At 61.2% G+C, this 55,019-nt stretch carries 55 protein-coding genes and 4 tRNA genes (2 of these 59 running past the window's edge); 27 read left to right on the forward strand and 32 right to left on the reverse strand.

The features are described from left to right. On the forward strand, positions 1-594 hold the 3' portion of the coding sequence (locus tag QCBJ_RS14305; protein WP_102061078.1) for a LysR family transcriptional regulator. 390 nt of this gene lie to the left of the window's left edge; only the last 594 of its 984 coding nucleotides appear in the window; its start codon lies off the left edge, out of view; the stop codon is at positions 592-594. Between the two features lie 106 nt (positions 595-700). Here QCBJ_RS14305 and QCBJ_RS14310 read toward each other — a convergent pair whose 3' ends face one another. Beyond that, positions 701-1,108, reverse strand: a complete 408-nt coding sequence (locus QCBJ_RS14310; protein ID WP_010211653.1) for a PA2817 family protein — start codon at positions 1,106-1,108, stop codon at positions 701-703. A 75-nt stretch (positions 1,109-1,183) separates the two neighbouring features. Then, complete coding sequence (locus QCBJ_RS14315; RefSeq protein ID WP_102061079.1) at positions 1,184-3,631, reverse strand: acyl-CoA dehydrogenase; 2,448 nt, start codon at positions 3,629-3,631, stop codon at positions 1,184-1,186. Positions 3,632-3,822: 191 nt separating this feature from the next. Here QCBJ_RS14315 and QCBJ_RS14320 point away from each other — a divergent pair, with 191 nt between their 5' ends. The 4 genes from QCBJ_RS14320 to QCBJ_RS14335 all read left to right on the forward strand — a co-directional run bounded on the left by QCBJ_RS14320 (position 3,823) and on the right by QCBJ_RS14335 (position 7,001). After that, positions 3,823-4,482: a transglutaminase family protein gene (locus tag QCBJ_RS14320; RefSeq protein WP_102061080.1), complete on the forward strand. Its 660-nt coding sequence runs from the start codon at positions 3,823-3,825 to the stop codon at positions 4,480-4,482. 57 nt (positions 4,483-4,539) lie between these two features. Further along, a complete protein-coding gene (locus tag QCBJ_RS14325) occupies positions 4,540-5,157 on the forward strand; it encodes a glutathione S-transferase family protein (protein ID WP_046036837.1) in 618 nt (205 codons plus the stop codon). Between the two features lie 135 nt (positions 5,158-5,292). Continuing rightward, a complete protein-coding gene (locus QCBJ_RS14330) occupies positions 5,293-6,225 on the forward strand; it encodes an ABC transporter ATP-binding protein (protein WP_010211649.1) in 933 nt (310 codons plus the stop codon). Next, the gene (locus QCBJ_RS14335; RefSeq protein WP_012723134.1) at positions 6,222-7,001 is read left to right on the forward strand and encodes an ABC transporter permease; all 780 of its coding nucleotides are present in this window, start codon (positions 6,222-6,224) and stop codon (positions 6,999-7,001) included. Before QCBJ_RS14330 ends, QCBJ_RS14335 begins: the two co-directional genes overlap by 4 nt. Positions 7,002-7,132: 131 nt before the next feature. On the opposite strand, the gene QCBJ_RS14340 is transcribed toward QCBJ_RS14335, so the two are convergent. Next, positions 7,133-7,672: a TetR/AcrR family transcriptional regulator gene (locus QCBJ_RS14340; RefSeq protein WP_102061081.1), complete on the reverse strand. Its 540-nt coding sequence runs from the start codon at positions 7,670-7,672 to the stop codon at positions 7,133-7,135. A gap of 91 nt (positions 7,673-7,763) precedes the next feature. Here QCBJ_RS14340 and QCBJ_RS14345 point away from each other — a divergent pair, with 91 nt between their 5' ends. From QCBJ_RS14345 to QCBJ_RS14360, 4 genes are all read left to right on the forward strand, one after another. Beyond that, the gene (locus QCBJ_RS14345; RefSeq protein WP_043205041.1) at positions 7,764-8,957 is read left to right on the forward strand and encodes an MFS transporter; all 1,194 of its coding nucleotides are present in this window, start codon (positions 7,764-7,766) and stop codon (positions 8,955-8,957) included. A gap of 45 nt (positions 8,958-9,002) precedes the next feature. Next, complete coding sequence (locus QCBJ_RS14350; RefSeq protein WP_012723137.1) at positions 9,003-9,314, forward strand: cupin domain-containing protein; 312 nt, start codon at positions 9,003-9,005, stop codon at positions 9,312-9,314. 107 nt (positions 9,315-9,421) lie between these two features. Further along, entirely contained in the window at positions 9,422-10,570 is a 1,149-nt protein-coding gene (locus tag QCBJ_RS14355) for a TDT family transporter (protein WP_102061082.1), read from the forward strand. Positions 10,571-10,637: 67 nt separating this feature from the next. Next, complete coding sequence (locus QCBJ_RS14360; protein ID WP_093546647.1) at positions 10,638-12,506, forward strand: MFS transporter; 1,869 nt, start codon at positions 10,638-10,640, stop codon at positions 12,504-12,506. A 110-nt stretch (positions 12,507-12,616) separates the two neighbouring features. On the opposite strand, the gene sugE is transcribed toward QCBJ_RS14360, so the two are convergent. The 3 genes from sugE to rdgC all read right to left on the reverse strand — a co-directional run bounded on the left by sugE (position 12,617) and on the right by rdgC (position 15,063). Further along, on the reverse strand, positions 12,617-12,931 hold the full coding sequence (gene sugE / locus QCBJ_RS14365) for a quaternary ammonium compound efflux SMR transporter SugE (RefSeq protein WP_010211634.1): 315 nt from the start codon (positions 12,929-12,931) through the stop codon (positions 12,617-12,619). A 106-nt stretch (positions 12,932-13,037) separates the two neighbouring features. Continuing rightward, positions 13,038-14,003, reverse strand: coding sequence for a bile acid:sodium symporter family protein (locus QCBJ_RS14370; RefSeq protein WP_046036527.1), 966 nt, complete (start codon positions 14,001-14,003; stop codon positions 13,038-13,040). A gap of 139 nt (positions 14,004-14,142) precedes the next feature. Continuing rightward, positions 14,143-15,063 (reverse strand): recombination-associated protein RdgC, encoded by a 921-nt coding sequence (gene rdgC, locus QCBJ_RS14375; RefSeq protein ID WP_012723141.1) that lies wholly within the window; start codon positions 15,061-15,063, stop codon positions 14,143-14,145. A 159-nt stretch (positions 15,064-15,222) separates the two neighbouring features. On the opposite strand from rdgC, the gene QCBJ_RS14380 reads away from it, so the two are divergent. The 7 genes from QCBJ_RS14380 to QCBJ_RS14410 all read left to right on the forward strand — a co-directional run bounded on the left by QCBJ_RS14380 (position 15,223) and on the right by QCBJ_RS14410 (position 20,762). Further along, positions 15,223-15,298 (forward strand) — tRNA-Val (locus QCBJ_RS14380). A gap of 19 nt (positions 15,299-15,317) precedes the next feature. Next, a tRNA-Asp gene (locus QCBJ_RS14385) sits at positions 15,318-15,394 on the forward strand. A 176-nt stretch (positions 15,395-15,570) separates the two neighbouring features. Further along, positions 15,571-15,646, forward strand: a tRNA-Val gene (locus QCBJ_RS14390). A gap of 19 nt (positions 15,647-15,665) precedes the next feature. Then, positions 15,666-15,742, forward strand: a tRNA-Asp gene (locus QCBJ_RS14395). Positions 15,743-16,047: 305 nt separating this feature from the next. After that, positions 16,048-17,631, forward strand: coding sequence for a BCCT family transporter (locus tag QCBJ_RS14400; RefSeq protein ID WP_102061083.1), 1,584 nt, complete (start codon positions 16,048-16,050; stop codon positions 17,629-17,631). Between the two features lie 87 nt (positions 17,632-17,718). Continuing rightward, the gene (locus QCBJ_RS14405; protein WP_102061084.1) at positions 17,719-19,728 is read left to right on the forward strand and encodes a CocE/NonD family hydrolase; all 2,010 of its coding nucleotides are present in this window, start codon (positions 17,719-17,721) and stop codon (positions 19,726-19,728) included. A gap of 83 nt (positions 19,729-19,811) precedes the next feature. Further along, a complete protein-coding gene (locus tag QCBJ_RS14410) occupies positions 19,812-20,762 on the forward strand; it encodes a LysR substrate-binding domain-containing protein (protein ID WP_043205106.1) in 951 nt (316 codons plus the stop codon). Here the strand turns inward: QCBJ_RS14410 and QCBJ_RS30415 are convergent. The 3 genes from QCBJ_RS30415 to QCBJ_RS14420 all read right to left on the reverse strand — a co-directional run bounded on the left by QCBJ_RS30415 (position 20,753) and on the right by QCBJ_RS14420 (position 23,956). Beyond that, positions 20,753-20,875: a hypothetical protein gene (locus tag QCBJ_RS30415; protein ID WP_012723271.1), complete on the reverse strand. Its 123-nt coding sequence runs from the start codon at positions 20,873-20,875 to the stop codon at positions 20,753-20,755. The two genes, QCBJ_RS14410 and QCBJ_RS30415, sit on opposite strands and share 10 nt — an antisense overlap. A 109-nt stretch (positions 20,876-20,984) precedes the next feature. Next, complete coding sequence (locus QCBJ_RS14415) at positions 20,985-22,151, reverse strand: catalase family protein (protein WP_102061085.1); 1,167 nt, start codon at positions 22,149-22,151, stop codon at positions 20,985-20,987. Beyond that, positions 22,148-23,956 (reverse strand): di-heme-cytochrome C peroxidase, encoded by a 1,809-nt coding sequence (locus tag QCBJ_RS14420; protein ID WP_102061086.1) that lies wholly within the window; start codon positions 23,954-23,956, stop codon positions 22,148-22,150. The genes QCBJ_RS14415 and QCBJ_RS14420 overlap by 4 nt, the downstream gene beginning before the upstream one ends. A gap of 258 nt (positions 23,957-24,214) precedes the next feature. On the opposite strand from QCBJ_RS14420, the gene QCBJ_RS14425 reads away from it, so the two are divergent. From QCBJ_RS14425 to QCBJ_RS14440, 4 genes are all read left to right on the forward strand, one after another. Next, positions 24,215-24,946 (forward strand): FKBP-type peptidyl-prolyl cis-trans isomerase, encoded by a 732-nt coding sequence (locus tag QCBJ_RS14425; protein ID WP_012723274.1) that lies wholly within the window; start codon positions 24,215-24,217, stop codon positions 24,944-24,946. 387 nt (positions 24,947-25,333) lie between these two features. Next, the gene (locus QCBJ_RS14430; protein WP_102061087.1) at positions 25,334-25,792 is read left to right on the forward strand and encodes a YkvA family protein; all 459 of its coding nucleotides are present in this window, start codon (positions 25,334-25,336) and stop codon (positions 25,790-25,792) included. A 94-nt stretch (positions 25,793-25,886) separates the two neighbouring features. Next, positions 25,887-26,228, forward strand: coding sequence for a helix-turn-helix transcriptional regulator (locus QCBJ_RS14435; RefSeq protein ID WP_012723276.1), 342 nt, complete (start codon positions 25,887-25,889; stop codon positions 26,226-26,228). Then, positions 26,225-26,596, forward strand: a complete 372-nt coding sequence (locus QCBJ_RS14440; RefSeq protein WP_005786715.1) for a hypothetical protein — start codon at positions 26,225-26,227, stop codon at positions 26,594-26,596. Before QCBJ_RS14435 ends, QCBJ_RS14440 begins: the two co-directional genes overlap by 4 nt. Here QCBJ_RS14440 and QCBJ_RS14445 read toward each other — a convergent pair. Both QCBJ_RS14445 and QCBJ_RS14450 read right to left on the reverse strand, forming a co-directional pair. Then, the gene (locus QCBJ_RS14445) at positions 26,593-28,362 is read right to left on the reverse strand and encodes a bifunctional diguanylate cyclase/phosphodiesterase (protein WP_012723277.1); all 1,770 of its coding nucleotides are present in this window, start codon (positions 28,360-28,362) and stop codon (positions 26,593-26,595) included. The genes QCBJ_RS14440 and QCBJ_RS14445 overlap by 4 nt on opposite strands. Before the next feature lie 118 nt (positions 28,363-28,480). Further along, positions 28,481-30,562, reverse strand: a complete 2,082-nt coding sequence (locus QCBJ_RS14450; protein ID WP_012723278.1) for a carboxy terminal-processing peptidase — start codon at positions 30,560-30,562, stop codon at positions 28,481-28,483. Positions 30,563-30,700: 138 nt separating this feature from the next. On the opposite strand from QCBJ_RS14450, the gene QCBJ_RS14455 reads away from it, so the two are divergent. Continuing rightward, positions 30,701-31,663 (forward strand): zinc-binding dehydrogenase, encoded by a 963-nt coding sequence (locus QCBJ_RS14455; protein WP_012723279.1) that lies wholly within the window; start codon positions 30,701-30,703, stop codon positions 31,661-31,663. Positions 31,664-31,796: 133 nt separating this feature from the next. Here QCBJ_RS14455 and QCBJ_RS14460 read toward each other — a convergent pair whose 3' ends face one another. The 6 genes from QCBJ_RS14460 to QCBJ_RS14485 form a co-directional block, all read right to left on the reverse strand. Then, entirely contained in the window at positions 31,797-32,450 is a 654-nt protein-coding gene (locus QCBJ_RS14460; RefSeq protein WP_012723280.1) for an HAD family phosphatase, read from the reverse strand. A 30-nt stretch (positions 32,451-32,480) separates the two neighbouring features. After that, positions 32,481-33,470 carry an ABC transporter ATP-binding protein gene (locus QCBJ_RS14465; protein WP_012723281.1) on the reverse strand — a complete coding sequence of 330 codons (990 nt, stop codon included), beginning with the start codon at positions 33,468-33,470 and terminating at the stop codon, positions 32,481-32,483. Then, positions 33,467-34,267 carry an ABC transporter permease gene (locus QCBJ_RS14470; protein WP_093546665.1) on the reverse strand — a complete coding sequence of 267 codons (801 nt, stop codon included), beginning with the start codon at positions 34,265-34,267 and terminating at the stop codon, positions 33,467-33,469. The genes QCBJ_RS14465 and QCBJ_RS14470 overlap by 4 nt, the downstream gene beginning before the upstream one ends. Then, entirely contained in the window at positions 34,254-35,090 is an 837-nt protein-coding gene (locus tag QCBJ_RS14475) for an ABC transporter permease subunit (protein ID WP_102061088.1), read from the reverse strand. Before QCBJ_RS14475 ends, QCBJ_RS14470 begins: the two co-directional genes overlap by 14 nt. Next, the gene (locus QCBJ_RS14480; protein WP_043205111.1) at positions 35,087-35,893 is read right to left on the reverse strand and encodes an alkaline phosphatase family protein; all 807 of its coding nucleotides are present in this window, start codon (positions 35,891-35,893) and stop codon (positions 35,087-35,089) included. The genes QCBJ_RS14475 and QCBJ_RS14480 overlap by 4 nt, the downstream gene beginning before the upstream one ends. Positions 35,894-36,080: 187 nt before the next feature. Continuing rightward, positions 36,081-37,157, reverse strand: coding sequence for an ABC transporter substrate-binding protein (locus QCBJ_RS14485; protein ID WP_102061089.1), 1,077 nt, complete (start codon positions 37,155-37,157; stop codon positions 36,081-36,083). 347 nt (positions 37,158-37,504) lie between these two features. Between QCBJ_RS14485 and QCBJ_RS14490 the strand changes: the two genes are divergently transcribed. Beyond that, complete coding sequence (locus QCBJ_RS14490; RefSeq protein WP_043205112.1) at positions 37,505-38,218, forward strand: UTRA domain-containing protein; 714 nt, start codon at positions 37,505-37,507, stop codon at positions 38,216-38,218. Between the two features lie 155 nt (positions 38,219-38,373). On the opposite strand, the gene QCBJ_RS14495 is transcribed toward QCBJ_RS14490, so the two are convergent. Genes QCBJ_RS14495 through QCBJ_RS14530 form a run of 8 tightly spaced genes read right to left on the reverse strand, consistent with a single transcriptional unit; the run spans position 38,374 to position 44,530 of the window. After that, positions 38,374-39,333, reverse strand: a complete 960-nt coding sequence (locus tag QCBJ_RS14495) for a metal ABC transporter solute-binding protein, Zn/Mn family (RefSeq protein ID WP_102061090.1) — start codon at positions 39,331-39,333, stop codon at positions 38,374-38,376. After that, positions 39,333-40,232, reverse strand: coding sequence for a metal ABC transporter permease (locus QCBJ_RS14500; RefSeq protein WP_012723288.1), 900 nt, complete (start codon positions 40,230-40,232; stop codon positions 39,333-39,335). The genes QCBJ_RS14495 and QCBJ_RS14500 overlap by 1 nt, the downstream gene beginning before the upstream one ends. Beyond that, positions 40,229-40,975, reverse strand: coding sequence for a metal ABC transporter ATP-binding protein (locus QCBJ_RS14505; protein ID WP_102061091.1), 747 nt, complete (start codon positions 40,973-40,975; stop codon positions 40,229-40,231). The genes QCBJ_RS14500 and QCBJ_RS14505 overlap by 4 nt, the downstream gene beginning before the upstream one ends. After that, positions 40,972-41,892, reverse strand: a complete 921-nt coding sequence (locus QCBJ_RS14510; RefSeq protein WP_012723290.1) for a metal ABC transporter substrate-binding protein — start codon at positions 41,890-41,892, stop codon at positions 40,972-40,974. The genes QCBJ_RS14505 and QCBJ_RS14510 overlap by 4 nt, the downstream gene beginning before the upstream one ends. 19 nt (positions 41,893-41,911) lie before the next feature. After that, a complete protein-coding gene (locus tag QCBJ_RS14515; protein WP_046036536.1) occupies positions 41,912-42,472 on the reverse strand; it encodes a DUF6162 family protein in 561 nt (186 codons plus the stop codon). Then, complete coding sequence (locus QCBJ_RS14520) at positions 42,469-42,798, reverse strand: hypothetical protein (protein ID WP_012723292.1); 330 nt, start codon at positions 42,796-42,798, stop codon at positions 42,469-42,471. The genes QCBJ_RS14515 and QCBJ_RS14520 overlap by 4 nt, the downstream gene beginning before the upstream one ends. Then, positions 42,795-43,331, reverse strand: coding sequence for a hypothetical protein (locus tag QCBJ_RS14525; RefSeq protein WP_046036537.1), 537 nt, complete (start codon positions 43,329-43,331; stop codon positions 42,795-42,797). The genes QCBJ_RS14520 and QCBJ_RS14525 overlap by 4 nt, the downstream gene beginning before the upstream one ends. Next, complete coding sequence (locus QCBJ_RS14530) at positions 43,328-44,530, reverse strand: PepSY domain-containing protein (protein WP_102061092.1); 1,203 nt, start codon at positions 44,528-44,530, stop codon at positions 43,328-43,330. Before QCBJ_RS14530 ends, QCBJ_RS14525 begins: the two co-directional genes overlap by 4 nt. A 288-nt stretch (positions 44,531-44,818) precedes the next feature. Between QCBJ_RS14530 and leuC the strand changes: the two genes are divergently transcribed. Both leuC and leuD read left to right on the forward strand, forming a co-directional pair. Then, positions 44,819-46,237, forward strand: a complete 1,419-nt coding sequence (leuC, locus tag QCBJ_RS14535; protein WP_093546677.1) for a 3-isopropylmalate dehydratase large subunit — start codon at positions 44,819-44,821, stop codon at positions 46,235-46,237. After that, complete coding sequence (leuD, locus tag QCBJ_RS14540; protein WP_102061093.1) at positions 46,234-46,848, forward strand: 3-isopropylmalate dehydratase small subunit; 615 nt, start codon at positions 46,234-46,236, stop codon at positions 46,846-46,848. Before leuC ends, leuD begins: the two co-directional genes overlap by 4 nt. Positions 46,849-46,974: 126 nt before the next feature. Here the strand turns inward: leuD and QCBJ_RS14545 are convergent, their stop codons facing one another. The 3 genes from QCBJ_RS14545 to soxR form a co-directional block, all read right to left on the reverse strand. Beyond that, positions 46,975-47,889 (reverse strand): LysR substrate-binding domain-containing protein, encoded by a 915-nt coding sequence (locus tag QCBJ_RS14545; protein ID WP_218273956.1) that lies wholly within the window; start codon positions 47,887-47,889, stop codon positions 46,975-46,977. A 54-nt stretch (positions 47,890-47,943) separates the two neighbouring features. Next, positions 47,944-48,819 (reverse strand): alpha/beta fold hydrolase, encoded by an 876-nt coding sequence (locus QCBJ_RS14550; protein WP_102061095.1) that lies wholly within the window; start codon positions 48,817-48,819, stop codon positions 47,944-47,946. Positions 48,820-49,154: 335 nt separating this feature from the next. Next, complete coding sequence (soxR, locus tag QCBJ_RS14560) at positions 49,155-49,604, reverse strand: redox-sensitive transcriptional activator SoxR (RefSeq protein WP_012723299.1); 450 nt, start codon at positions 49,602-49,604, stop codon at positions 49,155-49,157. Positions 49,605-49,704: 100 nt separating this feature from the next. Between soxR and QCBJ_RS14565 the strand changes: the two genes are divergently transcribed. Next, entirely contained in the window at positions 49,705-50,070 is a 366-nt protein-coding gene (locus QCBJ_RS14565; protein WP_046036543.1) for an antibiotic biosynthesis monooxygenase, read from the forward strand. Here QCBJ_RS14565 and QCBJ_RS14570 read toward each other — a convergent pair. The 4 genes from QCBJ_RS14570 to msuE are packed head-to-tail and all read right to left on the reverse strand — an operon-like array spanning position 50,059 to position 54,114. Then, positions 50,059-51,162 carry a sigma-54-dependent Fis family transcriptional regulator gene (locus QCBJ_RS14570; protein WP_012723301.1) on the reverse strand — a complete coding sequence of 368 codons (1,104 nt, stop codon included), beginning with the start codon at positions 51,160-51,162 and terminating at the stop codon, positions 50,059-50,061. The genes QCBJ_RS14565 and QCBJ_RS14570 overlap by 12 nt on opposite strands. Positions 51,163-51,173: 11 nt before the next feature. Further along, positions 51,174-52,361, reverse strand: a complete 1,188-nt coding sequence (locus QCBJ_RS14575) for an acyl-CoA dehydrogenase family protein (protein WP_102061098.1) — start codon at positions 52,359-52,361, stop codon at positions 51,174-51,176. 37 nt (positions 52,362-52,398) lie between these two features. After that, a complete protein-coding gene (ssuD, locus tag QCBJ_RS14580; RefSeq protein ID WP_012723303.1) occupies positions 52,399-53,541 on the reverse strand; it encodes an FMNH2-dependent alkanesulfonate monooxygenase in 1,143 nt (380 codons plus the stop codon). A 9-nt stretch (positions 53,542-53,550) separates the two neighbouring features. After that, positions 53,551-54,114, reverse strand: a complete 564-nt coding sequence (gene msuE / locus QCBJ_RS14585; protein WP_012723304.1) for an FMN reductase — start codon at positions 54,112-54,114, stop codon at positions 53,551-53,553. Positions 54,115-54,514: 400 nt separating this feature from the next. Here msuE and QCBJ_RS14590 point away from each other — a divergent pair, with 400 nt between their 5' ends. Both QCBJ_RS14590 and QCBJ_RS14595 read left to right on the forward strand, forming a co-directional pair. Then, positions 54,515-54,784 carry a hypothetical protein gene (locus QCBJ_RS14590; protein ID WP_064052260.1) on the forward strand — a complete coding sequence of 90 codons (270 nt, stop codon included), beginning with the start codon at positions 54,515-54,517 and terminating at the stop codon, positions 54,782-54,784. 233 nt (positions 54,785-55,017) lie between these two features. After that, a protein-coding gene (locus QCBJ_RS14595; RefSeq protein WP_012723305.1) for a cysteine desulfurase family protein crosses the window boundary here: on the forward strand, positions 55,018-55,019 show a 2-nt sliver of it. Its footprint extends 1,159 nt past the window's final position; a 2-nt sliver of its 1,161-nt coding sequence is all that appears in the window; its start codon straddles the right edge of the window (only 2 of its three bases are visible, at positions 55,018-55,019); its stop codon lies off the right edge, out of view.

Consider the following 55,019-nt stretch of genomic DNA (forward strand, 5'->3'; position numbering starts at 1 on the left):
CTGATTCTGGAGGATCGGCAGGTGGACATGATTGATGACAATGTCGACCTCAGCATCCGCATCACTGACAGCCCGCCGCCGGGTTTGGTCGGTCGGCAGTTGTTGCCCATCGAGCATCTGTTGTGTGCGACGCCGCAGTATTTGGCGGAGCACGGTACGCCGAGCCACCCCCATGATTTGCTGGAACACAGTTGCATCTATCTGGGAGAAACGCCGGGGGATTCCCGCTGGAAATTTCGCCAGGCCGGCAAGTCTATGACGGTCTCAGTGCGCGGGCGGTATGCGGCGAACCACACCGGTGTGCGGCTGGATGCGGTCTTGCAGCATGTGGGGATTGGCAGCTTGCCGTACTTTACGGCGCGGCATGCATTGGAGGAGGGGCGGTTGGTGCAGGTGTTGCCGAGGTGGGACTTTATTGCGTCTTACCATGGCGAGGCGTGGTTGCTGCATTCACCCACGCGGTATTTGCCGCCGAAGTTGCGGGTGTTTATCGATTATCTGGTGGCGTGTATGGCGCGCGAACCGACACTGCGTGGGGTGAGCGGGCTTGTGGAATCGTCGCACGGCCCGCGCTGGGGTTCGAAGCGGCCCTAGAACAGGCAACTGAGATCTGACTAGGTGTTGGCAATGGGGCTGCTACGCAGCCCAGCGCGGGGCAAGCCCGCTCACGGCAGTAAGCCGCGAGGTGATGTTCTGCTGATCAGTGCTTGCTCTGGTCGTCCGGCATGGCCAGCAGCTGTTTTTCCTGGTTCCAGTCGAACGGTTCGTCGTTCTGTTCGGCTTCGAAGCGACGTTCTTCCAGGGCCTGGTACAGGTCCAGTTCTTCATCGGGCATGAAGTGCAGGCAGTCACCGCCAAAGAACCACAGCAGGTCGCGCGGCACCAGGTGGGCAATTTGCGGGTAGCGCAGGATGACCTGGCTCATCAGGTCCTGGCCCAGGTACTGGCTTTCGATCGGGTCGATCGGCAGCAGGGCGCGCAATTCGTCGAAGCGCTCCAGGAACAGCGAATGGCTTTCCTCGGGCACCTGTTCGGCTTCGCCGACGGCAACCAGGATGCTGCGCAAATGGTCGAGCAAGACGAGATGATCGGCAACGACGTTGGACACGAGATAAGTCCTCTAAAGCAAAAACGGGCGCGAGAGTATATGCCTCTCGCGCCCGTATTTATATGACCGCCTGTATCAGCGGACTTTACCCTCAGCCTGGGTCAGCTCTTCCTTGCTGAAATCATCCACGTCGATCACCTTGCGCCGCGCTGCTTCAGCGTCACGCAGGGTTTGCGCTTCGGCGGGTTGCAGCACGCCGGCGTGCAGGGCCGCATCGATGGCGTGTTCCCCGGCCGTCGGTTTGACCTGGCCGCTTTTGAGCGCGCTGTGCAGTTTCTTCTGCAGCGGATGGCTGGCGCCGAGCAGGTCGTAGGCATGTTGCAGGGCGCCCACCGGGTCTTCCACGGACTGCGGGCGGTAGCAGCCGGCCAGCAACTCCTCCAGGGTCGGATCGCCTTTGGCGCGGCCGATCACCGCCGCCACTTCGGCATCCAGCGCATCGGACGGCCCGGTATGGCGACGCCCGAACGGGAACACGATGATCCGCAGCAGGCAGCCCAGTACCTTGTTCGGGAAGTTGCTGAGCAGTTCATCCAGGGCACGTTCCGATTCGCCGAGGCTTTCTTCCATGGCCCAGGCGAACAGCGGTTCCAGGTGGTCCGGTGAATCCAGGTCGTGATAACGCTTGAGTGCCGCCGAGGCCAGGTACATATGGCTCAGCACATCACCCAAGCGTGCCGACAGGCGTTCGCGGCGCTTCAACTCGCCACCCAGCAGCATCATGCTCAAGTCGGCCAGCAGCGCGAACGCGGCAGCCTGACGATTGAGTGCGCGGAAATAACCCTGGCTCAAACGGTTGCCCGGCGCCTTCTCGAAATGACCCACGCCGAGGTTCAGCACCAAGGTGCTGGCGGCGTTGCTTACGGCAAAGCCGATGTGTTGCATCAACAAGCCATCGAATTCCTTCAGCGCCTGATCATGGTCTTCGCGACCGGCCAGGGCCATTTCCTTGAGCACGAACGGATGGCAACGGATCGCGCCCTGGCCGAAGATCATCAGGTTGCGCGAGAGGATATTCGCGCCTTCAACGGTGATGAAGATCGGCGCGCCTTGCCAGCTGCGACCCAGGTAGTTGTTCGGGCCCATGATGATGCCCTTGCCGCCGTGCACGTCCATGGCGTGGCTGATGCACTCGCGACCGCGCTCGGTCAGGTGGTACTTGAGGATCGCAGACAGCACCGAGGGTTTTTCCCCCAGGTCCACGGCATTGGCGGTGAGCATGCGCGCACTGTCCATCAGCCAGGCGTTGCCGCCAATACGCGCAAGCGCTTCCTGGATACCCTCGAAGGCCGACAGAGGCACATTGAATTGCTCGCGCACCTGGGCGTATTGGCCGGTCACCAGGCTGGTGAACTTGGCCGCGCCGGTGCCGACCGCAGGCAGGGAAATCGAACGGCCCACGGAGAGGCAGTTCATCAGCATCATCCAGCCCTTGCCGAGCATTTCCTGGCCGCCGATCAGGAATTCCAGGGGAATGAACACATCCTTGCCGGAATTGGGACCGTTCATGAACGCGGCGCCCAGGGGCAGGTGGCGACGGCCGATTTCTACACCCGGGGTGTCGGTCGGGATCAGCGCCAGGCTGATGCCCAGGTCTTCCTCTTCGCCCAGCAGGTGGTCCGGGTCATGGGCCTTGAAGGCCAGGCCCAGCAGCGTCGCGACTGGGCCGAGGGTGATGTAGCGTTTTTCCCAGTTCAGGCGCAGGCCGAGGGTTTCCTTGCCTTCCCATTCACCTTTGCAGATCACGCCGGTGTCGGGCATGGCGCCAGCATCGGAGCCGGCCAGCGGGCCGGTGAGGGCAAAGCAGGGGATGTCATCGCCACGGGCCAGGCGTGGCAGGTAATGGTTGCGCTGCTCGTCGGTGCCGTAGTGCAGCAGCAGCTCGGCCGGGCCGAGGGAGTTGGGCACCATCACGGTCGAGGCCAGGTCGCCGCTGCGGGTGGCGAGCTTCATTGCGACCTGGGAGTGGGCATAGGCGGAGAAGCCCTTGCCGCCATATTCCTTGGGAATGATCAGGGCGAAGAAACCGTGAGTCTTGATGTGTTCCCAGGCAGCGGGCGGCAGGTCCATGGCCTGGCCGATTTCCCAGTCGCTGACCATGGCACAGAGTTCTTCGGTCGGGCCGTCGATAAACGCCTGTTCTTCTTCGGTCAGTTGGACCTTGGGGTAGGCCAGCAACTTGTCCCAATCGGGGCGACCACTGAACAGCTCGCCGTCCCACCACACGGTGCCGGCGTCGATGGCGTCGCGCTCGGTCTCGGACATCGGCGGCAGGACTTTCTGGAACCAACTGAACAGCGGCTTGGTGAAGTATTGGCGGCGCAGGTCGGGGAGCAGCAGCGGCGCGGCGACAACGGCAATCAACACCCAGAAGATCAGCAGCAGCCAACCCGGTGCGTGGCTCCAGGCACCCATCGCCAGCAGATAGACAGCCACCACGCCCAGGGCGGGCAGGGGGGCGACGCGGCGGTGCGCGAGGTAGGCAATGCCGACCACCAGAACCAGTATCCACAACAACAGCATATTCAATCCTCCGTGAAACCAGGGGCGAAACCACCAGGGAGCTTAGTCGGCATCCGAGCAAGCGGGGTGATCAGGGTGTTACAAGTTGTACTGGGAGCACCTGGCAGCAGGCGCCGACATTTGGCCGAATCGTCGTTATCTCTGTGGCAGACCTGTCGTTAAACTCCAGGCTTCCCCCGGAGATCACGCTCATGGATACGTACCTGAGTCCCAGCCGCTTCATCGATAGTGACCACCCTGCGGTGGTGGAGTTCGCCGAAAAACATCGCGGAACCCGCGCGGCTGCAAGTGACCAGGCAGTCAGCCTTTACTATGCCGTGCGTGAGGCGATTCGCTACAACCCCTACACCTTCAGCCGTGATCCCGACACCTTGAACGCCAGCTTCGCCCTGGCCGCCGGCGAAAGCTATTGTGTGCCCAAGGCCACCTTGCTTGCCGCATGCGCCCGCCACTGCGGCATCCCGGCGCGCATCGGACTGGCAGACGTGCGCAATCATTTATCGACGCCGCGCCTGCTCGCCTTGCTCAAGAGTGATGTGTTCGCCATGCACGGCTACACCGAACTGTACCTGCATGATCGTTGGGTCAAGGCCACGCCCGCGTTCAACCAGCAACTGTGCGATGTGTTCGATGTACCGCCGCTGGCGTTCGACGGGATCAACGACAGTGTCTTCCACGCGTTCAACCGCCAGGGCCAGCGTTCGATGGAATACGTCATCGACCACGGGCAATTTCCTGACGTGCCCGAGGCGTTTTTCTTCGCCCATATCCGGCAGTGTTACCCCCACCTGTTTGCCGAGGACATGCCGACCCTGCTGGGTGATCTGCAGAGCGATTTAAGCCGCGCGTGAACCGGCGTATGCTGCTGCGTTCATCCAGCCATGTTCATCAACAATAAAGGCGCGGTCATGCTGAAAATCTGGGGTCGTAAAAATTCATCAAACGTCAGGAAAGCACTGTGGTGCGCCGAGGAACTCGGCCTGGACTATGAAGCAATTGATGCGGGCGGGGCTTTTGGTGTGGTCGACACGCCGCATTACCGGGCGTTGAACCCCAACGGTCGGGTGCCGATGATCGAGGACGGCGACTTTGTGCTGTGGGAGTCCAACACCATCGTGCGCTACCTCTGCGCCAAGCAGGCTTCCAGCTGGTATCCCGGTGACCTGAAGGCCCGCGCCAGCGCGGAAAAGTGGATGGACTGGACCACTTCGACCTTCGCTGAACCGTTCAAGACCGTATTCTGGGGCGTGCTGCGCACCCCCGCGGAAAAACAGAACTGGGACAGCATCCACGCCGGTCGCCAGGCCTGTATCGATGTGCTCAAGACGGTTGACCAGGCACTCGCCACACAGCCGTATCTGTCGGGTGAAGAGATCGGCATGGGCGATATCCCCTTGGGCAGCTTCATCTACGCCTGGTTTGAAATGCCTATCGAACGGCCTGCAATGCCCCATCTAGAGGCCTGGTACCAGCGCCTGCAACAACGGCCGGCCTACCGCAAAGCGGTGATGACTGCGTTGACTTAATACCCACTATTAATACGGGTGACTGTACTTGTGCGGCGCGGGCAAGCACCATGCCCGTCATGCGCCGCCGTTGAACTACCTGGGCTGCGCCCTCATCTACTCTTTCTATTCCCTTCTTTTGGTGCGTAATCCGATATGAGTTCCGCTCTGTCCATCCGGCAGCTAACCAAAACCTACGGCAACGGTTTCCAGGCCCTGAGTGGTATCGATCTGGACGTTGCCGAAGGTGACTTCTTCGCCTTGCTCGGCCCTAACGGCGCCGGCAAGTCCACCACCATCGGTATCCTCTCCACGCTGGTCAACAAGACCAGCGGCACGGTGAATATCTTCGGCCATGACCTGGACAAATCCCCGGCGGCGCTCAAGCGTTCGATCGGCGTGGTGCCCCAGGAATTCAACTTCAACCAGTTTGAAAAGACCTTCGATATTGTTGTGACCCAGGCGGGCTACTACGGCATCCCGGCGAAAGTCGCCAAGGAACGCGCCGAGCAGTACCTGACCCAGTTGGGCCTGTGGGACAAGCGCGATGTGCCTTCGCGTTCGTTGTCCGGAGGCATGAAACGCCGCCTGATGATCGCCCGTGCACTGGTGCACGAGCCGCGCCTGTTGATCCTCGATGAGCCCACCGCCGGCGTGGACATCGAGCTGCGCCGTTCGATGTGGACCTTTCTCACCGAGTTGAACGAGAAGGGCATCACCATCATCCTCACCACCCATTACCTGGAAGAGGCTGAGCAGCTGTGCCGTAACATCGGCATCATCGACCACGGCACCATCGTCGAGAACACCAGCATGCGTAACCTGCTGGGCCAGTTGCATGTGGAAACCTTTTTGCTCGACCTGAAGAACAACCTGTCGGCGCCGCCGCAATTGCTCGGCTACCCGAGCCGTCTTGTCGACAGCCACACCCTGGAAGTGCAGGTGGACAAAGCCATGGGCATCACCGCGTTGTTCACGCAGTTGGCGACCCAGAACATCGAAGTGCTGAGCTTGCGCAATAAAACCAATCGCCTTGAGGAGTTGTTCGTGTCCCTGGTGGAGAAAAATCTGGCGAAGGTGGCGGTATGAGTTCCGAACTGCAACCCAACCTCGTCGCGCTGCAAACCATCGTTTATCGCGAAGTGAAACGCTTTACCCGGATCTGGCCGCAGACCCTGCTGCCGCCCGCGATCACCATGGTCTTGTACTTCGTGATCTTCGGTAACCTGATCGGCCGGCAGATCGGCGACATGGGTGGCTTCACCTACATGGAGTACATCGTGCCGGGCCTGATCATGATGTCGGTGATCACCAACTCCTACGGCAACGTGGTCTCCAGCTTCTTCGGCAGCAAGTTCCAGCGCTCCATCGAAGAACTGATGGTGTCGCCGGTCTCGCCTCACACCATCCTGATCGGCTACACCTTGGGTGGCGTGCTGCGTGGTTTGATGGTCGGCGTGATCGTGACCCTGCTGTCGCTGTTCTTCACGCACCTGCAGGTGCATCACCTCGGGGTCACCATTCTGGTGGTGGTGCTGACGGCGACGATCTTCTCGTTGCTGGGCTTCATCAACGCCGTGTTTGCACGCAACTTCGATGATATTTCGATCATCCCGACGTTCGTGCTGACGCCGCTGACCTACCTGGGCGGGGTGTTCTACTCCATCACCCTGCTGCCACCGTTCTGGCAGACCGTGTCGCTGGCCAACCCGGTGTTGCACATGGTCAACGCCTTCCGCTACGGCATCCTGGGCGTGTCGGACATCAAGATCAGCGTGGCGATCACGTTCATGTTGGTGGCGACCGTGGTGCTGTACATCGGCTGTGCGAAGCTGCTGGTGAGCGGGCGCGGGATGCGTACCTGACTCAACGGATGTACGCGGTCAAAAATGTGGGAGTGGGCTTGCTCCCGATAGCAGTGGATCAGTCAGTGCATGAGTGACTGACAGATCGCTATCGGGGGCAAGCCCCCTCCCACATTTGCATTGGCGTAACGTCAGGAATTGAGTGCCAGTTCGATCAGCCCATGCAGCGCTTCCACTGTCAGCGGCTCGGTCGAGAACAGAATGCGAAACACTGTGGGCGCTGCGATCAGGTTGATCAAATGGTCCACGCTCGGTGGCGCCGGGTCCGGATAGCGATCGACAATCGTCTGCAACTGCCCACTCAAGATGCTCACGCAGTACCCCGGCGTGATCATGCACTGCAGGTCGCGCATCATGTTGCGCCCCGGCTCCGAACTCATTTCATCCAGGTATTGCTCGGCCCAGGCCTGCAAATCGCCGCGCAGGCTGCCGGTGTTGGCCGGCTCGCTGTCGGGTCGCATGCGTGCCAGGGCCACGTCCGCGAGCAGCACCGAGAGGTCGCCCCAGCGTCGGTAGATGGTCGACGGTGTGACGCCTGCGCGCGCGGCAATCATCGGCACGGTGACGCTGGAACGCTCATGGGTTTCCAGCAGTTCACGCACCGCCGAATGGACGGATTCTTGTACCCGGGCACTGCGGCCCCCCGGGCGAAGGCCTTCTTTTATCGCCATGTTTGTGACCTTAACACAAAGAATTTGCTTTAAGCGCTGACGGGTAGCACACTCTGCAAAAGCAAAATCTTAGCTTTAGCGGAGCGTGTGCATGTCCAGTCCTGTTTCCCATCGTTCCAGCCTGGTGTTCCTCGCGATCACCTTGCTGACCTTCCTGGCCGCTTCCAGCGCGCCGACGCCGTTGTACCACCTGTATCAGGAAGGCCTGCATTTTTCGGCGGGCATGCTCACGCTGATTTTCGGTGTCTACGCCTTGAGCCTGCTGGCGGCGCTGTTGACCGTCGGTTCATTGTCGGACCACCTGGGGCGCAAGCCGGTGATTTTTGCCGCACTGGTCCTGGATATGCTGGCGATGCTGCTGTTTATCCACGAAGACAGCGTGGCCTGGCTGATTGCCGCGCGGACCTTGCAAGGGTTTGCCACCGGCATGGCCACCGCCGTGTTGGGCGCGGCACTGCTCGACACCGATCGCCAGCAAGGCCCGCTGGTCAACAGCGTGGCACCGCTTTTGGGTATGGCGTGCGGGGCGATGGGCAGCAGTTTGTTGGTGGAGTTCGCGCCATTGCCGACCCAGTTGATCTATTGGACGTTGCTGGCCTTGATGCTGTTGCAGGCCCTCTATGTATGGCGCCTGCCGGAAACCGTGGGCCGTATCCCCGGTGCTCTGGCGTCGCTGCGTCCGACCTTGCATGTACCGCCCCAGGCGCGCCGGGCGTTGTGGTTGTCGTTGCCGGTGGATGTGGCGGTGTGGGCGATGGGCGGGTTCTACCTGTCCCTCGCGCCGTCGCTGGTGCGGGCGGCCACCGGGTCGACCTCCAACCTGATCGGTGGCGGCCTGGTGGCGGTGTTGACCCTGAGCGGCGCACTGATGATTTTTACCCTGCGCAATCGCCCGGCCGATAAGGTATTACGGCTCGGCGCCGGGTTGCTGGCCATCGGGGTAACGCTGATCCTCACGGCGGTGCACAGCGCCAGCCTGCCATTGTTCTTCATCGCCACCCTGATCGCCGGCAGTGGCTTTGGCGCGGGTTTCCTCGGCGCCTTGCGCAGTGTGGTGCCGCTGGCGTTACCCCATGAGCGGGCAGGCTTGATGTCGGCGTTCTATGTGCTGAGCTACCTGGCGTTCTGCCTGCCCTCATTGTTGGCGGGGAACCTGATTCGCAGCTTTGGCCTGATCGCGACCACCGACGGCTACGGCGCAGTCCTGATCCTGTTGTCCCTCGGTGCGTTGATCGCATTGCTGCTGCAGGATTCGGCGCGGGTCAGGGCGACGACAGGCGGCTGATGGGTAATAATCGGTGCTCCGTATTGGCCTGATCGAGATTCAAGCATGAAGATCATCCGCAGCAAGGACTTCACCGGCAGCCGTGCCTGGGAAGCGCTGGACATCGCCACTATGAATGGCATCACCACGCGCCTGCACTGGACCGACCAGCCCTATCGCTGGCATATCAATGACGGCGAAGAAGTGTTTGTGGTGCTGGATGGCCGGGTGCACATGCATTACCGCGATAATGGCTTCGAACGGGTGGCGGAGTTAGAAGTCGGAGACATCTTCTATGCCAGTGTCGGCACCGAGCATGTGGCCCATCCCCAAGGGCAGGCGCGCATTCTGGTGATCGAATGTGAAGGCAGTGTTTGACGCTATATTGGCAAAGTAGATAACAGATAGAGATATTACCCGTTATATAGATATTCGATACGGTTCTACCATGGTCTCAACCTCATGCGAGGAAGAGGATTGCCATCATGACCTGCTCGAATACCCTCAGCTATAAGCCTTTCAGTCACCTCACCCGTCCACGGGAAGTGATCCGCCAGTTCACACCGAACTGGTTTGCCGCCACCATGGGCACCGGCGTGCTGGCGCTGGCCCTGGCGCAACTGCCGGTCCCTCTGCCAGGCGTGCACGCCATCGCCGAAGCGCTGTGGTTTTTCACCCTCGGCCTGTTTGTGCTGTTCAGCGGGTTGTACGCAGCCCGTTGGGTGATGTTTTTCCACGAGGCGCGGCGGATTTTCGGGCACTCCACGGTGTCGATGTTCTTCGGCACTATCCCCATGGGGCTCGCGACGATCCTCAACGGCTTGCTGTTATTCGGCCTGCCGCGCTGGGGCGCCGACGTGATACCGCTGGCCGAGGCGCTGTGGTGGCTGGACGTGGCCATGGCCGTGGCCTGCGGCGTGCTCATCCCGTTCATGATGTTCACCCGCCAGGAACACAGCATCGACCAGATGACCGCTGTCTGGCTGCTGCCCGTGGTCGCCGCCGAAGTTGCCGCCGCCAGCGGTGGGCTGCTGGCACCGCACTTGGCGGACGCGCATTCGCAGTTGGTGATGCTGGTGACCAGCTACGTGCTGTGGGCGTTTTCCCTGCCGGTGGCGTTCAGCATCCTGACCATCCTGATGCTGCGCATGGCCTTGCATAAACTGCCTCACGCCAATATGGCCGCGTCGAGCTGGTTGGCGTTGGGTCCCATCGGCACGGGGGCGCTGGGCATGTTACTGCTGGGGGGCGATGCGCCGGCGATCTTCGCGGCCAATGGCCTGCCGGGTGTCGGTGAAATAGCCAACGGCCTCGGGCTGGTGGCGGGCATTACGCTGTGGGGCTTTGGCCTGTGGTGGATGCTGATCGCGGTATTGATCACCCTGCGTTACCTGCGCGCCGGTATCCCGTTCAACCTCGGCTGGTGGGGGTTTACCTTCCCACTCGGGGTGTATGCCCTGGCTACGCTCAAACTGGCGAGCCTGTTGCACCTGGCGTTTTTCAGTGTGTTCGGCAGCGTGCTGGTGGTGGCGTTGACGCTGATGTGGCTGATCGTCGCCAAGCGCACCGTGCAGGGCGCCTATAAAGGTGAGCTTTTTGTTTCACCGTGCATTGCGGGACTAGCGAATAAGTAAGCAGGATTAGGTAAAGTCGTGGCCTGAATGCTTTTACAAAAAAATAGGCCACGCAGGAACACGGACGATGAGCCACCCCTCGCAATTCACTTTGCTGCGCACACGGCGTTTCCTGCCGTTCTTCATCACCCAGTTGCTGGGGGCTTTCAACGACAACATCTTCAAGCAATCGCTGATCCTCGCCATTCTCTACAAGCTCACCCTCGACGGTGACCGCTCGATCTGGGTCAACCTCTGTGCGTTGCTGTTCATCCTGCCGTTCTTCCTGTTCTCGGCCCTGGCCGGGCAGTTTGGCGAGAAGTTCAACAAGGATGCGTTGATCCGCGCGATCAAGATCGGCGAGATCGTGATCATGGCCGTCGGCGCGACGGGCTTCCTGACCAACCACCTGGAACTGATGCTGCTGGCGCTGTTTGCCATGGGCACGCACTCGGCACTGTTCGGCCCGGTGAAGTACTCGATCATGCCCCAGGCGTTGCACGACGATGAGCTGGTCGGTGGCAACGGCCTGGTGGAAATGGGCACGTTCCTGGCGATCCTGGCCGGCACCATCGGCGCCGGGATCATGATGTCGTCCACTCATTACGCACCGGTGGTGTCCGTGGCGATTGTCGGCGTGGCGGTGTTGGGTTACCTGGCCAGTCGCAGCATTCCGCGCGCGGCGGCGTCGACCCCGCAACTGCGCCTGAACTGGAATATCTTCAGCGAATCCTGGGCCACCCTGCGCCTGGGCCTGGGGCAGACGCCCGCCGTTTCGCGCTCCATCGTCGGCAACTCGTGGTTCTGGTTTGTCGGCGCGATCTACCTGACGCAGATCCCGGCGTACGCTAAAGAGTGGTTGTACGGCGACGAGACGGTGGTGACGCTGATCCTTACCGTGTTCTCGGTGGGTATCGCGCTGGGTTCGATGCTCTGCGAAAAACTCTCCGGCCGTAAGGTCGAAATCGGCCTGGTACCGTTCGGTTCATTCGGCCTGACCGTGTTCGGTCTGTTGCTGTGGTGGCACTCCGGCGGTTTCCCGCAGAACGTGCAGGCCAACGACTGGCTCGCCGTGCTCAGCTACGGTCAGGCCTGGTGGGTGTTGTTCGATATCCTCGGCCTCGGTGTGTTCGGCGGTTTCTATATCGTGCCGCTGTATGCGCTGATCCAGTCGCGTACCGCCGAGAACGAACGCGCGCGCGTGATCGCCGCCAACAACATTCTCAATGCGCTGTTCATGGTGGTCTCGGCCATCGTGTCGATCCTGTTGCTGAGCGTGGCCAAGCTGTCGATCCCGGAATTGTTCCTGGTGGTGTCGCTGCTCAACATCGCGGTCAACACCTACATCTTCAAGATCGTCCCCGAGTTCACCATGCGTTTCATGATCTGGCTGCTCAGCCACTCCATGTACCGCGTGGAGCATCGCAACCTGCAGGCGATCCCGGACGAAGGCGCGGCGTTGCTGGTGTGCAACCATGTGTCGTTTGTCGATGCATTGCTGATTGGCGGCGCGGTGCGTCGGCCGATTCGCTTTGTGACGTACTACAAGATCTATCGTTTGCCGGTGCTTAACTTCATCTTCCGCACCGCTGGGGCGATTCCGATTGCGGGACGCAACGAAGACATCCAGATCTACGAAAAAGCCTTCACGCGTATCGCGCAGTATCTGAAGGAAGGGGAGTTGGTGTGCATCTTCCCGGAGGGCAAATTGACCGCCGATGGCGAGATCAACGAGTTTCGCGGTGGCGTAACGCGGATTCTCGAAGAGACGGCGGTGCCGGTGATTCCGATGGCGTTGCAGGGGTTGTGGGGAAGTTTCTTCAGTCGCGATCCGAAGAAGGGCTTCTTCCATCGCATCTGGTCGCGGGTGGTGTTGGTGGCGGGTGAGCCGGTGGATGGGCCGACCCCTGCCAGGTTGCAGGAGTTGGTCGGTGGGTTGCGGGGGAGTGTCAGGTAGTGTTGGTTTTGGCTATACCGGCCTCATCAGGGGCAAGCCCCCTCCCACATTTTGATCTGTGAATACATTCAAACGGTGGGAGAGGGCTTGCCCCCGATGGCGGTAGTGGCTCAGGTGCTGATCTTGAGCCCTATCAGCCCACAAATGATCAACGCCACACTGGCCAGTCGAAACAACGCCATAGACTCGCCAAACAGGATAATCCCGGCAATCACGGTGCCTACCGCGCCCACGCCGGTCCAGATGGCATAGGCGGTGCCGAGTGGCAGTTCCTTCATGGCCAGCCCGAGCAGGCCGAGGCTGACGGCCATGGCGGCAATCGTCAGGGCGGTGGGCAGCGGCTTGCTGAAACCGTCGGTGTACTTCAGGCCGACGGCCCAGCCGACTTCAAACAGACCCGCAAAAAACAGAATGATCCAGGACATGATGACCTCCTAATATTAGGTGGGGTCGTCCCCGGATTAGGCGCTTGAGAGCGTCGCGGGGTCGTCCCCGCGAAGCCCGGTAGAGTGCCGAAAAGTGCTCGGCTGATCAAGTTTGTGACGTGTTCTCCAGGGCCCGACGGTCTTCCTTTTCGCTCATGCGACGGAAGTAAGTCGACAGCAACGCCCCGGAAATATTGTGCCAGACGCTGAACAACGCACTCGGCACCGCCGCCAGCGGTGAAAAGTGCGCACTGGCCAGCGCGGCGCCCAGCCCGGAGTTCTGCATGCCCACTTCCAGTGCCAGCGACTTGCGCTGCGCCAACGGCAGCTTGAACACGCGGCCGGTGAAGTAACCCAGCAGGTAACCGAAGCTGTTGTGCAGCATCACCACGGCCATGATCAACAGGCCCGACTCGGCGATCTTCGCCTGGCTGGCGGCGACTACCGCCGCGACGATGATCACGATGCTCACCACCGACACCAGTGGCAGCACGTCTACCGCGTGGCGAACCCGATCACCGAGCACGCGTTGTGCCAGTACACCGAGCACGATCGGCAGCAGCACCACTTGCAGGATCGACCAGAACAACTCCATGAACGACACCGGCAGCCAGGCCGAGGCCAGCAGCCAGATCAACGCCGGGGTGAGCAGCGGGGCGAGGAGGGTGGTGACGGCGGCGATGGCCACCGACAGCGCCAGGTCGCCGCGGGCCAGCCAGGTCATCACGTTGGACGAGGTGCCGCTTGGGCAGCAACCGACCAGGATCACACCGACGGCAATTTCCGGCGGCAAGTGAAAGGCCTGGCACAGCAACCAGGCCACGCCCGGCATGATCACAAAATGTGCGACCACGCCCAGCGCCACGCGCCATGGATGGCGGGCGACTTCGGCGAAGTCATCGAGTTTGAGGGTCAGCCCCATGCCGAACATCACCAGGCCCAGCAACGGGACGATGGCGCTTTTGAGGCCGATGAACCAACCGGGTTCGAGGAAGGCGACGACGGCGAAAATCAACACCCAGTAGGCGAAGGTGTTGCCGACGAAGCGGCTCAAGGCGGCGAGTGCACGCATGGGGGTGTCCTTTGTTGTTGGATTGAATCAAATGTGGGAGGGGGCTTGCCCCCGATTGCAGTCTGTCAGTCATAGGTGTTTTAACTGACAGAACGCTATCGGGAGCAAGCCCCCTCCCACATTTTGATTTTCACATGGTTTAGATGCCCTGCGGCGTCTCTTCACCGCCCAGCGCTTCAACCAACGCCGGCAGGAAGTCGCCGAACGTCAGCATCATCAGGGTAAAGCTCGCGTCCAGTTGGCCCAGGGCTTCTTCACCGCCGTCCTGTTCCGCCTGGTCTTGCAGCAGGTCTTCGAACTTCAGGCGCTTGACGGTCATCTTGTCGTCGAGCATGAAGGACAGCTTGTCCTGCCAGGCCAGGGACAATTGGGTCACGACTTTGCCGGTGGTCAGGTGCAGCTGGATTTCTTCGCTGGTCAGGTCCTGGCGCTTGCAACGCACGATGCCGCCGTCTTCGTGGGTGTCGCGCAGTTCGCATTCGTCGAGGACGAAGAAGTCATCGGCCGGTTTCTGGGTGGTGACCCAGTCGGTCATGATCGCTGTCGGTGCGGTTTTCACCGTCAGTGGGCGAACCGGCAGGGTGCCGATCACTTCACGCAGGGTCGACAGCAGGTCTTCGGCGCGTTTCGGGCTGGCGGAGTTGACCAGGATCAGGCCTTGTTTCGGCGCGATGGCGGCGAAGGTCGACGAACGACGGATAAAGGCGCGCGGCAGGAAGGCCTGGATGATTTCATCCTTGATCTGGTCGCGTTCCTTCTTATAGACCTTGCGCATTTGCTCGGCCTCGATCTCTTCGACTTTCTCTTTGAGTGCGTCACGCACCACGCTGCCCGGCAGGATGCGTTCTTCCTTGCGCGCGGCGATCAGCAGGAAGTCACCGCTGACGTGAACCAGGGGAGCGTCTTCACCTTTACCAAAAGGTGCGACGAAACCGTAAGTGGTCAACTCCTGGCTTGCACAAGGGCGCGCCAGTTTGGTGGCCATGGCCGCTTCCAACGCCTCGGCATCAACAGGCAGATCTTGGGTCAGGCGATAGATAAGCAGGTTCTTGAACCACATGGGGTGAGTCTCTCCTTTATACAAAGGGGGGCATTATTCTCTTGATCACGCCCCAGGCCAACCCTGCCTAAGCCATTGGAAGCTATCAAAAAAAAGATTTAAGAAAGTGCTTGCCAGACCCAGGGTCGCTCCGTAGAATGCGCGCCACACCGAAACGAAGGGTGATTAGCTCAGCTGGGAGAGCATCTGCCTTACAAGCAGAGGGTCGGCGGTTCGATCCCGTCATCACCCACCATTCGCTTCATGTGTTACGCGCAGCGGTAGTTCAGTCGGTTAGAATACCGGCCTGTCACGCCGGGGGTCGCGGGTTCGAGTCCCGTCCGCTGCGCCATATTCGGTTACCTGGAACGCTGAACGCCAGGTCACCACAAAAAGCCCGCTCAATGAGCGGGCTTTTTGCTGTCCGGGATATGGAAAAAATCGCGCGGTAAACTTTTTTTAAATAAAGTACATTTAAATCAAGACATTACGATTTTTTGGTGTATGATGCGCCCACACCGAAACGAAGGGTGATTAGCTCAGCTGGGAGAGCATCTGCCTTACAAGCAGAGGGTCGGCGGTTCGATCCCGTCATCACCCACCATTCGCTTCACGTGTTACGCGCAGCGGTAGTTCAGTCGGTTAGAATACCGGCCTGTCACGCCGGGGGTCGCGGGTTCGAGTCCCGTCCGCTGCGCCATATTCGGTTACCTGGAACGCTGAACGCCAGGTCGCCACAAGAAGCCCGCTCATTGAGCGGGCTTTTTTTCGTCTGCGATTTATCCTCCTGGTGCCTTGCCATTGTGCACTGCCTATTCGCCCTGAACTGTGCGGGTGCGTCATGACGTGGGGGAATACCCCTATGCACATTGGTTGATTGCGCCCTTGGCCGGTTAAACGTTTATCTATAGCCACGCGAAAGACTTCCAGGCGACTCGCTGCAGCAGGATGCTGCGGTGCCCGCCCTCTAACACAAAAAATAGTCTGCAAGGGGAATGGCTCTACATGAAATATCCACTGCGTCCGTTGGTGTTCTGGCCAACTTTCCTGATCCTGCTGGCGGCGGTGATCGCCAGCTACGTCGACCTGAATGCATTCCTTGCGGTCAGCAAACAGCTCAACAACCTGATCCTGAAAAACTTCTCATGGCTGTTCAGCGCCGGCTCGTTTGCCATGGTGGTGCTGACCGCTATCGTCTACTTCTCCGCGCTGGGCAAAGTGCGTATCGGCGGTGAAGACGCCCAGCCTTTGCTGAGCAAATGGCGCTGGTTCATGGTGGCGCTCTGCACCACGCTGGCAGTGGGCGTGCTGTTCTGGACCACCGCCGAACCGCTCTACCACCTGTACGGCCCACCCACCAGCCTGCCGATCGAAGCGGGCAGCTCGGCGGCCAAGAGCTTTGCCATGTCGACGATGTTCCTGCACTGGACCATCACTCCGTACGCCATCTACCTGGTGCCGTCGCTGGTGTTTGCGCTGGTGTTCTATAACCGCCGCAGCAACTTCTCCATCGGCGCCATGCTCGAGCCGCTGCTGGGCGCAGCGCGAGTCAAGCGCTATGCCGGGCTGATCGACACCCTGGCGATGTTCGCGCTGGTGGCCGGCATGGCCTCGTCCCTGGGCACGGGCGCGCTGACCTTGGCCGGTGGCATGGCCCAATACATCGGCGGTGAAACCACCCCATTGCGCCTGGCCATCATCATCACGATCATCGTCATCACCTTTGTCGCCTCGGCCGCCAGCGGCTTGCAGCGCGGTATTGTGATGTTGTCGTCGTTCAACACCTGGATCATGTTCGCCTTGGGGCTGTTCGTGCTGCTGTGCGGGCCGACCCTTTACATGTTCAGCTTGGGCGTCGAGTCCCTCGGCGTGTACCTCGACACCTTCTTCAGCCGCAGCCTGTTCACCGGCGCCGCCAGTGGCGACACCTGGCCGCACAGCTGGACCGTGTTCTATTGGTCGGTGTGGTTTGCCTGGGCCCCGGTGAGTGCGCTGTTCCTCGGCAAGATCGGCCGCGGCTACACCGTGCGCGAATTCATCCACATCAACATGCTCTACCCGGCGTTGTTCACGGCGGTGTGGATCTGCATCTTCTCCGGCACCAGCCTCTACTTCGACGCGCTGGGTGATGGCAGCCTCAACCGTGTGTTGAACGAGCAGGGCGTGGAGCACGTGCTGTACCAGATGTTCCAGCAATTGCCGGCCAGCGGCTTGATGATCGCGTTCCTGCTGTTCGTGGCGTTTATCTCGTTCGTCACCGCGGCAGACTCCAGCACCGATGTGATCGCCAACCTGTGCAGCAAAGGCGTGACCGCCGATTCCGACCTGGACGGCAACCCGCTGCTGAAGATCATCTGGGGCCTGATCATCGGCTCGGTATCGTGGGTGATGGTCGCGTTTGTCGGTGTCGATGGCGTGAAGATGCTTTCCAACCTCGGTGGCTTGCCCGGGATGATCCTGGTGTTGCTAGCCAGTACCTCGCTGATCTTCTGGCTGAAGAACCCGGCGCTGCTCGATGTGAAAAACCTCAGGCCGACCACCGAGCCCGAGCTGCGTGGCGCCAGCCCCGTCGCGGCATTCGCCCGCTAAGCCCGACAACCTGTGTGTCTCCCCCGTACGCTCCCCTCCGGGCGCGGGGGAGCCGTTTGTTTGCAATAAACGCGTTTGGAGTTACCGATGGAAATCGTTACCGAGTTTGCCTACAAGATTCGTGAAATCGAGCACTGCCTGATCCCCTTGAAGGACGGCACGCAATTAGCCGCACGCATCTGGCTGCCGGAAGTCGCCGGCCCGCAAACCTTCCCGGCGATTCTGGAGTACCTGCCGTACCGCAAACGCGATGGCACCGCAGTGCGCGATGCGCTGACCCACCCGTGGATGGCGGGGCAGGGCTATGTGTGCGTGCGCGTCGATATGCGCGGCAATGGCGAGTCCCAAGGGCTGATGGCCGATGAGTACCTGCTGCAGGAGCAGGAGGACGCCCTCGAGGTGATCGATTGGCTGTGCCGCCAGCCTTGGTGCGACGGCAACGTCGGCATGATGGGTATCTCCTGGGGCGGTTTCAACGGCCTGCAAGTCGCGGCGCGCCAGCCCGAGGCGCTGAAGGCAATCATTACCCTCTGCTCCACCGATGACCGCTTCGCCGACGACATCCATTACAAGGGCGGCAACCTGTTGATGGAGAACTTCGGCTGGGCCGCCACCATGCTCAACTTCAGCGCGGCGGTGCCTGATCCTCTGTTGGTTGGCGACGACTGGAAAACCCTCTGGCACCAACGCCTGGAAGCCATGCCGCTGCTCGCCGAAACCTGGCTGCACCACCAGACCCGTGATGACTACTGGCGCCACGGCTCGGTGTGCGAGGACTACTCGCAGATCAAAGCCGCCGTCTACGCGGTGGGCGGTTGGGGGGATGCCTACCGCAATACCGTTTCGCGCCTGATGGAAAACCTGCCAGGGCCGAAGAAAGCCATGATCGGCCCATGGATTCACAAATACCCGCATTTCGCCGTGCCCAATCCGGCCATCGGCTTCCTGCAAGAAGCCAAACGCTGGTGGGATCACTGGTTAAAGGGCATCCATAACGGGGTGATGGATGACGCATCTTGCACCTTTTACCTACAGGATATTCTGCCGCCGAAGGGCAGTTATGCTGAGCGGCCGGGGATCTGGGTGCAGACGTCGGGCTGGCCGGATCCGCAGGTGCAATGGACCGATTTCAGCCTCGGCGAGCACGGCCTGACTGCCGGCGCGCAGCCCTTGGTCACGCCGCGCAGTATCTGCTCGCCGCTGACCACCGGCCTGCATCAGGGCGAATACTGTGCCATCTGGTTTGGCCCCGATGGCCCGACGGACCAGCGCCGCGATGACGCCCACTCGCTGTGCTTCGATTCCCAACCGCTGACCGAGCCCCTGGCCCTGCTCGGCGATGCGCGCCTCACGCTGCGCCTGGCCAGCGACACCGCCTGCGGGCAATTGGTCGCGCGCCTGAATGCGGTGGCGCCGGACGGCCAGGTCACGCAGATCAGCTACGGTGTGCTTAATCTCACGCTTCGCGAGGACCTTTCCCAGGTAACACCTGTCGTACCGGGTGAAGCGATGGACGTGCACCTGAACCTCGACCACATCGGCATGCGCCTGCCCGCCGGCTACCGTTTGCGCCTGGCGCTGAGCACCGCGAGTTTCCCGCTGCTGTGGCCGAGCCGCGAACTGACCACGCTGACCTTGCTGCCGACCCTGCACAGCCTGCAGTTGCCGGTGTTCACCGGCGACGCGGTGGAGTGCCCGTTCGAAGCGCCACAATCGTCGACCCCGGTGAACCTGGAGGTACTGCGCGCCGCCGCGCCGAAACGCACCTTGATCGAAGACGTCGGCAGTGGCGAAGTCTGCGTGAAGATCGAAGATGACCTGGGCGCCATGCGCTTTACCGACCATGGCCTATGGGTGGACCAACGTTGCACCGAGCAATATCACACCTTGCCCTGGGACCCGCTGTCGACCCGTGCCGATATTGAATGGCACTACCGTGTCGGCCGTGACCAGTGGACGGTGGAAGTGGAAAGCCACTTGAGCGTGCACGCCGATGCCGAGTGGTTCTACCTCGAAGCGGAACAGACAGCCTGGGAAAACGGCCAACTGGAATACCGCCGGCAATGGAGTAAACGTGTGGCCAGGGTCGCGCTCTGAGCGAGCAACTGGCAGGATGCCTGCCAACGTGATCTCTGCGGGCCTGGGCAAACCCAGGCCCGTAATTGCCAATGGAATTGCTCATGTCGCGCCGAAACGTCGATCTTCCCCCGCTCAACTGCCTGCAGACCTTCGAAGCGGCGGCCCGTCATTTGAGCTTCACCCAGGCCGCCCATGAACTGAACCTGACCCAGAGCGCGGTCAGCCGCCAGGTCAAGCGACTCGAGGAGGACCTGGCCCGGCCGCTGTTTTATCGGCTGGCCCAGGGCCTGAGCCTGACCCCTGCCGGGGTGCGTTACTTCCGCACCATCCAGCGCCTGTTGCGCGAACTGGACCGTGAGTCCGCCGAGCTGCGCCGTCGCGGCGCCGATCGTCAGTTGACCCTGGCCAGCACGCCTACCATCAGCTCTATCTGGCTTGCCGGTTTATTGCCGGACTTCCAGCGCGAGCACCCGGACCTGGATATCCGCATCCTGTGCAGCGATAACCCCAGCCGCCTGGATGTGAGTGAATATGACCTGGGCTTGTTCTATCACCTGGACGAACTCCCGGCGCCCCACGGCCTGGAACTGTCACCGGTGTTCGACAGCGAACAGGTCATCACCGTGTGCAGCCCTGGCTACATCGAGCGCCACGGCCCGATTCGCGATGCGCACCATCTGCTGCATGCCCACACCTTGCTGATCGTGGAAGACCACTATCACGACTGGCTGACCTGGACCGACTGGTTCGCTGACATCGGCGCCGACTACTACACCCCGCGCCATGCCTTGCGTACCAACAGCTATCAACTGTTGATGCAATCGGCGGTGATGGGGCACGGCGTCGCGCTGGGCTGGAAGAGCTTGCTGGAAAGTGACCTTGATTCCGGGCGCCTGCAAATGGCCTTGCCCCACACCATGCATAGCCGCGGCCGCCTGCATTTTATGCAACCCCACCACCGCAACCCGCCGTTGGCGGTGCGCAGTTTTCGTCAATGGTTGCTGGCTCAGACCGCTGAGGCGGGGGGCGCGTTGACTGAGGGTCAAGGCTGAGCTGTTTTTTTCTTCTTGGTCTGGCGTGTCGCCAGGTGTTCAAAGCAAAAAGACGCGGTGCCGAACACCGCAATAAGGGTGAGTACGAGCATGCCGAGGGTTGAGTTTTCCACGGTGATTTCCTACGGGTGATGGGTAGGTATTCACGGTAGTGGCGGGGTGAAAACGGATCAATAGACCCGACGCAATCCTTACGCCGTCGGGCCCATTGTTATGCACTCTTTACGGGGCGTTACGGCTGTGGCGGTAATCGCTGACCGCTTCATACACGGCTTTGCGCAAGCGGTTGATGCCGCCGATCGGGCGGTGGTCCGCAACGCCGAACCAAGGGTTGAACGACTGGTTGTCGCACGCCAGGTTCTGCTCGGGCGTGTCGAAGTCCTGCGCCGGGATACGCACCTTGGCCACGGTTTCATACGGCGCATCGCTCTCCTTCCATTCGATGCTGGTGTCTTCGATCGGCATGAATTTCTGCGGGTTCTGCCGCTGGATCTGCAACACGAAACACGCAGGCTTGCGATCGGTGGACAACTGCTGGCTCAACGCGCTACGCAGGAAATTCGGCAGGTCCTGGTTCTGTTTGGGCAGTTGATATTCCGGGCAGCTCTGCGGGTCGGGTGCGACGCGGAACTTGGCGTTGGCGCTGCCGAACTTGTAGGGCGAGACTGAAAAGTAGGTGGTCTGCGTCGGGCTGGCCGGCGCTGGCGCCAGCGTGGCCAGGGCGATAAACAAATGACGCACCTGCCAACTGCGCGGGTCGACCTTGGGGAAAAACGCCAGGACTTTTTTGCCGTCCGCCTGTGCACCGATGTTCTGCGCGTATTCCGCCACATCGCTGACAAAGAAGTTCGGGTGGCTGAACATCACGAAGTCCTGTTCCGTGCGTGTCTGCTGGTCGGCCAGCAGTTGCTTGCCCGGCACGTCCAGCAGCTTGAGCGCCATGCCGCGCGCGTCACGGATGCTGTCGAACTGCGGGTAGGCGTTGCCGTTGGACAGGCGCATCAGCGCCTGCCAGGTCTTGCCCGGCTCGGCGAACACGCCTTGGCGCAGCGTCGGGTCCAGATCGGCCGGCACGCTGACTTCGGCCTTCACGCAGCCATGGGCCTTGGCGTGGGCATCACGCAGGTAGCGCGTGCCTTCGCGATGCTGGTCGACGATGCGCACGGCCGTTTGGATGATGCCTTGGGTCATCGCCGCTTCGCCGGGCGGGATCTGCTCGTTCGGCGACACCGGGCCGCTGTGCTGCCAGGCGTACCAGGCGCTGGCGCCCAGCCAACCGAGCAGGCCGAGGCCAATCAGCCACAGTAAAGTCTTGCCGAGAAACCTGCCGATGCGCAGCCAGAGACGGGCGAGCAGGGAAGGTTGGTCGTATCGGGATCGAATCATCATGGCAGTTGTTGCTCCAACGGGCCGCCCAGCACTTTGAGGTATTCCAGCAGCGCCCAGCGTTCCTGCGGTAGCAGGCCACGGCCGATGACGCCATTGCCACGAGCGCCTGCACGGAATTCGTGGCCGCTGTTGTGGTTGCCGGTGATTTTGGTATCGAACAGAAAGGCGTTCTTGAATGCCGCGTTCTCGAAGCCGAGATGGCGCGGGTCGTAGTTGAAGGTGCCTTTATAGAAGGTGGCGCTGCGCTCGTCCTGAGGCGAGAGCAACTGGTAGATCGTCGGCACCGAGCCGTTATGCAGGAACGGCGGTGTCGCCCACACGCCGGCCAGTGGCCGCGCTTTGTAGGCGCGCAGCTCGCGCACGCCGATGGGCAGGCCGTAACCGTCCAGGCGCGGGCGCTCGTCCGGGGTCACGCCGGCGGCGCGGTAGGCATGCGCTTCGACGAAGGCAGTGACGTAGGCGAGGCCCTTGGCCACGGACATCTTTTTCAGGTCCAGCGGCTCGGTCGGCGTGGGGTGCAGTTCGACGTTGAGTGTGGCCAGTTCCGCCGGGTCCCATTGCAGGGCGCTGAGGTCATAGCGCTGGTCGGCGATGTTGCTGGCGGTGCCGGGGTCGGTGCCGATGTAGTCCACCGGCAGCATTTTCAGCTGTTGCACCGGGCGGCCGTTTTCCTGGGTGACGCTGGGGACGTGGCAGCCGGCGCAGTTTTCGGCGAAGAGTGCACGGCCTTGGGCGGCGAGCGGCTTATCGATGGCGCCGAACAAGTCCTCGGGCCAGGTCGGCGGCTTGAGGCGCTGCAAGGTTTCTTCAATCAGGTTGAGGTCGCGCACGCGTACGCTCGACGGGTAGCGTGCATCGCCCTGGAGCGGCTGGCCGGCAGCGTCGAAAAAGGTCAGGGTCGCGCCCACGCCCAGGGCTTCACCGATATTGCGCGCCATGGGCTGCTGCGCCGAACCGTTCCATTGCACCCAGTCGAAGGTCCAGATATCCCACAATTGCGGGTAGTCCACCGGCGCATTGGCGACGCGATAATTGTCCGGGGAAATGGCATCGCCAAAGCTGGCGTTGGCGATTCGGCCAAAGGCGTCCGTGCGGCCGGGGCCTTCTTCGGTGGGGTAGAGGCCGCGGTGGGTGTCGTTCCAGGCCACCTTGAGGAACTTGTTCAGTGACTGCTTGAAGTCCTGGCGCAGTTGCTTGTGCTCTGCGTCGTAGCGGTCGCCCAGCACCTGGCGGGCGAAGCGTTCGAACTTCCACGGGTTGTAATAGGTGGCGGCGAGGCTGGCGACCAGGGCCTGGCCGAAACTGCCGCCGCGCAGGGTGGGGACGCTGGAGGGCAGCACATGCTGGGCCGAGCCGCCGTCAATGCGCAGGGCCTGGCCTTTGAAATGCAATTCGCCGGTATGGCAGGCGGCGCAGGTGATATCCAGGTAGTCGACGTTGCTGCCGGCGTTTTTATGCCGGGCGAAACCCACGGGCAGGTTGCCGGGGTTTTGCGCAGTGGGCACCTGCTTGGGGTCGACCAGGAAACCGAAGCGCGCCAGATACTCCGGCGTGGCGAAGCGTTGTTCGGAAAACGGCAGTTCCAGGGCGGTGAACCAGTCGTAGTGCAGGCCTTTTACTTGAGTGCCCTGGGGCGTGAAGTAATAGGTCTGGCGGTCGGCGGCACTCCATTGGTCCTGGTAGTGCACCTGCTCCACAGGCACGTAGTCCGGTAGCTTGGGGTTGAGGGTGTAATAGAGCACCACGGCCAGAATCAGGCCCAGTGCAGCGAGTATCAGGAGTAAAACACGGGAAAAAATGCGCAAGATGGCTATCCTTGTCTCGGTCTTGTCGACGGGTCGCGTTGTTATGCCACTACGCCACAAGTGCGGCAAGTGGCCATGAGCCTGGTAGTCGGCGGTCCCACGATCCTTCGCGGGACCCCATCATGAATGAAAATGCTTTTAAACACGTGAACTTATCAGAAGTTTCCTGCTCAGATGCCGGTAGCCATTGGTCGTGGCCGCCTGATAAGCTCGCGACTTTATTCGATTGCCCTTTTGGCGCATGAACAAGGAAATAGCATGAAACAGCATCGGTTGGCGGCGGCGGTGGCCCTGGTTAGCCTGGTACTTGCGGGTTGTGATTCGCAGACCAGCGTAGAGCTGAAAACCCCGGCGCAGAAAGCTTCCTATGGCATCGGCCTGAACATGGGCAAGAGCCTTGCCCAAGAAGGCATGGATGACCTGGATTCCAAAGCAGTAGCCCAAGGCATCGAAGATGCCGTCGGCAAGAAAGAACAGAAGCTCAAAGATGACGAGCTGGTTGAAGCGTTTGCCGCTTTGCAAAAGCGTGCTGAAGAACGCATGACCAAGATGAGCGAAGAGTCGGCAGCCGCCGGCAAGAAATTCCTCGAAGACAACGCCAAGAAAGACGGCGTCGTCACCACTGCTTCCGGTCTGCAGTACAAGATCACCAAGAAAGCCGATGGCCCTCAGCCTAAGCCGACTGACGTGGTGACTGTGCACTACACCGGTAAGCTCACCAACGGCACTACCTTTGACAGCTCCGTAGATCGCGGTAGCCCGATTGACCTGCCGGTCAGCGGCGTGATCCCGGGTTGGGTCGAAGGCCTGCAACTGATGCACGTCGGCGAGAAGGTCGAGTTGTACATTCCTTCCGACCTGGCCTACGGCGCACAGAGCCCGAGCCCAGCGATTCCAGCCAACTCCGTGCTGGTATTCGACCTGGAACTGCTGGCCATCAAGGACCCAGCCAAGGCTGAAGCTCCTGCAGCACCAGCCGCCAAGAAGTAATCGGCGCCTGAACACACAACGCCCCGTCTCGACGGGGCGTTGTTGTTTGTGGGAGGGGGCTTGACCCCGATGGCGGTGGATCAGTCACCTTATGCAGTGGCTGATCCCTTGCTATCGGGAGCAAGCCCCCTCCCACATTGAAGCCTCTGCAGATCCGAACGAACGTCTGTAGCGGGCAACAGTCTGATATAAAACCTGAGCATGGCTATCCGCACATCAACGCCAAGTCAATGAAATCTTGGGTTTTTCTTCAGTGCGCAAAAAACGCCCGATCTGACTGAAAGCCATGTAATCCGTGGCTTTCAGCCCGGAAAATGGGCTCTGTTCACAAGGTTATCCACAATTTGTGTGGATAACCTTTCATGTCGCCTGGAACTGGAGTGACAAATGAAACCACCCTTCAATTTCACCCGTTTCCTGCCCGTGGCCGCGCGTCTTCTGGGGCGCGGCCGTCTGCCGACGCTGTTGTTCGCGGTCGCCGCCAAAGGCTCGAGCCAGGGGAATCGCCTGGGCAAGCTCAAGGATGACCTCAAGTTGCTTCAGGCGTTGTGCCTGGCGTACTGGCGCGGCGAATACCGGGCGATCAGTCCCAAAGCGCTGATCTCGGTGGTGGCGGGGTTGATGTATTTCCTGAGCCCGATCGATGCGATCCCGGACTTTATCCCCATGTTCGGCATGCTCGACGACATCGCTGTGTTAGCGTGGGTCATGAAGACCCTGGAAGGCGAACTGAGCGCCTTTCGCGCCTGGCGTGACGCCCAGCGTCCGGAAAAGCTCGCCGTGGTTGAGCGCCTGCCTGCGACGCCTGCGCTGCTGTCCAAGGAAAACCCGCAAAAAAACCGATGACACGGGCTATCCCCCTGCGACCTTTGTGGCTGTTAGGATTACACTCCTAAGGAAAGAGCTTACTTAGTAAGTGTTGTTATCCTACGGGGCAGTCATGGATATTCAGATAATTTCACGGAATGGCGAACCCGAATACGCGGTGTTGCCATGGGATCAGTACCAGGCGCTGCTAAAAGCTGCCGGTCAGCAACAACCGACGCTACCTCCTTCTATATCGACTGCCCAAGCCGCCCCCGAACAGGATCTGCGCCCGCTCGCAGACCTGCGCGGCCTGCGCGAAGCCAAGGGCCTGGCTATCGAGACCCTGGCCCGCACCGTGGGCATCAGCCCGTCATATCTTGGATTGATTGAAAGTGGTGAACGCCAGCCGGATGCCGCGATCCGCCGCAGCCTGGCCTGGGAATTGGGCGTTGCAGGTTGGAGGGATGAATCTTGAGCCTACGTATCAGCCGTCAACATTGGGATGGGTTACTCAACGAACTGGACCAGGCGCGTCGCCAGCGCCATCTGCTGACGTACCGCGCCTTGCTGGAACGCCTGCAATTTCCTACGCCGGCCATGCAAACCCTGGCCGCGGCCCTGGAACACCTGGCGGCGCTGGATGCCAAGGCCGAGCAGCCGTTGCGCAGCTCACTGGTGATCAGCCAGGGCGCCAGCCGCTTGCCGCGTACCGGTTTTTTTGAATGTGTGGAGCGGCTTGGCCGTTTCAGCGGACCCTCCGATGGCGTGGCCGCTGCCTCCTGGCATGCCTCGGAAGTGGTGCGGGTATTCGAATACGAATACCCGGAATCCGCCGAGGCCTAAAGCGCCTGGGGCAGGGCGTCCATGCTGTCGATCACATGGATACTGTAACCGGCCACGTCCTTGGCATGGTGCTTGGCTTGCGAGGCCAGTTCCGCCAACTGGCTGGCATCGAGTTGTCCACAGGCCTGTGGATATAAATGCACCACGCCGATGGACAGCGACAGCAGCGCAAACTCCTGGCGCACACCCTGGCGGTTCAACGCCACGAAACAGCCGGCGTCGAGGTGTTCGGCGCGGTAGAAGCGCCGGCATTGGGTGTGAAAGTCATCCAGCAATTGATTGAGCCGTTTGCGCCAATCCTGCGGGCCCAGCACCAACAAAAAGTCATCGCCACCGATATGCCCGACAAAGTCACGGGTGGGATCGACGCGGTCATTCAGGCACTGCGCCAGGCACAGCAACACCTCATCCCCACGCCCGTAGCCGTAGATGTCATTGAACGGCTTGAAACTGTCGATATCCACGTAGCAGATCACCGACTCCCGTTGTTGTTGCAGCAGGCGTGTGAGGCACTGCTGGATCGGCACGTTGCCCGGCAGCAGGGTCAGCGGGTTAGCGTAGCGCGCCTGCTGGATCTTCAGCTCGGTGATCAGCTTGAGCACGTCGATCACCCGGCCCAGGCCCAGGTAGTCGCCATTGAGCGTGATGATGAAATCTTCTTCGATACGTTGCCGCGCGCGGCTGGTGAGCAGGCGGCTGACTTGTTGCAGCGACTGGCTCAACTCCACCGCCAGGAAGTCGGTGCTCATCAGGCGGCTGATGGGCTTGCGCGCAAACAGGTCGGTGGCGAACGGCTTGAGCAGCGCATCCGACAATAAGTGCCGATGGACGATACCGATCGGCTGCCCGCGTCCGTCCAGCACGGCCAGGGAGTTGAGGTTGGCCTGTCGACGAAACGCTTCGAGCACTTGGGCGGTGGCGGTGTCCTGGTCCACCGCCGGGTGTTCGCTGAGCAAGGCGCTGAGGTCGCTGCCTTCTTCCGTGAGGGTAATGTTGGCTGTGTCGGGCTTGGGCAGCATCTTGCGTGCTTCTTGTGGTGGGTGTTCCTGCGGGCGGCAGAGCAGGTAGCCCTGGACCAGGTCCACGCCCATCTCCGTCAGCACCGCCAACTCCTCCGGCAACTCGATGCCTTCGGCGATCACCTGGGCACGCGAAGCCTTGGCGATCTGCAGGATGGAGCCGACAAACTCGCGCTTGAGCGCATCCTGATGAATGCCGTCGATGAAGTGCCGGTCGATCTTTACGTAATCCGGGCGTAACTCCGACCACAGCCGCAAGCTGGAATAGCCGGCGCCCAGGTCATCGAGGGCGATGGCAAAGCCCATGTCGCGGTAGTGATGCAGGGCGGTTTGCAGCAGGTCGAAGTCGTCAGTGGGTGTTTGCTCGGTGAGTTCGATCACGACCTGGCTGGGTGGAATGCCATAGTCGCGCAGCAGTTGCAGCGTGCGTCCCGGCTGGTGCGCCGTTTCCATCAAGGATTCCGGCGAGATGTTCAGGAACAGCTTGCCCGGCAGCTTCTGTTCGCTGAAGCGTCGGCAGGCGCTTTCGCGGCAAGCTATTTCCAGTTCGCTGAGACGTCCCGCATGGCTGGCCACCGAGAAGAGGGCGACGGGGGAGTGCAGGGGGCTGTTGGAGGGGCCGCGGCTCAGGGCTTCGTAGCCAAGGATTCGTCGTTCGGAGAGGCAGATGATCGGTTGGAACAGGCTGTGCAAACTGCCTTGAGCCAAGATAGAGCCCAGTGCATTCAGCTGTTCGGTCATGGTCATGGCGATCTCGATCGAAAAAAAAGGACCGCAGGCGAGAAGCCTGCGGTCCTTCATTTCACGACAGAATGATGTCTATATGATGACACTCCGAGGAGCGACCACATTAAATCGCCATCATTTACTGCTTGGCCACCTGCTTGGTGATTTTCAGGTAGTCCAGCAAAATCCGGCCAGTCTCGGCCAGGTAGGCGTCGTCTTCCGGCTTGGTTTTGTCGGCCTCGGTCGGCAGCGCATCTTCATCTTCTTTCTTCAGCTCCTTGAGTGGATCTTCACCCTTGGCCTTGCGGCGGATGTTTTCCAGTGCAAGTTGCTTGTTTTCGATGTCGCTGTGCTGCGCGCGGCGGTCGACTTCGTTGAGGCTGACGGTTTTTTCTTCCATCAGCTTCTTGGCCAGGGCCAGCTTGTCGCGGATAAACACGAACTCGGCGTCCTTGGCGGAGCGGGTGTCGTGATCAGCCTTCAACTGCGCCAGGAATGGCTTGAACGGATCCGACGCCGGCTTGATCGCAGGGCGGATGGTGTCCCACGGCATGGCTTCCGGCAGGGCGCTTTCGCCGATTTCCTTGGTGTCGATGATCGACGGGAAATCGATGTCCGGCAGTACGCCCTGATGCTGGGTGCTCTGCCCGGAAACCCGGTAGAACTTGGCCAGCGTCAGCTTCAGTTCACCATGGTTCAGCGGCTGAATGGTCTGCACGGTGCCTTTACCGAAGGTCTGGCCGCCGATGATCAAGGCGCGGTGGTAGTCCTGCATGGCACCGGCGAAAATCTCCGAAGCCGAGGCCGAGAGGCGGTTGACCAGCAATGCCATCGGGCCTTTGTAGAAGGCGCCCGGGTTCTCGTCTTCCAGCACATCCACGCGGCCGTCAGCGTTGCGTACCAACACCGTCGGGCCTTTGTCGATAAACAGGCTGGTCAGCTCGGTGGCTTCCTGAAGGGAACCACCGCCGTTGTTACGCAGGTCGATGACCACGCCGTCGACTTTTTCCTTCTGCAGCTCGGTGAGGATTTTCTTAACGTCGCGGGTGGTGGACTTGTAGTCCGGATCACCGGCACGGAACGCCTTGAAGTCCAAGTAGAAGGCCGGAATCTCGATCACGCCCAGCTTGTAGTCCTTGCCATCCTGCTTGAGGTTGAGAACTTTCTTCTGCACGGCCTGGTCTTCGAGCTTCACCGCTTCACGGGTGATGGACACGATCTTGCTGGTCTGGTCGTTCGGTGCATTGGTGTGCGGAATCACTTCCAGGCGCACCACGCTGCCTTTCGGCCCACGGATCAGCTTGACCACTTCGTCCAGGCGCCAGCCGACGACATCAACCATCTCTTTGTCGGCTTGGGCCACACCGATGATCTTGTCGGCAGGCGCCACTTGCTTGGTCTTGTCCGCCGGCCCCGCCGGCACCAGGCGCACGATCTTGACCTGGTCATTGTCGCTTTGCAGGACGGCACCGATGCCTTCCAGCGACAGACTCATATTGATATCGAAATTTTCCGCGTTATCTGGCGACAGATAATTGGTGTGCGGATCGTAGGACATCGCGAAGGTGTTGATGTAAGCCTGGAAGATATCTTCGGCACGGGTCTGGTCCAGACGTGCCAGCTGATTCTTATAGCGCTTGGTCAACAGCTCCTGGATAGCCTTGGGGTCTTTGCCGGCGATCTTCAAACGCAGCACTTCGTCCTTGACGCGTTTGCGCCACAGGTCGTCGAGTGCGGCGGTGCTGGTCAGCCAAGGGGCGTCCTTGCGGTCCACCAGAAGGGATTCCTTCTGGGTGAAGTCGAGTTTGTCGACACCCTTGTTCAGCTCGGCCAAGGCGAAGTCCAGACGCGCTTTGACGCGGTCCAGGTAACGCTTGTAGATGGTGAAGCCGGGCTGCAGGTCGCCGCTCTTGAGGAAGTCGTCGAACTGGGTTTTCCACTTGTCGAACTCAGCGATATCGCTGGCCAGGAAGTAGCTGCGCGACGGATCCAGCAGCTTGAGGTAGCTGTCATAGATGATCACCGAGCGAGCGTCGTCCAGCGGCGGCTTGCTGTAGTGATGACGCTTGAGCAGTTCGACGACGTTAAGGCTGGCAATCACCTCATCGCGATCCGGCTGAAGGTTGTCCCAGCTGTTGGCTGCGAACGTATTGGTCGACATCGACGCGAAGCCGAGACCAATGAAAAGAGCGAGGGCGGTGCTGGGGAACAAATGCTTCATGCTGATTCGACGCGGGGGCAATTGATAACGCATATTAGGCCGTCTTTGAGGGAGCCGGTTCCATATGGTCCGGTCGCATAATGCAAAAAGCCCGGCGATACAGCTACGGGCTCAGTCCAGACTCACTATGGAGGCACTGTGAAAGCATTGCAAGGCGTTGACGGTCATGTGGAGTGGTTGGAAGAACCCAGTCCTACCTGCGATGTAGGGCAAGTTCGCATTCGTGTGGCGGCAGCGGGCCTCAATCGCGCCGATTTATTACAGCGTGCGGGGCTCTATCCACCGCCACCAGGCGCCAGTCACGTGTTGGGCCTTGAGTGTTCCGGGGTGATCAGTGAAGTGGGCGCGGGCTCATCCTGGCAAGTCGGCGACCGCGTCTGCGCGTTGCTCGCCGGTGGCGGCATGGCCGAAGAAGTGGTGGTGGATGCGCGCCACGTATTGCCGGTACCGGAAGGCCTGTCGCTGATCGAAGCGGCCGCGTTGCCTGAGGTGTACAGCACGGCGTGGCTCAATCTGTTCCAGCTGGCGGGCCTCAAACCCGGTGAAAAAGTGCTGTTGCACGCTGGCGCCAGCGGCGTGGGTTCCGCGGCGATCCAGTTGTGCAAGGCATTTGGCAGCCCGTGCTGGGTCAGTGTCGGCTCGGCGGAGCGCCTGGCCTATTGTGAGGAACTCGGCGCCCAGGGCGGCGTGGTACGGACCGACGGGATCGAAGGGCTACGGGATTTCGGGCCGTTCGATGTGATTCTTGACCCGGTGGGCGGCAACTATGCGGCGCTGGACCTCAAGCTGCTGGCCCTGGATGGGCGTTGGGTATTGATCGGCTTGATGGGCGGTCGTGACGCGCAGTTGGACTTGGCCCAGGTGCTGGGCAAGCGCATTCAATTGTTGGGTTCGACCCTGCGCAGTCGTGACGACTCGTTCAAGGCGGACCTGTTCAGTGATTTGAGCCAACACGTGTGGCCGTTGTTTGTTGAGGGCCGCTTGAGCCCGCAATTGGCCAAGACCTTCTCGATCCAGGACGCTGAGGCGGCGTTTGAAGCGCTGGCGACGAATCAGATTTCCGGGAAGCTGGTGTTGGTGATTGACGAAAGCCTGAGCTGAATGGGGATGCGGTGAACAATGTGGGAGGGGGCTTGCCCCGATAGCGGTGTGTCAGTGAAGAATGTTTCATCTGACAGACCGCCATCGGGGGCAAGCCCCCTCCCGCATTTGATTGCATTTCACTTCAAGAGAGTCAGATCCAATGGTGGATTGGCCAGCCTGCCTGTTCGGCGTGGGCGCGTAGCACCGGGTCAGGGTTAACGACTTGCGCAAACTCCACCTTACTCAGCAACGGCAAATCATTGCGCGAGTCCGAATAGAAATACGCGCCCTCCAATGTTTCCCCTTCTTGCTCCAGCCATTCCAGCAACCGCGTGATCTTGCCTTCACGATACGTCAGGACACCCACGGTACGCCCGCTGTACACGCCATGGCTGACGTCCAGTTCAATCCCCAGCACTTCATCGATGCCGATTCGCGCCGCAATCGGCGTGACCAAGTGCGTGCCCGAGGCGGAGATCACCAGAATCCGGTCGCCATTCGCACGGTGGCGGGCGATGGTCTTGGTGGCGTCGCTGTAGATCAACGGCTCGATCACATCCTCGACCCACGGCTCCACCAAGTGCTCGATTTCTGCCGGTGTGCGGCCGATCATCGGCTCCAGGCTGAAGTCCATGAAGTCTTCCATCTTCAGCTCGCCCCGGCTGTAGGCATCCATCAATTCGTGGTTCTTGCGCATGAACGACTCGGGATCGACCCAGCCCAGCCGGCCCATCTGCTCGCTCCACAGGGTGGCGCAGTCGCCGTGGATGAGGGTGTCGTCCAGATCAAAAATTACCAATGCCATCCGTCATGCTCTCTCAAATAAAACGTTGCATCAGGCTACTTCACACAGGGCACTGGGGTCGATGGAAAGTGCCAGGCGTTGTCCGTCCGGGTGCAGGTCGTCGGCCGAGCGGTTGAGCACGTCGACCACCAGTTCCACGCCGCGCGCTTCGATGCGGTAGCGAATGACGTTGCCCAACAGGCTGTGGCTGCGCACCAGGGCGTCGAGTTCGCCATTGCGGCTCAGCTCGATGGCCTCCGGGCGAATGGCGATACGGCTGTTGATCGGGCGTTGCAGCAGTTGGGTGGCCTTGTCGGCGTCCAGCAGGTTGTAGTTGCCGATAAACCCGGCGGCGAATACATCCACCGGTGCGGTGTAGAGGGTCTCGGCATCGCCGCTTTGCACGATCTTGCCTTGGTTCATCAGGAAGATCCGGTCGGACATGGTCAGGGCTTCTTCCTGATCGTGGGTCACGAAGATGGTGGTCAGGCCTAGTTCGCGCTGGATCTGGCGGATCTGTTCGCGCAGGTGCTTGCGGATCCGTGCATCCAGCGCCGACAGCGGCTCATCCAGCAGCAACAGGCGCGGGCGGGTCACCAGGGAGCGTGCCAGGGCCACGCGCTGGCACTGGCCGCCGGACATCTGGTGCGGGTAGCGGCCGGCGAGGTCCTTGAGTTCGACCAGTTGCAGCACTTCCTGCACGCGCTTGTGGCTGTCGTCGGCGTTGACCTTTTGCATGCGCAGACCAAAGGCGACGTTCTGTTCCACGGTCATGTTGGGAAACAGCGCATAACTCTGGAACACCATGCCGATATGGCGTTTCTGCGGGCTCAGCGGGACGATGTCCTGGCCGTCGAGCAGGATTTGCCCGCTGTCGACCGAAGTCAGCCCGGCGATGCAGCGCAGCAGCGTGGACTTGCCGCAACCGGACGGGCCGAGCAAGGTGACGAATTCGCCCTTGGCGATCTCGCAGTTGATATCACTGAACACCGGGGTGCCGGCGTAGCCTTTTTGCAGGTGTTGGACGCTGACGAAGCTCATTGGCTTTTGTCCTTGTTCAAGATATTGGCGGCCCAGGTCAGCACCAGCACAAAGAAGAAATAGGAAATCACGACGGCGCTGGTGAAGTGGCCGCTGCTGTTGCGCATGTTGTTCAGGTACACCTGCAGGGTTTCGTAGCGGGTGCCCACCAGGATGTTGGCGAACACGAACTCGCCGAACAGGAACGAGAACGACAGCAACAGCGCCACCATCAGGCCTTTGCGCAGGTTCGGCAGCACCACCAGGATCGCCGCCTGCCAGGTACTGGCACCGAGCAGTTGCGAGGCGTCCATCAGGTCGCGCAGGTTGATCGCCTGCAGGTTGTTAGTGATCGCCCGGTACATGAACGGCAGTGCGACGGTGAAGTAACAGCCGATCAGGATCCACGGCGTGCCGACCATCGCCATCGGCCCGGAGCCATACAGTTGCAGCAGGCCCACCGACGACACCACCGGCGGCACCGCGAAGGGCAGCAGGATGAGGATGTTCATCAGCGCGTCGAGCCGGGGGAAGTGATAATGCACCACGAACAGCAGCGGCAAAATCAACACTACCGAGAGGATCAGCGCGCCCACGCACACCAGCAATGACTGCCCGAAGGCCATCAGGAAGCGCGGGTCGCTCCACAGCTGCACGTACCATTTCACGGTGAAACCGGCGGGCAGGATCGTCGCCGACCAACTGCTGGCAATGGAATAGACAAAGGTGCCGATCAGCGGCAACACCAGGATCGTAAACAGCAGGTACACCACCACGCGGTGGTAGAGGGAGGCCGGGCCGGCTTCAGCGCGAGACATGGTAGCTCCTCTTGAGCAGCAGTTGATGGACCACGGTGACCACGGTCATCAACGCCACCAGCACCACGGCCAGGGCGCTGGCCAGGTTCGGGTCGAGCGACACATCACCGGACACCAGCCCGGCAATGCGGATCGGCAACACGTTGAAGTTGCCGGTGGTCAAGGCGTAGACGGTGGCATAGGCGCCGAGGGCATTGGCCAGCAGGATCACGAAGGTACCGAGCAGGGCGGGGGTGAGCACCGGCAGGCCGATATGCAGCCAGAACTGCCAGCCGTTGGCACCCAGCAGGGACGCCGACTCACGCCAGTCTTCGCGCAGCGCGTCGAAGGCCGGGTACAGCAGCAGCACGCCCAATGGAATCTGGAAGTAGGTGTAAAGGATGATCAACCCGGTCTTGGAGTAGAGGTTGAAGTCCTGGATGATTCCCGCCTGCTTGAGCATGAGGGTGATGCTGCCGTTGAACCCCAGCAGGATGATGAACGCAAAGGCCAGGGGCACACCGGCAAAGTTGCTGGTCATGTTGGCGAAGGCGGTGACGAAATTGCGCAGCGGCGAATCCACCCGACGCAGGGAGTAACTGCCCAGGGTGGCGATGATGATGCCGAAGACACTCGAGTAGAAACTGATCTCGAGGCTGAACTGGATCGCTTGCAGGTAGAACTTCGAGCTGAAGATCCGCGTGAAGTTTTCCAGGCCCCAGCCGGCTTCCTCGGTCTGCAGGCTGTTGATCAGTACCCACACCAAAGGGGCGATTTCGAACACGATAAAGAACAGTGCGAAAGGCACCAGGCACAGCAGTGCCAGCCATTTACCACGGATCATTTCAACAGCTCCCGGCACACAGGTTTGTCGTGGGGCGCGCCCAGCAGTTCGCAGACGGTGCCGCACAGCTCGGTCTGTTTCGGCGCAGCGTGGGTGTCCAGGCTGAAGGCATCGCCGAGCACAAACAGCGGCACTTCGCGTTCTTCCGGCAGCAGGCCATTGTGGGAGCGGTCGTTGTTCATGCCGTGGTCGGCGGTCACCAGCACTTGGTAACCGGCGTCGAGCCAGGCTTGCAGGTAATCGGCCAGGATGATGTCGGCCGAGCGTGCGCTGTTGCGGTATTGCGCCGTATCGAGGCCGTGCTTGTGGCCGGCGTCGTCGATGTTCATCGGGTGCACCACCAGGAAGTTCGGCGCGTGCTTGAGGCGCAGGCTTTCGGCGTCGGCAAACAGGTGGGAATCCGGGTAGTGGTCATTCCAGTAGAAATGCCCGTGCTGGATCGCCAGCGCCGTGTCGTCGGTGTGACGGTCGCGGGCGGCGAGAAAGGGCGTGCGGTTATACAACTCGCTGACCCAATGGTAGGCCGCCGCTGCCGTGGTAAGGCCGGCGTCGGTGGCGTAATGGAAGATGCTGCGCTGGTTGGACAGGCGCGAGACGTTGTTGTGGACGATGCCGCTCTGGATGGGAGGCACGCCGGTCAGGATGCACTCATACAGCGGGCGGGACAGGGCGGGCAGTTCACATTCCAGTTTGTAGAGGGCTGCGCGTCCTGCGCCGACATAGGCCTGCAAGTGCCCCATGGCGTGTCGGGCAACCTCGAAGTTCAGGCCGTCGAGCACGACTAGGATGACATTGTGCTTCATGGGGGCTGGCGCTCCGCAACGATGGACTTGACTCAATATTCCTGGAGCATCTGGGTTCAAGTGTGGGAGGGGGCTTGCCCCCGATAGCGACGTGTCAGTTTGAATATCTGTGACTGATCCATCGCCATCGGGGGCAAGCCCCCTCCCACATTGGATCTCCAGTGGAGCTCCAATGTGGGTAACCGGCTTACTTCATCTCTACGATGACCTGCTCGTTCCACAGCTGCGGCAGCTTCTTGGACGTCGCTTCCCACGCATCGGCATCCTTGATCGGCTGCGGGTTGGCCTTGGTGTACTGCTCGCCCGGGATCAGGTTCTTGGCGATGTCGGCCGGCAGTTTCAGGTCGGTTTCAGCGCGGATCGGACGTGCATTGCCTTTCGCCAGGTTGAGCTGGCCGGCATCGCTGAAGATGTACTCGCGGGTCAGCTTGGCGGCGTTCGGGTGCTTGGCGTATTTGTTGATGATGGTGGTGTAACCGGATTTAACCGAGCCGTCCGATGGGATCAACACCACGTAGTCATCCGGGTTGGCCATCTTGGCCTTGTAGCTCAGGCCGTTGAAGTCCCAGACCACGCCCACTTCGACTTCGCCTTTCTCCATGGTGGCGATGGTCGGGTTGGACAGCGAGAGACGGCCTTGCTGGGCGATCTTGGTGAAAAATTGCAGGCCGGGGGCGATGTTCTTTTCGTCGCCTTTATTGGCGATGGCGGCTGCCAGTACACCGTTGGCCGCTTGCGCCGCGGTGCTTACGTCACCAATGGAGACCTTGTACTTGCCGCTCTGCAGGTCAGCCCAGCTTGTAGGTACTTCAGAGCCGTGCATCAGCTTCTTGTTGACGATAAACGCGATGGTGCCGGTGTAGGCCAATGCCCAGTGACCGTCTTTGTCTTTAGCCCAATCCGGCACCTGGGCCCAGGTGGACGGTTTGTACGGTTGGGTGACTTCCTGCTTCACCGCGATTGGACCGAACGCCGCGCCGACGTCGCCGATGTCGGCGCTGGCGTTGTCTTTCTCGGCCTTGAACTTGGCGATTTCCTGGGCCGAGCTCATGTCGGTGTCGATGTGCTTGAGGCCGTATTTCGACGCCAGGTCTTCCCAGGTGCCTTTCCAGTTGGCCCAGTCATCGGGCATGCCGACGCTGTTTACAGCGCCTTCTGCCTTAGCGGCAGCTTCCAGGGTTTTTAGATCGGTATCAGCGGCCATGGCGGCGGTGCACATGGCAATGGTCGAGCCTAACAGTGATGCCAGGAAAAGCTGTTTCATCCGAAGCTCCTTTGGGCGTTTTCAACGCGGCGTTTGTTTCGACGGTGTTGTTGGTCTAGGTCAGAGCAATACCTGAGCCAATCTAGACGCGATGGATGACAGTTTCATGTCGATGTCGTTTTCAAAGCGCTGATGTCTCTGCGCGCTGACTTAGCGTAGACCATGCCCAAGTGCCCGTAGGGATTGGACTTGGCCGATGTATTGCAGGGTGTGCTGTGGAAGATGTACACGGACTGTCATCTGTCGGTCATCTGTAATGCCTAGGCTGGCACGCAGTAAGGCAAGCCCGATTACGGAGCGGTTTGTGCACCTCATCGGTGCTGGTCTAGTCCAGATAGGTAACGTTGATGCGAGATGAGGCAATCAAGGCGGTGACCTCCATTGGCCTGGCGCTGCAAGAGCAGATTGACCACGGCCTGTTGCCGCCTGCCAGCAAACTGCCCGCCGAGCGCAAGCTCAGCGAGTTATTTGGTACCACTCGGATCACGGTGCGGGAAGCCTTGTTACAACTTGAGGCCCAAGGCCAGATCTATCGCGAGGAGCGGCGCGGCTGGTTTGTCTCGCCGCCGCGACTGGCCTACAACCTGATGCAGCGCAGCCATTTTCACGCGATGGTCAGCGACCAGGGGCGCGTGGCGTCCACCGAAGTGATCTCTGCACGGCTGCAACCGGCGTCGGCGGCGGTGTGTGCGTGGTTGCAGCTGCCGGCGCTGTCCAGCGTGATCCAGATTTGTCGGGGCCGGCGGATTGATGGGCGCTTGGTGTTGTATGTGGAGCACTACCTGAACCCGCAGTATTTTCCTGGGATTCTGGACTGCGATTTGAATCAGTCGATGACCGAACTGTATGCGCGCAAGTACGACCTGCACTACGGGCGCGTACGCTTTGAAATCGTGCCGACGTCACTGCCGGTCGAAGCCGCCGCCGCGTTGCGCGTGTCGGTGGGCAGCCCAGGCTTGCGGATCGCCCGGGTCAACTATGACCAGCACCAGCGTTTGATCGACTGCGACCTGGAGTTCTGGCGGCACGATGCCATCCACGTCGGCGTGGATGTGGTCTGAGACATGTAGTGAGCGGGCTTGCCCCGCGCTGGGTGGCGAAGCCGCCCCAACCGAGCCCCTTCAGTGTGTCAGGTACACCGCGGTGTCGGGTTTTGGGGCGGCTTCGCCACCCAGCGCGGGGCAAGCCCGCTCACTACAACAATTCTATTTAGATGTTAGGGTGTGAGCGCCTTGATCACCTGGTCCACATTGGTTTCCAGCTCGGTCACCGGCTCCGCACCGTCGACATTCAGCACCAGCAACTGCGAACCGCCGGCTGCAACCGCGGCCTTGACCGCCTCACTCGGCTGGCGATGATGCAGCACCACCGCGACGTCGTTGTCCTTCAACTCGGCACTGAATGCCTGCAACGCCTCGGGCGTCCAATCGGCGTCAGGCCGTGCGTCGGTGCTGAGCACTTCCAGGTTTAAACCGCTGACCAGGTACGCGAAGTGATCACTTAAGCTGACCACGCTCAGGTTATCCGCCTTGGCCAGTCGCGCTTCGCTGTCGGCGGTGAGCTTGAGCAGGCGTTGCTTGAGGGCGGCGAGGTTGGCGTCGATCTTCGGCTTGGCGGTGGGCGCCAGGCGGCTCAGGTCGGCGGCCAGCACATCGGCCATGCGGCCCATATTGTTGCTCGACTGCCACGGCTGGCTGTTCAGGCCATCGGTGACGCCTGGCTGCACCGCGATGCCCGGCAAACCGCCATCCACCGGGCGGGCGGCGTCGACTTCAACGATGCGGATATTGCTGCGTCGCGCCACTGGGTACAGCGGGTCATCGGCCCACAGCGAGCGCAGGCCGATGGCGGCGTCGGCGTCCAGCGCCAACGTGCTCAGGGCCTGCGCGCCGCGGCCGGTGAAGTAGGACACCTGGCGCGAACCGGGCAAGTTGGCCGGAGCGGCTCGCTCCAATTGCACGTCGGTGCCTTTGAGCAGCACCTCGGCCAGGCCGTAGGTGATCGGCAGCGAGGCAAGGACCTTCACCGGTTTTACAGACTTGGCCTTGCTCAGGGCGGCGTGACCCAGGCCGGGATGGATTTTGAGGGTCTTGGGTTCTGCACCGTCGACAGCCAGTGCCGAAGTGCTGATCAAACAAGCGATGGCCAGGGCCAATGGACGAAAGACAGGGCGCATTATCCAAGATTCCCTTTGAGGCTGGGCACTGTACCGCGCGCGATGGCGGCCAGGGCGAAGGCGATACCGGCAACCAGAATGATCGCGGCGCCGGATGGGATCGGCAGGTCGAAGATGATCGGCAGCAGGATCCCGCACAGTGTGCTGACGGTGGCAATCACCACCGAGACCCAGAAGAACCCCTTGAGCGACTGGCTCAGCAGGCGCGCCGCGGCGGCGGGTATCACCAGCAGGGCACCGACCAGAATCGCGCCGATCACCTTGACCGCCGCCACGGTGATCAGCGTCACCAGGATCACGAACAGGTAATCTAGGGTCTTGACCGCCACGCCGCGCACTGCCGCCAGTTGCGGGTTGAAGCTGGCGAGCATGATGCGGTTGTACAAGGGCAGCGCCAGGGCCATCACCAGCGCGCCGACAATTGCCAGCACCGCCAGATCGTTGCCATTGACCGTCAGCACTGAGCCAAACAGCACGTTTTCCAGGATATGCACGTTGATCTTGCCGGCCAGGATCAGCAACAGGCTCGCCCCCAATGCCAGCGACACCGACAGGAACACGCCGATCAAGGTATCCGGCGCCAGGCCCGTGCGGTTGCGCAGGTAGTTGAGCAGGATGCCGAACAACAGGCAGTAGCCGAACAGGCTGCCGTAGGGCCCGGTGTAGGGTTCGCCGAGCAGAATGCCCACGGCGACCCCGGTCAGCGCGGCGTGGCCGACCGCTTCGGAGAAAAACGCGAAGCGCTTGACCACCACCAGCGTGCCCAGGCCGCCCAGCACCGGGCCGATCAGCAGACCGGCGAGCAGGGCGTTGACCACAAAACCGTAGGCCAGTGCCTCCGGCAAATAGCCGGAAGAGGCCCAGCCCTGGACCATCAAGCGAAAGGCTTCATAACTCATTGCGCCGGGCTCCGAGGGTGGGTGGAGAACAGGGTCAGCAGGCGGTCCGGGGTCAGCGCCTCCTTGGGCGTGGCGTCGAACAGCACACGGCGGTTGAGACCGGTGACGCGGTCGGCCAGGCGGCCCACGGCTTCCAGGTCGTGCTCGATCCACAGCACGGTGATCCCGGCCAGGCGCCAATCATTGAGCAGGCGTTCGAACACCTGGATACCGGCTTCGTCGAGGGCCGACATCGGCTCATCCAGCACCAGCAATTGCGGCGCCGGGATCAGCCCCTGGGCCAGCAACACGCGCTGGCGCTCACCGCCAGATAACGCCCCCATGCGGCGCTTGCGTTTGTCCTGCATGCCGACTCGCTCCAGCGCCTCGCCAATAGCACCGGCGTACTGCTTGGACAGGCCTAGAAACGCCGGGCGTCGCTGGCACATGGCAGCCATGAAGTCATCGACGGTCATCGGCAGCCCCCGATCGAACTCCAAGGCCTGGGGCACATAACCGATGGTGCCGGGCGTGGTCTGCCAGTGCAGGCTCAACGTGCCCTGATGCGGGGTTTGCCCCAGCAGTGTCTTGATCAGCGAGCTTTTCCCGCCGCCGTTCGGCCCGACCAGCGCATGGATGCTGCCCGGCTGTACCTGGAAACTCACGTCATTCAGGATCGCGGTGCGACCCAAGGTCAGGGAGACCTTATCGAACTCAATCGTCGGGCCGACGCTGACCGCCTTCAGTTGTTCCACCGCCGTCATGCGCCCGACTCCTGAATCGCCCGCACCACGGTATTGAGGTTGCCGGTCATTTCCACTTCGTACTTCTCGGCGCTGTATTCGCCGTAGGAAATATGCGACAGCGGGTACAGCTTGACCCCGGATTCACGCTGGATGGTGTCGACGTAGGTGGACGGGAAGTCCATCTCCGAGAAGATCACCTTCACGTCCAGGGCGCGCAGTTCATCGATGGTTTTCTTCAACTGGCTGGGGCTGGGTTCGATGCCGTGGGCCGGTTCGACCACGGCGGTGACTTCCAGGCCGAATTCGCGCAGCAGGTAGTCGTAGGCGGCGTGTACGGTGGCCACGCGCAGGTCCGGGTTGGGGGCGCTGGTCAACTTGGCCAGGGCATCGGCGCGCATCTGGCGCAGGCGCTTGCCGTAGGCGCGGGCGTTCTGGGTGTAGGCCTTGGCGTTGTCCGGGTCGAGCTTGCCCAGTTCGCGGGCGATGTTGTTGACCTGGGCAATCGACGCACTGATCGACAGGAAGGTATGCGGGTTGACCACCTTGCCCGCACCGCGTGCGGCATTGCCGGTAGCGGCCAGCAGCGGCACGTTGGCGTTGGCCTCGATCACCGGGATGTCCGGGCGTTCGCTGGTGGCGATCATGCGGTCGGCGAAATCATCATGGCCGACGCCGTTGAGCACGATGACGTCCAGGGTGCCGATGCGCTTGATGTCTTCGGCGCGTGGCTCGTAGGCATGCGGGTTGAAACCGGCCGGAATCAGCGGCACCACCTCGGCTTTGTCGCCGACGATATTGGCCACGTAGCTGTAATAAGGGTGCAGGGTGATGCCGATTCGCAGGCGTTTACTCGCTTCGGCATTGGCGAGCGGGGCGAGCATCAGGCTGAACAGGCCAACCAGCAACAGGCGCAACAGGGGGGATGAAGTAGACATGGGCAATCGGTCTTCTCGTTCAGTGGCGGTGCTGGCGGGTGACGCCGGCATCGAATTGCGCGACCACCTGCTGCCAGCCGGCTGCGATCAGCGCCTGGTCAGAGAGGTCGGAAGGGGCGGCGAGGTTGGCTTGGCGGTTGAGCCAGATATCCGGCTCGGCACCGTGCACGCGCATCAGCAGCGAGCCGCTGGTACCCGGCGCCTGGCTCAAGCCGAGGTAGGCCGAGGGGGCCAGCAATTGCCAACGATGATCACCACGGCTGACCGAGCTGGCGTCCTGGGCAAACGGCGCGAAGCCTTCTTCGGCCAGTTGCGCCGGGCTGGGCAGCGCGCTTTGCTCCTGCTGCAAGAGCTGGATCTCATCCAGGGTCACCCGAAGGTCGGCGTAGATGCCTTGCTCGGCGGCGCTCAGGTCGCGGCGGGCGTCCAATTGATGGCTGGGGACGGCCGCCACTTCCTGGGATTCACCGTGCAGCGCGATCACCGAACCCGCCACCGCCAGGATGATCAGGCACAACAACAGCACGTAGAGGGTTTCGTGACCGGCACCGGCGGGGCGTACAACCTGTGTGGTACTCATTGTGGCTGGATATCCGCTTGGTCGATTTCCACCACGTGGCCGGGGCCTGCATCAAACAACACATAGAACTCGGCGGACGGCTTCTTGAAGGTCAGCGTGGAGTCCTCGCCAAGCTTGCCGGGCAGCAGGATGGTTTCGTCGTAGCCGATCACATCCAGGGTCACGCCCGGCGCGCCGCTGCCGTCGGAGAAACCGCCTTTGCACTGGATCTGCTCGCCGGGGATTTCCTTGCACTCGCACATCGGGTTGTGGGCCAGGGCGACGGTACTGAAACCGGCGCTCAGCAACAGCACGCCGCAGGCGCGGGTCAGGCGCATCAAAGTCATGGTTTAACTCCTTGCTTGTTCAGCCAGGCAATAGTGGCAGGCGAGGCCTGGCTCAACGGGATGGAACCCTGGTGCATGCTGCCGTCCCAGCCTTCCATGGTGATCCAGACTTCAGCATCGGCTGGCGTGCGTTCCGGAATCGGCAGGGCGGCGCCCATGCGGTACGGCGTGCCGAAGAAGATCACCCCAGCGGCCCGCAGGCTGCGCGGTTTGCCGATACGCAGGTAGGTGGCCTTGACCTGGTTGGCGCAGGTGTCGCACAGGGATGCGTTGAAAAACTTCATCGGGCCGGCCGGGTCGGGGCTCGGGCCTTCATTGCGAAATTCCGCGAGGGTCAGGCTCCAGGGCCCGACCTGCACTTCGCCGGCCACGCGCTCGCCGATACCGGCATCGCCGCGAAACAGCGCCGCATCGGCGAAGTACTTGGGCATGAAGCCCAGGGGCACCAGCAACAGCAGCACATTGATATGGAAGCGCCATTTCAGCCAGAAGGCGCGCAACGGCGACGGCGGTACAGCAGCGACCTTGCTCATCGGTGGGCCTCCGAGGTTTCAGCCTGCATGGCCGGGATGGCAATGGGCTTGTGTTGGGCCTTGGCTTCACGCTTGAGCGCATTGAGCGTTGCCAGGGCGGTGCGCTTGGTCCAGATCAGCAGGCCACTCAACACCATCATGCTCAGTACCAGGCCAAAAAATGCCCAGATCAGCTTGATCCACAGGCCACCGAAGTCGCCGGTGTGCAGGGGGCGCATGGATTCGGTGACGAACTCCAGGGTGGTGCGGTCGGAGAGCAGGTGCGAGACGGCGATTTCACCGTTATAGGGGTTCAGTTGCGCGGTCTGGAACATCAGCGGGTACCAACCGCGCCCGCCAATCTGCAGATGGCTGTAAGCGTTGAGCGGCAGGAACGCGAACGTTGCGTCCAGGCCCGGAATGCGTTGGGTCGCGATCTTGATGGCGTCGTCGAGCGGGATCATGGGCGCCGGTACGCCAGGGGCGGAAGTCGGCACTTTCTCGCGGGCAATCACCGGGACAATCGGCTCGCTGGAGATGGAGATCTGGTTGTCCCCCAGGAATGCCTGGATCAGGAACCAGGTGCCGGTAATCGAGATAACCGCGATAAACCAGATCGACCAGATGCCGCTCAGGCGGTGGAAGTCGCCCCAGAAGATCCGCGCTCCGTGGCGGATACGCAGGGTCGGCCGGAAAAAACCTTTCCAGAACCGCTTGTACACCACCAGCCCGGTGACCAGTGACGCCAACAACGGCAAGCCGAGGAAGGAGACCAGGTACCAGCCCCAGCTATAGCCGTTGGTAAACGGCACCAGCCACCAGCCGTGCAGTGCGCGCGTGAATTGCTGGAAGTTGAATGCCGGGCTGATGCCCTGGATCGCGCCGGTGTAGGGGTTGGCGTAAGCCTCGACCGAACGCCCGTCGGGGTAGCTCAGGCCGACGCTGAGTGCAAAGTGCGATTCGTCGGGGCGGATGATCGAGCGGACGATCACCTGGGGCTCGTCACGCTTGATCGCGGCGATCACCTGGTCAAAGCTCAGCGGTTCGGCGTCATCCGACGGTTTGCTCGCACGGATATCCGGGTTGGCCAGCCAGACGATCTCCTGGCTGACCACCGCCAGGGTGCCGGTGACGCAGACGATCAGTACAAAGAACCAGATGGGCAATGCCAGCCAGCTATGCACGAGAAACCAGAGTTTGGAGCGCGACTTCTTCGACATGTGAATGAGGGTCTTGATCGGAGGGGGGCAGTGAAGGCCCGAAAAAGGCCAGTCGTAGCTTTTGCTGACGCGACAGGCTGTATCTAAGTTAAGACGGATGAGAATGAGAAATCCCTAAGGCGTATATGAAAGAAAATGTTTCAGGTTCACATTCAGGGCGCTTTAACGCCTCGATCGAACACGAAACATGTTCCAAGCCATCACCCTGGCGGCATTGATGGGGCGGGGCGGCTGCGTAGGATGGGCGCATGCCGTTGAGCGAGCGCCTACAAAAGTGAGCCCAGGAACATGACTGCCAGAACCCTCTACGACAAACATATCGATTCCCACACGGTGTGTGCCCTGGATGACCAGGGCCATGTCCTGCTTTATATAGATCGCCAGGTGATCAACGAGTACACCAGCCCCCAGGCCTTCAGCGGCCTGCGTGAGGCCGGGCGCAACGTTTGGCGCCCAGGCACGGCGCTGGCGGTGGTCGACCATGTGAACCCGACTACGCCCAAGCGCATAGCGGCGATGCCGGATGCCGGCGGCGCGCGGCAAGTGTCTTACCTGGCGGAGAATTGCCGCGACTTCGGCATCGAACTGCTGGACATCCTCGACAAGCGCCAAGGCATCGAACACGTGGTCGCCCCGGAACAGGGCTTTATCCTGCCGGGCATGGTGATTGCCGCCGGCGACAGCCACACCACCACGTACGGCGCCCTGGGGGCCTTCGGTTTTGGCATCGGTACCTCGGAAATCGAACACCTGCTGGCTTCCCAGACCCTGGTCTACAAGCGCCTGAAAACCATGCGCGTGAGCGTATACGGCGACCTGGCGCCAGGCCTGACGTCCAAGGACGTGATCATGGCGCTGATCGGCAAGATCGGCGCCTCGGGTGCCACCGGTTATGCCATTGAGTTTTGCGGCGCCACTGTCGATGCGCTGAGCGTCGAGGCGCGCATGACCCTCTGCAACATGGCGGTGGAAGCCGGGGCGCGCGGCGCGTTCATGGCGCCGGACGAAAAAGTCTTCGCCTACCTCAAGGGCAAGCCGCGCGCGCCACACGGCGCGCTGTGGGAGCAGGCGCTGGTGGGCTGGCGCTTGCTGCACTCGGATGCCAACGCGGTCTTCGACCATGAGGTGCAACTCGATGTCGCCACCCTGGAACCCATGGTCACCTGGGGCACCAGCCCCGACCAAGTCGCCCCCATCGGCGCCCGCGTGCCCGACCCGCAGGAGGTCAGCGACCTGATCCTGCGCCAGGACATGCGCCGCGCCCTCAGCTACATGGGCCTGGAAGCCGGCATGCCGTTGAGCGATATCGTCATCAGCCATGCGTTTATCGGCTCCTGCACCAACGCCCGCATCGAAGACCTGCGCGACGCCGCCCGCGTCGTGCGCGGCAAGCAGGTGGCCGAGCACGTACGGGCGATGATCGTGCCGGGCTCCACTGAAGTGCGTGACCAGGCCGAAGCCGAAGGGTTGGCAGCGATTTTTATCGACGCCGGCTTTGAATGGCGCCAGTCCGGCTGCTCGATGTGCCTGGCGATGAACGACGATGTGCTGGCCCCCGGCGATCGCTGCGCCTCCAGCACCAACCGCAACTTCGAAGGCCGCCAGGGTGCGGGCGCACGCACCCACCTGATGAGCCCGGCGATGGTTGCCGCTGCCGCCATTACCGGCCGCCTCACAGATGTCCGCCACTTTGGAGCGCGCCCATGAGCTTGCAACCCTTCACTCTGGTCACCGGCAAGGCCGCGCCGATGCTGGCGGCCAATATCGACACCGATGTGATCATGCCCAAGCAGTTCCTCAAGGGCATTGACCGCAATGGCCTGGACCGGGGGCTGTTCTTCGACCTGCGCTTCTTACCGTCCGGCGAGCCCAACCCCGAGTTCGTGCTGAACCAGCCGGCCTGGCAGGGCGCACGTTTCATGGTGGTAGGGCCGAACTTCGGTTGCGGCTCCAGCCGTGAGCATGCGGTATGGGGGCTGAAGCAAATGGGCATCCGCGCCTTGATCGGCAGCAGCTTTGCCGGGATCTTCTATGACAATTGCCAGCGTAACGGGGTGTTGTTGATCACCCTGGACGAGGCGGTGTTGCAGTCGTTGGGCAAGGCTGTCAGCCAGGCGGAACAGGCGCTGATCAGTATCGACCTTGAAGTCCAGCAGATCCATTTGGCGGATGGCCAGGTGATCCCGTTCCAGATCGATACCCTGCGCAAGACGGCGTTGTTGCTTGGCCTGGATGCCATCGGCAGTACGTTACAACGCAGCGAGCAAATCAAAGCGTTCGAACAACGCCACCTGCAAGCCAATCCCTGGCTCAACTGACACACTTAAATCCAAATGTGGGAGGGGGCTTGCCCCCGATGGCGGTGGGTCAGTCAACTTTTGAGTGACTGACACCCTGCAATCGGGGGCAAGCCCCCTCCCACATTTTTGATTGGGTTTGTGACCTCAGATTGAGAGCCCCTTGAAGTGTGCCTGCAAAAACTCCACGCAGGCGCGTAGCTTCCCGGAATAGGCAAGCCGTGTCGGGTACACCGCCCACACGTTGGCGCTCTGGGTATAACCGTGCAGCACCTGCACCAGCTTGCCTTGCTCCAGCAGCGGCTTTACATCCCACATCGAACGCAATAACACCCCGCGCCCATCCAACGCCCACTGCAACACAATTTCGCCATTGTTCGACGACAGCGGCCCTCGCACGCGCACGCTTTCCTGGGCGCCGTCGTGTTCCAGGTTCCAGATGCCAAACGCGTTGTCGCGCTCCTTGAGGACCAGGCAGTCGTGCTGCTCCAGGTCGCTCAATTGGTGCGGTGTGCCGCGTCGTTGCAGATACGCCGGGGCGGCGCATAGCACGCGACGGTTGCTCACCAGTCGACGGCCGATGTGCTGGCCGGGGATGTCGTCGCCCACGCGGATCTCCAGGTCGAAACCTTCGCTGACGATATCGACCACACGGTCGAGCAGGTCCAGGCGGATCTCCAGGTCCGGGTACTGCTCGGCCAGCAACGACAGGGCAGGCGCCACATGGTTGCGGCCAAAGCCGAACGTGCTGCAGATATGCAGGCGGCCACGTGGGCTGTCATGCGCGTCGCTGAGTTCATCGGAAAGTTGCTGGAAGTCTTCCAGGATGCGCACGGCCCAGCGCTGCACCCGTTCACCGTCTTCGGTCAGGGCGATGCGCCGGCTGGTGCGGTGCAGCAGGCGGGTGGCCAGGGTGGTTTCAAGGATCTGGATGCGCTTGCTGATATACGCAGGCGACAACCCGAGCTCATCAGCTGCCGCAGCGAAGCCGGCCTTGCGGATCACGGTCAGGAACACCCGCAGGTCTTCGGGTAGGGGCACGGTATCTTTCTTATTCGTCATCAGACACAAGCGTGGCGGCATGAGCCGCCAGAATAGCATTGCGCTGGACACGGCTCAGCGCAGGAAGCTCAGGACTTCGCCCAGCAACAACTCTGGGGCTTCTTCGGCGATGTAATGGCCGGCCGGCAAGGCCTTGCCGCGCACATCAGTGGCGACTTTCTGCCATTCCTTGAGTGGCTCGAAACAGCGGCCGACGGTGCCTTCGGCGCCCCACATCACCAGCAGCGGCAGGTTCAGGTGATGGCCGGCGTCGATGTCCGCCTGGTCGTGCTCAAGGTCGATACCGGCAGCGGCACGGTAGTCTTCGCAGATGCCGGTGGCGGTGCCCGGCAGTTTCAGGCAACGCAGATATTCGGCGAAGGCTTCATCGGTGAACGGCTTGAGCCCGGCACTGCGGCTGCCCATTACGCTGCGCAGGTACAACTCCGGGTTGCTCTCGATCAAGGCCTCCGGCAGCGGCGCCGGGCGGATCAGGAAGAACCAGTGCCAGTAGGCGCGGGCGAAGGCTTCGTCGGTTTGCGCATACATCGAGAGGGTGGGGGCGATATCCAACAGCACCATACGTTGCACGGCGGCCGCATGGTCCAGGGCCAGGCGATGGGCCACGCGGGCGCCACGGTCGTGGGCCAGTACCGAGAACTGTTCGAAGCCAAGGGCTTTCATCAGCTCCACGCTGTCGCGGGCCATTTCCCGTTTCGAATAGTTGGAGTGATCGTCATTGGCGGGCGGTTTGCTGCTGTCGCCATAGCCGCGCAGGTCGGCAGCCACTACCGTGAAGCGTTCAGCCAGTTGCTCGGCGACTTTGTGCCAGATGACGTGGGTTTGCGGGTGCCCGTGCAACAGGAGCAGGCCGGGACCTGTACCGCCTGTGCGGTAACTGATGCTGACGCCGTTGACGTGGCACTGGTCTTTCTGGAATCCGGCGAACATGGAATGGCTCCTTGTGATGAGTGCTTGCATCCTGGAATCACGCGGCGTTCGGGGCAAGGGCGAAAGCGTGGAGGGGGTGTTCATGAAGTGTGTAGGCGCGGTGAGTGACGACTCGATCTTTCCAGCAATGGAGGTCACCTGTGGGAGCGGCGGTGCGTCGCTCCCACCGTTAATGTGTGTGGTGTGCAGCCGATCTCAGCTTTGCTTGAACCTCTCCATGGCTCGCTATCGTTCTCCTTGACGGTGGTGGCGGAGGGACGGCTTTTTCACTATAGGCCACGTATTGCGCGGCCTATAGGCAACCGACGCGGTGCTCTCCAAGCACTGGGAACGGGTCAGCGGTGTGGAGTGGGCTCCAGCAGTTGGGCGCCCGGACCGCACTCACCGAGCTTGTCGCCCTGATTGCGCAACGGACACGCCTCCATCGACAAGCACCCACAGCCAATACAGCCATTGAGTGTGTCGCGCAGCAGCGTCAGCTTGTTGATGCGCTCATCCAGGTCTTCCCGCCATAGCGCCGATAAGCGTTCCCAATCCCGGGCGTTGGGTGTGCGCCCCTCCGGCAACGCCTGCAACGCTTCGCCAATCGTTGCCAGCGGAATCCCCAGGCGCTGGGCGATCTTGATCACCACCACGCGCCGCAACACATCCCGTGGATAACGCCGTTGGTTACCGGCATTGCGATTACTCTTGATCAGTCCCTTGGTCTCGTAGAAATGCAACGCCGTGACGGCCACACCACTGCGGGCGGCGAGTTGGCCGACGGTGAGTTCCTTGTTAAGCATGAAAAACTCCCAAACAACGCTTGACCTTGACTTAACTAGAGGTTTTACCCTGCGTGGCATCGAATCGCAAGATTCTGCCTACAGAGAAAGGGGAGTGTTCATGCAGGTATCAGAGAAAAATCGCAGCTTCACTCAATTGATCGAATTTCAGATCGAGCCCCGGCAACAAAGGGCGCTGGTGGCGGCCCTGTCCACCCAAAGCGAGCGCCTGGCCCAGGGCCATGGCGGCTTTATCAATGCGAGTGTGCAGGTCAGCGACGACGGGCGCCGGGTGCTCAATTACTTGCAATGGCGCTCGCGCGAGGACGGCGAGGCGGCCTTCAAATGCTTTGAGCATGGCGAAGAAGATTTCTGGACGTTGATTCGCGCCCACCAGGCCACGGCCGTGACCTTTGGTTCGTTCCAGGTGCTGCGCAGTTTCGAGCGCAGCCATGACAACGCGCTGCATTGCCGCCTAAATGGATAGATGCAACATGCGTTCGCCCTGCACGTTTTCGCCGGGGCGGCGCTTGTTCACCGCCAGCTCGCCGATCTTGATCAGGCGCGTGCGCGTGACGTTGCGGCTCAAGCCCAGCAGGTTAGCGGTGTGTACTTGGTTGTAATGGCTGAAACGATAAGCAGCGCGTAGCAGGGCATCCTCGACTTTTTCATGCAGGGCGCCGGCCTGTTCCTCGAAGAGCTTTTGGAACGCGCGCGCCAGCAAGGCTTCGGCGCTGTTGTCGGTGCCGTGCTGGCTGTCGTCCTGGCGCTCGATGCGCATGTTCGACAGGCGCAAATCGTCGCGTTCGATCACGCCGTTGCGGCAGATCAACAGCGTGTGGTGGATCACGTTTTCCAGCTCGCGGATATTGCCCGGCCAACTGTAGCTTTTGAGCTTGTGCTCGGCCTCGCGGCTGATGGTGATCGGGCCGTAGCCCAGGCGCTGGCTGTAGGCGTCGATGAAGTGCCGGGTCAGCGGCAGGATATCGCCGGGCCGCTCGCGCAACGGGCTGAGTTCCAGGCTGACCACGTCGAGGCGGTAGTAGAGGTCCTCACGGAAATGCCCGGCGTTGATGGCTTTTTCCAGTTGCACGTTGGTGGCGGCAAGCACGCGCACATCAATCGCAATGCTCTTGCGCGAACCCAGGCGCACGACTTCGCGTTCCTGTAGGACGCGCAGCAGCTTGACTTGGATTGCCATCGGCAAATCGCCGATCTCGTCCAGGAACAAGGTGCCGCCGTCTGCCTCTTCGAACCAGCCGGCCTTGGCGCTGAGGGCACCGGTGAAGGCGCCTTTTTCATGGCCGAAGAGTTCGGCTTCCACCAACGATTCGGAGAACGCCCCGCAGTTCACCGCCACGAACGGCCGGTTGCGTCGCGCGCTGAGGTTGTGAATATGCCGTGCCACCAGCTCTTTACCGGTCCCGGTCTCGCCGATGATCAGCACGCTGGCTTCGCTGGGCGCCACTTGCTGGATGTGGTCGAGCAGCGCCTGGGATTTGGGGTCTTCGAAGACCTGGGCCGTGGCGCGGATCGACGTCGCGAGGGCGGGCGAGGGCGGTAGGGTCAAAAGCTGCATGGGCACCTCTCTTAGGAATAGAACGTCGGAATCGGCAGGGATTGGTTCAACGCCCAATCCCCCAGTTCATGGAGCTTGTAGTCCACCGGGTCGTGCAGGGTTTGCGTGCGCAGGTTGCGCCAATGACGGTCCAGGCGCAGCGATGCATGGGTTGCGCGCGCGCCAGTGACTTCGAACAGACGGCTGCACAGGTCCAGGCCTTGGCGGGTCGCGGCAACTTTGGCGGTGGCGATGGCGATAGCCAGTTGGCCGCGCTCGCTTTCGCTGAGGTTCGGGCCCTTCGCCCAGGCGTGGTCGAGCAACTCGGCAGCGCGTTCCACCAACAGGCGCACACCTTCCAGGGCGACCCAGAATTCGCCGTAGTGGTGCAGCACGTAAGGGTCCTGGCGCACGTCTTCGGCGCTGGACTTATGCCACGAGCGGGTCTCGGTGAGCGTGTAGTTGCGCGCTTCTTCGAAAGCGCCTTCGGCAATACCGAGGAACATATGCGTGAACGTCAACTGCGCGATCAACGGGCGCAGACAGGCGAAAGGTGTGCTCAGCGGGCCTGGGTCGAGCAGCAGTTCCGATTCTTCGACGCGTACCCGCTCGAAGCTGGCGCTGCCGCTGTCGGTCTGGCGCTGGCCAATATTGTTCCAGTCGTTGTGCAAAGTGATGCCGCTGCGACCGCTCGGGATGGCCGCGATCAACAGCTTGCCGCCGGCGGTTTCATCCACCGCCGAGGCGATCAGCATTTCCGAGTCACTGGCGCCGGAGCAGAAGCTCTTTTTACCGGAGAACTCGCGCCAGCCGCCGAAATCCTTGACCACCGTGCGCGTGTCCAGTGGGTTGAGGGCGTTGCCCCAGAACCAGTTTTTGCGTGCGGTCTGTTCGAACCAGGGTTGCCATTGGTCCGGGCGCGAAAACAGGCGCACGGTGGCGAGCATCAGGTGGTGAAAACCGAAGACATGCGCAATGGAACTGTCGACCTTGGCGAACTCGCGCACGATGCCCAAGGTGTCGCTCCAGCGTGCGCCGAGCCCGCCGTATTGGGTGGGAATACTCAGGGCCAGCAGGCCGCTCTGGCGCAGGGCATCGCGTTCTGCTTTGGGCGTGCCTGCGCGTTCGTCACGTTCGACGGCGGTGAGGGCGAATTCAGCGGCCAGCAGTTTGGCGGTCTGCAAAGGAGACGGCAGGACGCTGTGGGGGTTGGCTGTCACGCGGTGTTCCTCAATGATTTGGCCGATCTCATTGCATTCAGGCCTTTGTTGTTGGCAACACATCGTTGGCGATCATTTCGCCGAACGGGCCAGTGAGGTTGGTAATACCGCGCCCAGCAAGGCTGGCATAGGGTTCCGGTAGCAGTGGGAACACCAACTCGGCAAAGCGATAAGCCTCTTCCAGGTGCGGGTAGCCGGAGAAAATGAAGCTTTCGATGCCCAGGTCGGCGTATTCCTTGATGCGCTCGGCGACTTGTTGCGGGTTGCCGACCAACGCGGTACCGGCACCGCCGCGCACCAGGCCGACGCCGGCCCACAGGTTGGGGGCGATTTCCAGGTTGTCGCGGCGCCCGTCGTGCAGGGCTGCCATGCGGCGCTGGCCTTCGGAATCAAAACGCGAGAAGGATTTTTGCGCGGCGGCGATGGTGTCGTCGCTGATGTGCTCGATCAGCTTGTCGGCGGCTTTCCAAGCCTCTTCTTCGGTCTCGCGCACGATCACATGCAGACGGATGCCGAACTTCACGGTGCGCCCGCGGCGTGCGGCGCGCTCGCGGACATCCGCGAGTTTTTCCGCAACGGCGGCGGGCGGTTCGCCCCAGGTCAGGTATACATCGACCTGCTCGGCGGCGAGATCGTGGGCGGCGTCAGAGGACCCGCCGAAATACAGCGGTGGATAAGGCTTCTGCACCGGGGGGTAAAGCGCCTTGGCATTCTGTACACGCAGGTGTTTGCCTTCGAAATCCACCGATTCGCCCTGCAACACGCGGCGCCATATCTGTAGGAATTCGTCGGAGACTTCGTAGCGTTCGCTGTGATCGAGGAAGCTGCCATCGCCACGGTTTTCGTCAGGGTCACCGCCGGTAACCACGTTGATCAGCAGACGACCGTTGGACAGGCGATCAAGGGTCGCCGCCATGCGCGCCGAGACCGTGGGCGAGATGATGCCCGGACGAATCGCCACCAGGTAACGCAGGCGCTCGGTCAGCGGCACCAACGCGGAGGCGATCACCCAGGAGTCTTCGCACGAGCGCCCGGTTGGAATCAATACGCCGTAGTAACCCAGGCTGTCAGCGGCCTGGGCGACTTGCTTGAGGTAATTGAGAGTGACTGGCCGTGCACCTTGGGTCGTGCCCAGGTAATGACCGTCGCCGTGAGTGGGCAGAAACCAGAAAACATCCATGACAAATCCTTACGCAATTTTCAGCAGAGAGGGGGAGTGCGCAGCGAACAAAGGCGCTGCACGTTCTGCCGCGAGTTGAATACGGGCTTTTAAGAGTTCGCTGGTTATCTGGTAGTCGGTGAAGTCAGCCTCGGTGGCGTAGACGCCGATCGGCAGGGTCAGCGCCTGGAAGAAGCTGAACAGCGGTCGTAACTGATGATCGAGGACCAGTGCGTGGCGTTCGCTGCCGCCCGTGGCTGCGAGCAATACCGGTGTGTTGATCAGCGCATTGAGGCCGATCAGGTCGAACAAATGCTTGAGCAAGCCTGGGTAGGACCCGCGATAGACCGGTGCGGCGACGATCAGCAGGTCGGCCTGTTCGATAGCCAACAGTTGCGCTTCGACTTCAGCGGGCAGTTCATCGCGCGACAGTGCGCCCCCCAGCGGCCGGGCGATGTCGCCCAATTCGATCAGGGTGGTCTGGATCGGCAGCAACGTGGCCAGTTCAGCCAGCACAGCCTGGGTCAGCACCAGGGTGCGGGACGGACGCCAGGTTCCGCCGGAGAGGGCAACGACATTCAGTGGACGTGTCATGAACAGTTCCTTTTTCAACAGTGGTTCATAGCAGGTGGGTTGCAACCTGTTGAGCAAGAGCTGTACCAACGGGTGCAGGCCTTGATTGGCGTGGGTTGCAGGCTCACTGCTGAAAACTGCTGCTGTTGGCTGCCTGGTGATTTGTTGAATGACTGTTGGGTGAGCAACAGTTGCGTGGGCAACAGTGCCGTTGCTGTGTAGCGACATTTATAGAGGGTTAGTTTTATTCCGTAAATAAACGTATTTCCATATTTATAGATCATAAAGAAATATAAAGGTGGAGCTATCGAAGGTGCTTAAGCGGTTGATAGCAACTATCACGGGAGGTGATTTTTCACCGTGCAGGGGCCGGAGTAGCCTGTGTTCATTGACTCGAAACCTCCTTTGCAGGGCTACCGCCATGAACCGATTCCTCGCTGTTTCCTTATTGATTGTCAGCTCCGTCCTTGCCGGATGTGCGAACCATCCTTCACCTGAATTGCGTCCCTACACGGCGGAAGAAACCAAACAGTTGGCCCTGGAAGCATTGAGCCGCCGTGGTTTGTCGTTTGATGAATACCAACAGCAGCGCGCCGCACTGACCGGCCAGCCACAGAAACCCTTCGGCTTTGATCGCCAAGGTGAAATGAATGCCGAGCGCAGCGTGACCTTGCACGGTCGTCCGAGTTGAGTTCGCGCCTGGCGACAAAAAGCCCGAGGTTTCCCTTAAGAAACCTCGGGCTTTTTGTTTGCCATTGGGCGACTTCAGCCTGTTAAGCTGAATTTCAGGAGCGTTCCTACGCACATTTACATAAAGTGGTCCTTCTTTAATGGCATTCGATCGGTTAAACCTGACGACCTCTGTCCCGGTCCGTGCCCCTGAGACGCTGCTCTCGGGAACCTGCTCTGCGAGTTTCTAACGTAAT

This window comes from Pseudomonas sp. QC2 (genome assembly GCF_002859085.1).
GTDB classification, from domain to species: Bacteria; Pseudomonadota; Gammaproteobacteria; order Pseudomonadales; family Pseudomonadaceae; genus Aquipseudomonas; species Aquipseudomonas petroselini.

Bases quoted from the DNA above. Each gene is read 5' to 3' on its own strand.
- QCBJ_RS14315 (WP_102061079.1), bottom strand. From the start codon at position 3,631: ATGCTGTTGTTGTGGATACTGGTTCTGGTGGTCGGCATTGCCTACCTC.
- QCBJ_RS14320 (WP_102061080.1), top strand. From the start codon at position 3,823: ATGGATACGTACCTGAGTCCCAGCCGCTTCATCGATAGTGACCACCCT.
- QCBJ_RS14325 (WP_046036837.1), top strand. From the start codon at position 4,540: ATGCTGAAAATCTGGGGTCGTAAAAATTCATCAAACGTCAGGAAAGCA.
- QCBJ_RS14330 (WP_010211649.1), top strand. From the start codon at position 5,293: ATGAGTTCCGCTCTGTCCATCCGGCAGCTAACCAAAACCTACGGCAAC.
- QCBJ_RS14335 (WP_012723134.1), top strand. From the start codon at position 6,222: ATGAGTTCCGAACTGCAACCCAACCTCGTCGCGCTGCAAACCATCGTT.
- QCBJ_RS14340 (WP_102061081.1), bottom strand. From the start codon at position 7,672: ATGGCGATAAAAGAAGGCCTTCGCCCGGGGGGCCGCAGTGCCCGGGTA.
- QCBJ_RS14345 (WP_043205041.1), top strand. From the start codon at position 7,764: ATGTCCAGTCCTGTTTCCCATCGTTCCAGCCTGGTGTTCCTCGCGATC.
- QCBJ_RS14350 (WP_012723137.1), top strand. From the start codon at position 9,003: ATGAAGATCATCCGCAGCAAGGACTTCACCGGCAGCCGTGCCTGGGAA.
- QCBJ_RS14355 (WP_102061082.1), top strand. From the start codon at position 9,422: ATGACCTGCTCGAATACCCTCAGCTATAAGCCTTTCAGTCACCTCACC.
- QCBJ_RS14360 (WP_093546647.1), top strand. From the start codon at position 10,638: ATGAGCCACCCCTCGCAATTCACTTTGCTGCGCACACGGCGTTTCCTG.
- sugE (WP_010211634.1), bottom strand. From the start codon at position 12,931: ATGTCCTGGATCATTCTGTTTTTTGCGGGTCTGTTTGAAGTCGGCTGG.
- QCBJ_RS14370 (WP_046036527.1), bottom strand. From the start codon at position 14,003: ATGCGTGCACTCGCCGCCTTGAGCCGCTTCGTCGGCAACACCTTCGCC.
- rdgC (WP_012723141.1), bottom strand. From the start codon at position 15,063: ATGTGGTTCAAGAACCTGCTTATCTATCGCCTGACCCAAGATCTGCCT.
- QCBJ_RS14400 (WP_102061083.1), top strand. From the start codon at position 16,048: ATGAAATATCCACTGCGTCCGTTGGTGTTCTGGCCAACTTTCCTGATC.
- QCBJ_RS14405 (WP_102061084.1), top strand. From the start codon at position 17,719: ATGGAAATCGTTACCGAGTTTGCCTACAAGATTCGTGAAATCGAGCAC.
- QCBJ_RS14410 (WP_043205106.1), top strand. From the start codon at position 19,812: ATGTCGCGCCGAAACGTCGATCTTCCCCCGCTCAACTGCCTGCAGACC.
- QCBJ_RS14415 (WP_102061085.1), bottom strand. From the start codon at position 22,151: ATGATGATTCGATCCCGATACGACCAACCTTCCCTGCTCGCCCGTCTC.
- QCBJ_RS14425 (WP_012723274.1), top strand. From the start codon at position 24,215: ATGAAACAGCATCGGTTGGCGGCGGCGGTGGCCCTGGTTAGCCTGGTA.
- QCBJ_RS14430 (WP_102061087.1), top strand. From the start codon at position 25,334: ATGAAACCACCCTTCAATTTCACCCGTTTCCTGCCCGTGGCCGCGCGT.
- QCBJ_RS14435 (WP_012723276.1), top strand. From the start codon at position 25,887: ATGGATATTCAGATAATTTCACGGAATGGCGAACCCGAATACGCGGTG.
- QCBJ_RS14445 (WP_012723277.1), bottom strand. From the start codon at position 28,362: ATGACCATGACCGAACAGCTGAATGCACTGGGCTCTATCTTGGCTCAA.
- QCBJ_RS14450 (WP_012723278.1), bottom strand. From the start codon at position 30,562: ATGAAGCATTTGTTCCCCAGCACCGCCCTCGCTCTTTTCATTGGTCTC.
- QCBJ_RS14460 (WP_012723280.1), bottom strand. From the start codon at position 32,450: ATGGCATTGGTAATTTTTGATCTGGACGACACCCTCATCCACGGCGAC.
- QCBJ_RS14465 (WP_012723281.1), bottom strand. From the start codon at position 33,470: ATGAGCTTCGTCAGCGTCCAACACCTGCAAAAAGGCTACGCCGGCACC.
- QCBJ_RS14470 (WP_093546665.1), bottom strand. From the start codon at position 34,267: ATGTCTCGCGCTGAAGCCGGCCCGGCCTCCCTCTACCACCGCGTGGTG.
- QCBJ_RS14475 (WP_102061088.1), bottom strand. From the start codon at position 35,090: ATGATCCGTGGTAAATGGCTGGCACTGCTGTGCCTGGTGCCTTTCGCA.
- QCBJ_RS14480 (WP_043205111.1), bottom strand. From the start codon at position 35,893: ATGAAGCACAATGTCATCCTAGTCGTGCTCGACGGCCTGAACTTCGAG.
- QCBJ_RS14485 (WP_102061089.1), bottom strand. From the start codon at position 37,157: ATGAAACAGCTTTTCCTGGCATCACTGTTAGGCTCGACCATTGCCATG.
- QCBJ_RS14490 (WP_043205112.1), top strand. From the start codon at position 37,505: ATGCGAGATGAGGCAATCAAGGCGGTGACCTCCATTGGCCTGGCGCTG.
- QCBJ_RS14495 (WP_102061090.1), bottom strand. From the start codon at position 39,333: ATGCGCCCTGTCTTTCGTCCATTGGCCCTGGCCATCGCTTGTTTGATC.
- QCBJ_RS14500 (WP_012723288.1), bottom strand. From the start codon at position 40,232: ATGAGTTATGAAGCCTTTCGCTTGATGGTCCAGGGCTGGGCCTCTTCC.
- QCBJ_RS14505 (WP_102061091.1), bottom strand. From the start codon at position 40,975: ATGACGGCGGTGGAACAACTGAAGGCGGTCAGCGTCGGCCCGACGATT.
- QCBJ_RS14510 (WP_012723290.1), bottom strand. From the start codon at position 41,892: ATGTCTACTTCATCCCCCCTGTTGCGCCTGTTGCTGGTTGGCCTGTTC.
- QCBJ_RS14515 (WP_046036536.1), bottom strand. From the start codon at position 42,472: ATGAGTACCACACAGGTTGTACGCCCCGCCGGTGCCGGTCACGAAACC.
- QCBJ_RS14520 (WP_012723292.1), bottom strand. From the start codon at position 42,798: ATGACTTTGATGCGCCTGACCCGCGCCTGCGGCGTGCTGTTGCTGAGC.
- QCBJ_RS14525 (WP_046036537.1), bottom strand. From the start codon at position 43,331: ATGAGCAAGGTCGCTGCTGTACCGCCGTCGCCGTTGCGCGCCTTCTGG.
- QCBJ_RS14530 (WP_102061092.1), bottom strand. From the start codon at position 44,530: ATGTCGAAGAAGTCGCGCTCCAAACTCTGGTTTCTCGTGCATAGCTGG.
- leuC (WP_093546677.1), top strand. From the start codon at position 44,819: ATGACTGCCAGAACCCTCTACGACAAACATATCGATTCCCACACGGTG.
- leuD (WP_102061093.1), top strand. From the start codon at position 46,234: ATGAGCTTGCAACCCTTCACTCTGGTCACCGGCAAGGCCGCGCCGATG.
- QCBJ_RS14545 (WP_218273956.1), bottom strand. From the start codon at position 47,889: ATGACGAATAAGAAAGATACCGTGCCCCTACCCGAAGACCTGCGGGTG.
- QCBJ_RS14550 (WP_102061095.1), bottom strand. From the start codon at position 48,819: ATGTTCGCCGGATTCCAGAAAGACCAGTGCCACGTCAACGGCGTCAGC.
- soxR (WP_012723299.1), bottom strand. From the start codon at position 49,604: ATGCTTAACAAGGAACTCACCGTCGGCCAACTCGCCGCCCGCAGTGGT.
- QCBJ_RS14565 (WP_046036543.1), top strand. From the start codon at position 49,705: ATGCAGGTATCAGAGAAAAATCGCAGCTTCACTCAATTGATCGAATTT.
- QCBJ_RS14570 (WP_012723301.1), bottom strand. From the start codon at position 51,162: ATGCAGCTTTTGACCCTACCGCCCTCGCCCGCCCTCGCGACGTCGATC.
- ssuD (WP_012723303.1), bottom strand. From the start codon at position 53,541: ATGGATGTTTTCTGGTTTCTGCCCACTCACGGCGACGGTCATTACCTG.
- msuE (WP_012723304.1), bottom strand. From the start codon at position 54,114: ATGACACGTCCACTGAATGTCGTTGCCCTCTCCGGCGGAACCTGGCGT.
- QCBJ_RS14590 (WP_064052260.1), top strand. From the start codon at position 54,515: ATGAACCGATTCCTCGCTGTTTCCTTATTGATTGTCAGCTCCGTCCTT.